The 43,406-nt window shown below is 65.0% G+C and carries 39 protein-coding genes and 2 pseudogenes; 18 read left to right on the forward strand and 23 right to left on the reverse strand.

What is annotated here, in order from left to right; genetic code table 11:
* Positions 1–394: 394 nt before the first annotated feature.
* Positions 395–640: a hypothetical protein gene (locus JQ604_RS38975; RefSeq protein WP_212366102.1), complete on the forward strand. Its 246-nt coding sequence runs from the start codon at positions 395–397 to the stop codon at positions 638–640.
* A 674-nt stretch (positions 641–1,314) separates the two neighbouring features.
* Positions 1,315–2,859: a porin gene (locus JQ604_RS38980; protein WP_212366065.1), complete on the forward strand. Its 1,545-nt coding sequence runs from the start codon at positions 1,315–1,317 to the stop codon at positions 2,857–2,859.
* A 107-nt stretch (positions 2,860–2,966) separates the two neighbouring features.
* Here the strand turns inward: JQ604_RS38980 and JQ604_RS38985 are convergent, their stop codons facing one another.
* From JQ604_RS38985 to JQ604_RS38995, 3 genes are all read right to left on the reverse strand, one after another.
* A complete protein-coding gene (locus JQ604_RS38985; RefSeq protein ID WP_212366066.1) occupies positions 2,967–4,001 on the reverse strand; it encodes an LLM class flavin-dependent oxidoreductase in 1,035 nt (344 codons plus the stop codon).
* A gap of 164 nt (positions 4,002–4,165) precedes the next feature.
* On the reverse strand, positions 4,166–5,089 hold the full coding sequence (locus JQ604_RS38990; RefSeq protein ID WP_212366067.1) for a glutathione S-transferase family protein: 924 nt from the start codon (positions 5,087–5,089) through the stop codon (positions 4,166–4,168).
* Between the two features lie 96 nt (positions 5,090–5,185).
* On the reverse strand, positions 5,186–5,944 hold the full coding sequence (locus tag JQ604_RS38995) for an SDR family NAD(P)-dependent oxidoreductase (RefSeq protein ID WP_212366068.1): 759 nt from the start codon (positions 5,942–5,944) through the stop codon (positions 5,186–5,188).
* A 311-nt stretch (positions 5,945–6,255) separates the two neighbouring features.
* Between JQ604_RS38995 and JQ604_RS39000 the strand changes: the two genes are divergently transcribed.
* The gene (locus JQ604_RS39000) at positions 6,256–7,104 is read left to right on the forward strand and encodes a division plane positioning ATPase MipZ (RefSeq protein ID WP_249159320.1); all 849 of its coding nucleotides are present in this window, start codon (positions 6,256–6,258) and stop codon (positions 7,102–7,104) included.
* Positions 7,105–7,114: 10 nt separating this feature from the next.
* Here the strand turns inward: JQ604_RS39000 and JQ604_RS39005 are convergent, their stop codons facing one another.
* From JQ604_RS39005 to JQ604_RS39020, 4 genes are all read right to left on the reverse strand, one after another.
* Entirely contained in the window at positions 7,115–8,614 is a 1,500-nt protein-coding gene (locus JQ604_RS39005; protein ID WP_212366069.1) for a hypothetical protein, read from the reverse strand.
* A gap of 32 nt (positions 8,615–8,646) precedes the next feature.
* Positions 8,647–8,817: a hypothetical protein gene (locus JQ604_RS39010; protein ID WP_249159321.1), complete on the reverse strand. Its 171-nt coding sequence runs from the start codon at positions 8,815–8,817 to the stop codon at positions 8,647–8,649.
* A gap of 3 nt (positions 8,818–8,820) precedes the next feature.
* The gene (locus JQ604_RS39015; protein ID WP_212366070.1) at positions 8,821–10,164 is read right to left on the reverse strand and encodes an MFS transporter; all 1,344 of its coding nucleotides are present in this window, start codon (positions 10,162–10,164) and stop codon (positions 8,821–8,823) included.
* 78 nt (positions 10,165–10,242) lie between these two features.
* The gene (locus tag JQ604_RS39020; RefSeq protein WP_212366071.1) at positions 10,243–11,115 is read right to left on the reverse strand and encodes a phytanoyl-CoA dioxygenase family protein; all 873 of its coding nucleotides are present in this window, start codon (positions 11,113–11,115) and stop codon (positions 10,243–10,245) included.
* Between the two features lie 119 nt (positions 11,116–11,234).
* Between JQ604_RS39020 and JQ604_RS39025 the strand changes: the two genes are divergently transcribed.
* The gene (locus JQ604_RS39025; protein ID WP_212366072.1) at positions 11,235–12,245 is read left to right on the forward strand and encodes a LacI family DNA-binding transcriptional regulator; all 1,011 of its coding nucleotides are present in this window, start codon (positions 11,235–11,237) and stop codon (positions 12,243–12,245) included.
* 62 nt (positions 12,246–12,307) lie between these two features.
* Here JQ604_RS39025 and JQ604_RS39030 read toward each other — a convergent pair.
* Together JQ604_RS39030 and JQ604_RS39035 are read right to left on the reverse strand one after the other, a co-directional pair.
* Positions 12,308–13,528: pseudogene (locus tag JQ604_RS39030) on the reverse strand (SulP family inorganic anion transporter); the annotation flags it as partial.
* A 120-nt stretch (positions 13,529–13,648) separates the two neighbouring features.
* Positions 13,649–14,548 (reverse strand): CHAD domain-containing protein, encoded by a 900-nt coding sequence (locus tag JQ604_RS39035; protein ID WP_249159322.1) that lies wholly within the window; start codon positions 14,546–14,548, stop codon positions 13,649–13,651.
* A gap of 255 nt (positions 14,549–14,803) precedes the next feature.
* Between JQ604_RS39035 and JQ604_RS39040 the strand changes: the two genes are divergently transcribed.
* The 3 genes from JQ604_RS39040 (at position 14,804) to JQ604_RS39050 (ending at position 16,995) form a co-directional block, all read left to right on the forward strand.
* On the forward strand, positions 14,804–15,262 hold the full coding sequence (locus JQ604_RS39040) for a MarR family winged helix-turn-helix transcriptional regulator (RefSeq protein WP_212366074.1): 459 nt from the start codon (positions 14,804–14,806) through the stop codon (positions 15,260–15,262).
* Positions 15,259–16,029 carry an enoyl-CoA hydratase-related protein gene (locus JQ604_RS39045; protein WP_212366075.1) on the forward strand — a complete coding sequence of 257 codons (771 nt, stop codon included), beginning with the start codon at positions 15,259–15,261 and terminating at the stop codon, positions 16,027–16,029. The genes JQ604_RS39040 and JQ604_RS39045 overlap by 4 nt, the downstream gene beginning before the upstream one ends.
* Positions 16,030–16,125: 96 nt before the next feature.
* Entirely contained in the window at positions 16,126–16,995 is an 870-nt protein-coding gene (locus JQ604_RS39050; protein WP_212366076.1) for an aldose 1-epimerase family protein, read from the forward strand.
* On the opposite strand, the gene JQ604_RS39055 is transcribed toward JQ604_RS39050, so the two are convergent.
* Positions 16,988–17,722: an SDR family NAD(P)-dependent oxidoreductase gene (locus tag JQ604_RS39055; RefSeq protein ID WP_212366077.1), complete on the reverse strand. Its 735-nt coding sequence runs from the start codon at positions 17,720–17,722 to the stop codon at positions 16,988–16,990. The genes JQ604_RS39050 and JQ604_RS39055 overlap by 8 nt on opposite strands.
* A gap of 168 nt (positions 17,723–17,890) precedes the next feature.
* Between JQ604_RS39055 and JQ604_RS39060 the strand changes: the two are divergent.
* Positions 17,891–19,030: pseudogene (locus JQ604_RS39060) on the forward strand (mechanosensitive ion channel family protein).
* A 3-nt stretch (positions 19,031–19,033) separates the two neighbouring features.
* Here the strand turns inward: JQ604_RS39060 and JQ604_RS39065 are convergent.
* The 6 genes from JQ604_RS39065 to JQ604_RS39090 all read right to left on the reverse strand — a co-directional run bounded on the left by JQ604_RS39065 (position 19,034) and on the right by JQ604_RS39090 (position 24,715).
* Positions 19,034–19,231 (reverse strand): hypothetical protein, encoded by a 198-nt coding sequence (locus tag JQ604_RS39065; protein WP_212366078.1) that lies wholly within the window; start codon positions 19,229–19,231, stop codon positions 19,034–19,036.
* Between the two features lie 98 nt (positions 19,232–19,329).
* Positions 19,330–20,862 carry an ABC transporter ATP-binding protein gene (locus JQ604_RS39070; protein ID WP_212366079.1) on the reverse strand — a complete coding sequence of 511 codons (1,533 nt, stop codon included), beginning with the start codon at positions 20,860–20,862 and terminating at the stop codon, positions 19,330–19,332.
* Positions 20,859–21,542 carry a biuret amidohydrolase gene (gene biuH / locus JQ604_RS39075; RefSeq protein ID WP_212366080.1) on the reverse strand — a complete coding sequence of 228 codons (684 nt, stop codon included), beginning with the start codon at positions 21,540–21,542 and terminating at the stop codon, positions 20,859–20,861. The genes JQ604_RS39070 and biuH overlap by 4 nt, the downstream gene beginning before the upstream one ends.
* A 23-nt stretch (positions 21,543–21,565) precedes the next feature.
* On the reverse strand, positions 21,566–22,492 hold the full coding sequence (locus JQ604_RS39080; protein ID WP_212366081.1) for an ABC transporter permease: 927 nt from the start codon (positions 22,490–22,492) through the stop codon (positions 21,566–21,568).
* Position 22,493: 1 nt separating this feature from the next.
* On the reverse strand, positions 22,494–23,606 hold the full coding sequence (locus tag JQ604_RS39085; protein ID WP_212366082.1) for an ABC transporter permease: 1,113 nt from the start codon (positions 23,604–23,606) through the stop codon (positions 22,494–22,496).
* On the reverse strand, positions 23,603–24,715 hold the full coding sequence (locus JQ604_RS39090) for a BMP family ABC transporter substrate-binding protein (RefSeq protein WP_212366083.1): 1,113 nt from the start codon (positions 24,713–24,715) through the stop codon (positions 23,603–23,605). Before JQ604_RS39090 ends, JQ604_RS39085 begins: the two co-directional genes overlap by 4 nt.
* Positions 24,716–25,190: 475 nt before the next feature.
* Here JQ604_RS39090 and JQ604_RS39095 point away from each other — a divergent pair, with 475 nt between their 5' ends.
* Positions 25,191–25,412 carry a hypothetical protein gene (locus tag JQ604_RS39095; protein ID WP_212366084.1) on the forward strand — a complete coding sequence of 74 codons (222 nt, stop codon included), beginning with the start codon at positions 25,191–25,193 and terminating at the stop codon, positions 25,410–25,412.
* Between the two features lie 88 nt (positions 25,413–25,500).
* Entirely contained in the window at positions 25,501–26,559 is a 1,059-nt protein-coding gene (locus JQ604_RS39100) for a YeiH family protein (protein ID WP_212366085.1), read from the forward strand.
* Between the two features lie 153 nt (positions 26,560–26,712).
* Here the strand turns inward: JQ604_RS39100 and JQ604_RS39105 are convergent, their stop codons facing one another.
* Entirely contained in the window at positions 26,713–27,726 is a 1,014-nt protein-coding gene (locus JQ604_RS39105) for a formamidase (RefSeq protein ID WP_212366086.1), read from the reverse strand.
* A 303-nt stretch (positions 27,727–28,029) separates the two neighbouring features.
* Here JQ604_RS39105 and JQ604_RS39110 point away from each other — a divergent pair, with 303 nt between their 5' ends.
* Both JQ604_RS39110 and JQ604_RS39115 read left to right on the forward strand, forming a co-directional pair.
* Positions 28,030–28,722: a cysteine hydrolase family protein gene (locus tag JQ604_RS39110; protein WP_212366087.1), complete on the forward strand. Its 693-nt coding sequence runs from the start codon at positions 28,030–28,032 to the stop codon at positions 28,720–28,722.
* 43 nt (positions 28,723–28,765) lie between these two features.
* Positions 28,766–30,424, forward strand: a complete 1,659-nt coding sequence (locus JQ604_RS39115; RefSeq protein ID WP_212366088.1) for a regulator — start codon at positions 28,766–28,768, stop codon at positions 30,422–30,424.
* 125 nt (positions 30,425–30,549) lie between these two features.
* Here the strand turns inward: JQ604_RS39115 and JQ604_RS39120 are convergent, their stop codons facing one another.
* From JQ604_RS39120 to JQ604_RS39135, 4 genes are all read right to left on the reverse strand, one after another.
* The gene (locus JQ604_RS39120; RefSeq protein WP_212366101.1) at positions 30,550–31,374 is read right to left on the reverse strand and encodes a carbohydrate ABC transporter permease; all 825 of its coding nucleotides are present in this window, start codon (positions 31,372–31,374) and stop codon (positions 30,550–30,552) included.
* An 11-nt stretch (positions 31,375–31,385) separates the two neighbouring features.
* On the reverse strand, positions 31,386–32,321 hold the full coding sequence (locus tag JQ604_RS39125; RefSeq protein WP_212366089.1) for a carbohydrate ABC transporter permease: 936 nt from the start codon (positions 32,319–32,321) through the stop codon (positions 31,386–31,388).
* Entirely contained in the window at positions 32,318–33,643 is a 1,326-nt protein-coding gene (locus tag JQ604_RS39130) for an ABC transporter substrate-binding protein (protein ID WP_212366090.1), read from the reverse strand. Before JQ604_RS39130 ends, JQ604_RS39125 begins: the two co-directional genes overlap by 4 nt.
* A 120-nt stretch (positions 33,644–33,763) precedes the next feature.
* Positions 33,764–34,618, reverse strand: coding sequence for a VOC family protein (locus JQ604_RS39135; RefSeq protein ID WP_212366091.1), 855 nt, complete (start codon positions 34,616–34,618; stop codon positions 33,764–33,766).
* 300 nt (positions 34,619–34,918) lie between these two features.
* Here JQ604_RS39135 and JQ604_RS39140 point away from each other — a divergent pair, with 300 nt between their 5' ends.
* Positions 34,919–35,218 carry an HU family DNA-binding protein gene (locus tag JQ604_RS39140; RefSeq protein ID WP_212366092.1) on the forward strand — a complete coding sequence of 100 codons (300 nt, stop codon included), beginning with the start codon at positions 34,919–34,921 and terminating at the stop codon, positions 35,216–35,218.
* A 231-nt stretch (positions 35,219–35,449) separates the two neighbouring features.
* Here JQ604_RS39140 and JQ604_RS39145 read toward each other — a convergent pair whose 3' ends face one another.
* Entirely contained in the window at positions 35,450–36,229 is a 780-nt protein-coding gene (locus JQ604_RS39145; RefSeq protein ID WP_212366093.1) for an SDR family oxidoreductase, read from the reverse strand.
* A gap of 307 nt (positions 36,230–36,536) precedes the next feature.
* Positions 36,537–37,514, reverse strand: coding sequence for an ABC transporter substrate-binding protein (locus tag JQ604_RS39150; RefSeq protein ID WP_212366094.1), 978 nt, complete (start codon positions 37,512–37,514; stop codon positions 36,537–36,539).
* 472 nt (positions 37,515–37,986) lie between these two features.
* Between JQ604_RS39150 and JQ604_RS39155 the strand changes: the two genes are divergently transcribed.
* Genes JQ604_RS39155 through JQ604_RS39175 form a run of 5 tightly spaced genes read left to right on the forward strand, consistent with a single transcriptional unit; the run spans position 37,987 to position 43,151 of the window.
* Positions 37,987–39,084: an ABC transporter substrate-binding protein gene (locus JQ604_RS39155; protein ID WP_212366095.1), complete on the forward strand. Its 1,098-nt coding sequence runs from the start codon at positions 37,987–37,989 to the stop codon at positions 39,082–39,084.
* The gene (locus tag JQ604_RS39160; RefSeq protein WP_212366096.1) at positions 39,062–40,081 is read left to right on the forward strand and encodes an ABC transporter permease; all 1,020 of its coding nucleotides are present in this window, start codon (positions 39,062–39,064) and stop codon (positions 40,079–40,081) included. The genes JQ604_RS39155 and JQ604_RS39160 overlap by 23 nt, the downstream gene beginning before the upstream one ends.
* Positions 40,075–40,866 (forward strand): ABC transporter ATP-binding protein, encoded by a 792-nt coding sequence (locus JQ604_RS39165; RefSeq protein WP_212366097.1) that lies wholly within the window; start codon positions 40,075–40,077, stop codon positions 40,864–40,866. The genes JQ604_RS39160 and JQ604_RS39165 overlap by 7 nt, the downstream gene beginning before the upstream one ends.
* Positions 40,860–42,032, forward strand: coding sequence for an acyl-CoA dehydrogenase family protein (locus tag JQ604_RS39170; protein WP_212366098.1), 1,173 nt, complete (start codon positions 40,860–40,862; stop codon positions 42,030–42,032). The genes JQ604_RS39165 and JQ604_RS39170 overlap by 7 nt, the downstream gene beginning before the upstream one ends.
* Before the next feature lie 24 nt (positions 42,033–42,056).
* On the forward strand, positions 42,057–43,151 hold the full coding sequence (locus tag JQ604_RS39175; RefSeq protein ID WP_212366099.1) for an LLM class flavin-dependent oxidoreductase: 1,095 nt from the start codon (positions 42,057–42,059) through the stop codon (positions 43,149–43,151).
* The last annotated feature ends 255 nt before the right edge of the window (positions 43,152–43,406 follow it).

Genomic DNA, 43,406 nt, shown 5'->3' on the forward strand with positions numbered 1-43,406 from the left:
GCTTTACGGCTTATACGTGCTCGCCCTGGTGAGACTCTGCTTTTGTGCCACCATCATCCGCGATCGGCTTTGGACCTTTCGCTTGCTTGCCACCAGCATCGGGGCGGCAGGCCCACACGACTTCACCGTCCGCCTTGCGCACACACGCCTGTTGCACGCTCAGCGGCCACCGCATCTGCACCCACGTTCGTGGCGTTCGCGAGCGCCCCTCGTGTCGGGTGAGACGCACCATTGTTAGCATAATCGGAAGTTCGTGTAAATCACATTATTTTGCCTGATGACCTTGCGCCGTCGGGCAAATCAGTGGTCCAATACCCCGCCGGAGGCGACGGCCGCCGGTCTCGCCTCAATCGGGATCTCGGCATCGCGAGATGCCGCCCGAGCGAGGACCGAAGTGAGAGCATCGGAAATCGGCCGGCGAAAACAGCTTCTGGCTCGGCGGTCGCTGGGACCGGATGTCGGCCTCGAACGGCGCGCGCAGCGGATCGCCGAATCGTCACGCGCCGGCTGTTGCGGGAGCGAGCATGTCGAGCGGTTGGAGAGCGAGCTGCGCGCCACCCGCGAGCGGCTGCAGGCCGCGATCGAGGAACTGGAAAGCGCCAATGAGGCGGCGAAGCGGGAGCTCCGTAGCTCGGCCTGACCGGGGCCGGACGCTGGCCGTCCATGACCTGCCGGTGCGGCTGAGCCTGACCTGTCCGGGGGATTGCGGCGCAGGCGGGGCCGATTCTTCAAATGAGCCGGTTGCAGAGACCCGAAGCCGATTCTGTCCTGAGCCGATGGCCGGGGCCGGATGGGCTGGGTTTGCGGCGGAAGTGACGGAAATTGCGGGTGTTTTAGCGCCGCCGAGCGGTTGGGCGACTGGAATCACCATGATGGCCAGGATGTGCCGATTCCACGGCCACCGTTGGATTACGGGTTTCTGCACTGCGTTCCGATCCGTGTTGCCCAATTTGGCGGCGCAACATGGGGCTTCAATAATTCTCTATAATTATCAATGGCTTGTAGCTGTCGTGGCGCTCACGTGCCCGTGATATTTGTGCAACATCTGCCTGAAAACAGCCGCAACTGGCCTCAAACCAAGCTGTCTTTTGTTGCGTGATCGGGGGGCTTCTGTCTCTTATGGAACTGCGACGGAGGGGGGCATCCCGAGGTCGTCCCGTTAGGTGGTTCGCTTAAGTCCCTCGCGTTCAGCGGGTGTGTCCGAAGGCGCGAAGCGACTAAGCGGGTTTTATTGGGACAAGGGAACCAACCTTAGGGTGCTACACCCGGCGGATCCGGAACCTTCCCTGAGATAGAGCAACTTGGAGGTTTAACATGAAGATGGTTAAGAGCCTTATCCTCGGCTCGGCGGCGGCTCTCGTCGCAGTCGGCGGAGCTCAGGCGGCCGATCTTCCCGTCAAGGCCAAAGCGGTCGAGTACGTGAAGGTTTGCTCCCTGTATGGTCCCGGATTCTACTACATCCCGGGCACCGACACCTGCATCAAGCTGGGTGGCTACCTGCGCGTTGAAACCGCGCTGAACACCAACAGCGTCTACGGCCCGACCACCAGCAGCAACGCTGGCGGCCACAACCGCTACACCAACTACTACACCGCTCGTTCCCGCGAAGACTTCAACATCGATACGCGCACCGCGACCGAATACGGCGTCGTCCGCACCTTCTTCGATGCGACCTTCTCGTGGACCACGGGTAACTACGCTGGTACGGGCTCCGCCACCGGCGGCTCGCTGTACTCCGGCTCGGTCGGCCCTGCTGGCGGTTCGGTGAACGGCACCGACGGCAACCCGAACGCTGGTGCGCTCGGCGTGTACTACGCCTTCATCCAGTTCGCTGGCTTCACCATGGGTAAGGCCGTGTCGCAGTTCGACGCGCCCTGGAACAACTACCCGGCCAACAACTTCGACGGTCTCGTCGGCGGCGGCGGCACGGTCACTGGTGTCAACCAGTTCACCTACACCGCTCAGTTCGGCAACGGCGTGTCGCTCGCTCTGTCGGCTCAGGACCAGGTCCAGTACTATCAGTCGGGTGTGCTGAACGTCACCGGCATTACGGCGGCCGGCATTGCTGGCGGTTCGTACGGCACGAACAGCTACGGCGGTACGGTCTCTCCGGACTTCGTCGCCTCGCTGCGCGTCGACCAGGCTTGGGGTCTGTTCCAGGCGTCGTTCGCGGCGCATGACAGCCACGTCGGCTACTACGGCGCCACCGAGTTGACCGGTCATCCGGACGACAAGTGGGGCTGGGCTGCTCAGCTGGCCTTGTCGATCAAGAACATCCCGACTGGCGCGGGTGACACGATCAACCTGCAGGGCGTCTACACCGACGGTGCAACGCGCTACAACCTCCAGGTTCTGTCGCCGAACGCCTTCAGCATGTACAGCGGCGCAAGCACTGCTGGCGCATACCAGAGCATCGGCTTCGCCAACGCTCCGGACACCGTCTTCGTGACCGGTGGTACGCAGCAGAGCATCACGACCTGGGGCTTCCGCGGTGGCTACACCCACAACTGGGATCCCTACTGGAACACGGGTATCTACGGTGCGTACGCTGGCGTTCGCTTCAACGACACCAGCAAGGCGTTCATCTGCGGCAGCGCTGCCATGGGTGCTCTCCTCGTCGCCGGTTCGACCTGCAACCCGGACTTCAACGTTGCTCAGGCCGGTATCATCACCCGCTGGACTCCTGTGAAGAACCTGACCTTCTCGGGTGACTTCAACTGGACCCGTCTCGACCAGAAGTACTCCGGTCAGATCGTCGGCCCGGGCTCGGCCACTGCTGCCAAGCCGGCTGGTGTTGTGTACGACCTCAAGGATCAGGACAGCTTCACGCTGCTCCTCCGCGCTCAGCGCAACTGGTAATACCGGTTGATCTGATCCAGATCTGACAGAGCCCCCGGCGAGCAATCGTCGGGGGTTTTGCTTTGTGCGATGGATAGCTACGAGCCGCGCCTCACGCGGTGCGCGACTTACGCCGCCAGCATGTCGCGGACCAGCGGAATCACCTTGCGGCCATAGAGCTCGATGCTGCGCATCAGCTTGTCGTGCGGCAGGGGGCCGGACGAATATTTCAGCTGGAAGCGGGCGAGCCCGAGCGCCTTCACGGTCGCCGCGATCTTGCGCGCCACGGTTTCCGGCGATCCGACATATAGCGAGCCGTGATCGGCCTCCTGGACGAACTCGTCCCGACCCATCGGCGGCCAGCCGCGCTCCTTGCCGATGCGGTCGCGCATCACCTTGTAGTCCGGCCACAGTTCTTCGCGCGCCTGCGTGTCGGTGTCGGCGACATAGCCCGGCGAATGGACGCCGATCGGCTGCGGTGTCCGGCCGAACTGGGCATAGGCACGGTGATGCAGGTCGACATAGGGCGCGAACCGCTTGGGATCGCCGCCGATGATCGCCAGCATCAGCGGCAGATCGTAATGCGCGGCGCGAACCACCGATTCGGGGCTGCCGCCGACGCCGATCCAGGTCTTCAGCGGGCCATGCTCGACCGGCGGATAGATCGACTGGTCGCGCAGCGGCGGCCGCAGCTTGCCCTGCCAGGTCACCGGCTCCTGCTTCAGCAGCGCCGCGAACAGATCGAGCTTCTCCTCGAACAGCGCCTCATATTGCCGGAGGTCGAAGCCGAACAGCGGAAACGACTCGGTGAACGAGCCGCGGCCGAGAATCACCTCGGCCCGGCCGTTCGAGGCCGCATCGACGGTGGCAAAGCGCTGGAACACCCGAATCGGGTCGTCCGAGCTCAGCACCGTCACCGCCGAGCCGAGCCGGATCCGCTCGGTCCGCGCGGCGATCGCCGCCAGCGCCACCTCGGGCGAGGAGATCGCGAAATCGGCACGGTGATGCTCGCCGAGCCCGATGAAGTCGATGCCGAGCTGATCGGCCAGCACCGCCTCGTCGATGACGTTGCGGATCACCTGCGCGTGCGGCAGGGGAGCGCCGGCGTCGTCCTTTGTGACGTCGCCAAAGGTATCGAGGCCGAATTCGACAGTCGTGGTCATGATCTGAGGTCCAGTGGCCGGCAGGAGGCGGGCCACACAATGAGGTCTTCGATCACGGGCAGTTAATGGCCGGGCGCAGGGTGGCAAGCCCACATTGGGAAACCCTGGGTTTCCTCTGAGGCGACCTCGATTCGATGTTCAGCTCCAGGCCGCTCGATAAGGGCTTAGGCCGGCACCACCAGAAATCCCGCGCGCGGAAAATGCACGACGACCTCGCCGGCGCGTGCGTCGGTGCGGCGGATCGCGATGTGCTGGGCCGACAGCGACACGATCCGGCCCTGCACGGGGACCTTGCCATAGTCGTCAGGCGAGACGGTGACGAGATCGCCGGGCTTGCGGCCATTGGGATCGGCGGGATCGCCGGCTTCAGGTGTTTCCGGCGAAGACCGTGCCGCGATCTCCAGCGCTTCCGCGGACGACATTTCCGTCCGCTCGCCATGCCCGATGCCGCGCATCCGCGCCTCCCACGCCGCGGTCAGCGGCAGATGCGCCATGATCTCGTCGAGCGAGCTCAGGCTTTGCCGCGCATACCACACGTTCATGTAGGCGTTGATGTCGGCAAGGCTGAATTCGTCGAGCAGCCACGACCTGCCGTCGCCGAGCTGCGCCTCGATCCAATTGGCGTGGGCGCGGAATTGATCGCGCATCTGCGGCAACGCCGCGGTCATGGCGGCGACATCGAACCTGGCGCCGCGCAGCTTCTCGCGATCCTCGATGAACTCGCGCGGCACCTTGTCGCCGATGAAGCCGAACACGAGATTGACCGTGCTCTGGAAGAACGAGCGGTCCGTCCACATGCCGAGCGCGTAAGGCACGCCGGTGTTGCCGCCAGCAAACAGCGTCGGCGTCGGAAAGCGCCGCTCCAGCTCGCGGATGATGATCTGGGTGTCGCAATAGACGTCGGCGCCGATCTGCAGCGTCGGCGTGCGGCGATAACCGCCGGTCATCGGCATCAGATCCGGCCGCGGCATGATGCGCGAGATTCTGACCGAGCTCCAGGCGAGCTTCTTGTAGCCGAAGATGAGGCGAATTTTTTCGGAGAACGGCGATTGGTCGAAATGGTGCAGGATCAGCGTCGGCTGCGGCATCGTCGGCTCCCGTGATCGCAATTGCGAGCTCAGCTATCTCGTCGCTCAGACTGACGAGATTCCCGGAGATCGCAACCGGATTCGCGAGAGCTGCCGTCAGAACTGTTCCGCCCAGGGGCGCAGATCGAGCTCCAGCGTCCAGGCGCTGCGGTGCTGGTGATGCAGCACCCAATAGGTCTCTGCGATCGCGGCGATGTTGAGCAGGCCGTCCGGCCCGCGATCGTCCTTCAGTTGCGGACGGATGCTGAGCAGCCGGTCGCCCTCGATGCCGCCGTCGATCACGACGTGGCCGACATGGATCCCCTGCGGCCCGAACTCGCGCGCCACGCTCTGCGACAGCGCACGCAGCGCGGCCTTGGCGGCGGCGAACGGCGAGAAATTCGCCTTGCCGCGCAGCGAGCCGCTGGCGCCGGTGAACAGCAGCGTGCCGCCGCCGCGCGCGAGCAGCGCCGGGATCGCCGCCTGCGCCAGCTGGAATCCGCCCAGCGCATGCTCGCGCCAATGCTCCTCGAACCGCTGCTCGCTGACCTTGATGAACGGCGCGGGACGGTTGGAGCCGGCATTGTGCACGGCGACCGCGAGCGGCGCGAGACCCTGCGCCGTCGCCACGAAGCGCGCGACGTCGGCCGCAACGGAGGCATCGCCGACGACGTGAGCGACCCTGGCGCCATCGGCGGCGAGCTCGGCTGCGGTCGCGGCGAGCTTCTCCGCATTGCGTCCGGTGATCGCCACCGGATATCCGCCGGCGGCAAAACGCCGTGCGATCGCGGCACCGAGACCGTGCGAGGCGCCGACGCCCGCGATAAGCACGCTTCCTTGCACGGCGTTCGGCTCAATTGCAGATCGGTCGCTCATGCCACGCTCCATCCATCCGCCTGCGCATTGCAGGCGTTTTCAACTTTTGCTCAGTTTGAATTATGGTCATCATCTAAGTCGATGACAAGGGGCCGGTCCGGATGAAGGCGAATGTCGCGTCGCGGTATTTCGGTGATGCCGTGTGCGCTGCATCGACAGGTTGCAGATTGGCCACACTTCTGATGATCGAAAGATTAAATGCATGACGGAGTCGTGACGACTCTTGTCGGGATTCGTCGAATCAGGGAAGCTGATTCGTACCCGAATCCAATTTCATCCTGCTTTGACTCAAGCGACCGGTCAGGACTCGCATGACAAGCGCACGTGTTATTGCCGTAGGAAACAACAAGGGCGGCTCCGGCAAATCGACAATTGCCATGCATGTCGCCATCGCGCTGATCAAGGCGGGTCAGCGTGTCGCCACCATCGATCTCGACAACAAGCAGAAATCGCTGACCCATTACGTCGACAACCGGCGGGCCTGGGAACGCGAGGCGTCGCTCGAGCTCGGCGATCCCACCCATCTCTGTTTCGAGACGATGAGCGGATCAAGCCATGAGGACGAGGCGCGCGGGCGCAGTGCCTTGATCGAGATCGTCGACCGGCTGAGCCGCTCGCACGATTTTGTCGTGATCGACAGTCCCGGGCATGATTCCTATCTCACGACGTTCGCCCATTCGCTGGCGAACACGCTGATCACGCCGCTCAACGACAGCTTTGTCGATTTCGACGTGCTCGGCACGGTGGATCCGCAAGGATTCAAGGTCACCGGCATCAGCCATTATGCGAAGATGGTCGAGGAGGCGCGGCGGCAGCGCAGCGCGGACGATCACGCGCCGTTCGACTGGGTGGTGCTGCGCAACCGCCTGTCGACGCTGGGCTCGCGCAACAAGCGCCTGGTCGGCGACGCGCTCAGCGAGCTCTCCAACACCCTCAATTTCCGGGTCGTCGATGGGCTGGCGGAGCGGGTGATCTTCCGCGAGTTCTTCCCGCGCGGGCTCACCGCAATCGACGATCCGAACCAGCTGACGCTCGGCGCGCGGCCGACGATGTCGCACGTCACGGCGCGGCTCGAGATGGAGCGGCTGATGACGGCGATCATGCTCGGTCATCTCGTCGCGCGGCCGAAGGATACCTCCGACAGCCGCGACGCGGCGTAAGGACGCGCCGTTATCGACAGTTTGGATTTGCGGCATCGGCCATGATCAGGAACGTGATCGTTGCCGGTGCGAGCGTCGTTGTGCCCGCTGATATCGGATCGCCGGCCAGCTGCGGAAGCCCGTCAGCCGCATCAAGCTGCAGCGCCTTGCCATTGAGCTGGACCGCCGCGGCCAGCAGATCGCCGGCGCTCAGCGTGTAGCGCATCGCAGGATGCGGCAAGGTCAGCTCGCGCGACGCATGCCGATCATTGTTGATCGCCAGCAAGGCCACGCCGCCGCGACGACTGCGTGCGCAATGCGCGTAGACGTGCAGGCCGGCTTGCGGCGAAACGCCGGCGTCGAGCACGATGTTGCCCATCAGGCGACGCCACAGCAGCGCGGCCCAATAGTTCGGGCGCGGCAGATGGGTGTTCTCGTCGAGCAGGCCGTAGTCGCTGGCGGCGAGCGTGTTGTGCATGACGATCTTGACGCCGGCTTTCGCCAGCCGGCCGAGCTGGTCGAGATAGCGGAAGCTGTCGACAAAATTCGCCGCCCAGCGATTGCCGCCGCAGGCGGCTTCCGCGGTTTCGGTGAGCCAGATCGGCTCTCCCGGTGCAAGGCGATCGCGGAGCGCGTGCGTGAACGCGAAGCTCGCATCGGTCCGTGCCAGCCATTCGTCGGACAGTGCTGTTTCAGCCGTGCGGTCGCCGCCGCATCGGGCCGAGAGCGCACCATAGTGATGGTAGGAGATCGCATCGACGTCATGCGCCGTTGCGGCGAACAGCGCCGCAGCGTCGCCGCCCGTGCCTGACGTGCCGGGGCCAAGGATCGTCACCTCAGGCGCTTCCTGCTCCATGAAGGCGCGGAAGGTCGTGAAATCACGCGCATAGGCCGCCGCATCATAACCATCGGGCGCGCCGCCGATCGCCGGCAGATCCGGTTCGTTCATGAATTCGGCGGCGGCGATGCGGCCGCCGATCGATCGCGTGAAGGCGAGAAGCCGTTGTGCCTGCCCGGGCGCCCAATGGCCGTTCTTGTTGCGCGTGCCGGTGCTGATGGCGAATGACGTGACGATCGGTGCGTCGACCGCGCGCGAGAAGGCGATCACGCCGCGCCATTGCCGGCGCGTCAGGATGCCCTTGAAGCCCTGGGGCTGACTTGTCGGAGGTTGATCCGTGTCGGCAAAGAAAGTGCTGTTGGCCCAGGTGCCGCTGACGCGCAGATAGGCGGGGGCCAGCGCCGAGGCCAGCTTGCGCAATCTGGTGTCGGCGAGATCGATCGGGGCGCGGTTCGCGAACAGATCGGGTTTCTCGCCCGGCGCATCCGCCGCGGCGTAGGGCCGCCAGAAGCGGCCACCGGTCACCTCGACCATCTCGATATTGTAGGACTGGAAGCGCGGGTCGATGGTCGCCACGCGCCGCATGCCGGCGACGTTCAGCGTCACATCTGCGGCCCACGCGCTGGCATAGGCGAGGCTTGCCGCGCTCAAGGCGACGCAGCGCAGCCAATGCCATGAGGGATACTGCGACATCTCATGCAAGATGCCGCCGCACGATCGCGGAATCAACGCGGGCTTGCGGTCGCGAAGGTAGGGTCGATGAAGCGCACGCCACAGCCGTCAAACCCGGCATCGCGGATCATCGCGATCCGGGTTTGCAGCGGCCGTTCCGGCTCGTCGGCCAGCCGTCGCTCCATCGCCCGGAGCGACTGCAGGACGCGGAGCTGTTGCGGCACGGATCAGGCCCGTGCCGGGATCGCGGTATGGACTTCGTCGACTGTGCTCGCGCCGGTGTCGGCCTCGATGTCCTCCCGATAGGTCTCGGGGCCGATCCAGATCGCGAGCACCGTGCAGGCCGACAGGAACAGCGCGTAGCAGGCGACCGGCCACCACGAGCCGTAGGCCGCAACCAGCGCGGTGGCGACAAAGGGCGCCGGGCCGCCCGACAGCAGCGAGCCGAGCTCACGCGCGAAGGCAAAGCCGGCGAAGCGGCGTTGCGGCGGGAACAGCTCGGCGAAGTAAGCCGCCTGCGGGCCGAACATGGCTGCCGTCACCACGGCACGCGCCAGGATGAAGGCGAGCGCGATCATGATCCACTGCTTGGTGCCGACCATCCAGAAGAACGGGAACGCCAGCGCGCAGCCGGCGAGCGCGCCGAACATGTAGACCGGCCGCCGTCCGATGCGGTCGGACAGCGCCGCAAAGCCGAGGATCGCAAACAGCTCGACCCCGAACGCCAGCATCAGCGCGCTGAGCGCATCGGCCTTGGGCACGCCGACGGTGTTGATGACATAGCTGAGGCCAAACACCGGGAAGAAATAGCCGAGCCCATTCTCGGCCATGCGCGCGCCGAGCACGACGAAGAAGTTGCGCGGATGCCGGCGCAGCGCCTCCATCGCCGGGTTGCTCTCGACCTTGCCGCGCGCGACGACGGCGTCGGTGTAGACCGGCGTCTCCGTGATACGCAGGCGGACGAAGATGCCGACCACGATCAGCAGGAAGCTCGCCAGGAAGGGCAGGCGCCAGCCCCAGTCCATCAAATCCTCGCGCGGCAGCATGGTGACGAGCGCGAAGGCGGCGGCCGCGAGCAAATTGCCGACGGAGACGCCGAGCGGCGCAAAGCCGCCCCAGAAGCCGCGATGTTTCGGCGGCGCGTTCTCGACCAGATAGATCACCGCGCCGCCATATTCGGCGCCGGCGCCGAGACCCTGCACGACGCGCATCGCCACCAGCAGGATCGGTGCCCAGACGCCGATCTGCGCATAGGTCGGCAGGAAGCCGATCGCAGTGGTGCCGATGCCGATCATCAGCAGTGTCGCGACCAGCACCGGCTTGCGGCCATAGCGGTCGCCGAGGATGCCGAACAGCAAGCCGCCGAGCGGGCGCACCACGAAGCCGACACCGAAGGTCAGGAACGACAGCAGCGTGCCGACGACGGGATCGCTCTTCGGAAAGAACAGCTCGCCGAACACCAGCGCGGCCGCCGTGCCGTACAGGAAGAAGTCGTACCATTCGAGCGCGGAGCCGACGCTCGCCGCCTGGATCACGCGCAGGCGCGATCCGCCCTTTGCCATCTCGGTCATTGGTTTCCCCGTCATCGTGTTTGTTGTTTTGAATGCAGAAATGCCCGCGGCGTTGGCCGCGGGCATCGTCGCAAGTCGTCAGGCAGCGCGGGTGAAGTAGGACTTCTTCGCTGCGGACTGGGTCTCGTAGATCGATCCCTGCCGTTTCGCCGGCGGCAGCGGCATCCGCACCGGCACGTCGGTGAGCCGCGGCGTCACCACCGGCGGCCCCGCCAAGAGGCGGCTGTTGAACTCCTCGAAGTCCTTCACGCCCATCAGCGGCCAGGCATCGCTGGCAGCGACTTCGTAGAGCAGGAGGTTGCGCGGCTTGTTCGAGGTGTTGGTCGCCGAGCCGTGCAGGGCGCGCACGTGATGAAACGACATGCTGCCGGCCTTGCCCATGCAGGGCAGCGCGCGCTTGATGTCGTCCTGGATCAGATCGGGGTCGATCAATCCCGCGAAGCAGCCATCGTCGCCATGATGATCCCACATCGTCGCGCCGGTGTGGGTGCCCGGCGTCACCAGCATCGGGCCGTTCTCGATATCGCAATCGTCGAGCAGCACGCCGATCGCGAGGATGTCGTCATTGGTGTGCGGATAGAACGCCCAGTCTTGGTGCCACTCGACCGGTGAGCCGTACTGCGCCGACTTCATGTTGAGCTTGGAGCCGTGCAGGCGCAGGCCCGGGCCGATCAGCCTGGTGAGGATATCGATCACGGCCGGGCTGCGGACGATCTCGTCGAAGATCGGATGCACCTTGTGCGGCGCCTTGATGCGGCGGACCCGCGGGGTCTCCGGCGTGTGGCCCGGCTCGAGGTCGTAGACGTCGGTATGCTGGGTCACCGCGGCGGCGCCAGCGACCAGCTCGGCGAGCACCGACCGCACGTTTCCGAGGGTCTCCTGGTCGAGCACCTCGGGGACCACGATCACCCCGTCCCGCTTGTAAGCCTGAACCATCTCGTCCGAAATCATGCCGTTTCTCCCGCTTTGACGGCCAGACCGCCATTTTGTGTTATGTTAGCGCAAACATATGTCAGTGTTAGCGCTAACATAATGGCTTGGCAAGCCGGAATCGTGCAGGGTCCTGGCCCATGAGTTCCGACCTGACCCAATCCGCGGCTGCCCCGGCCGATGTCGCACCCACGCTCTCGGCGGTCGCCAAGCGTGCCGGCGTCTCGGCGATCACGGTCAGCCGGGTGCTGCGGACGCCCGACCGTGTCGCGCCCGAGACGCGGGAGCGGATCGAGCGGGTGATGCGCGAGCTCGGCTATGTGCCGAACCTCGTCGCTGGCGCACTGGCGAGCGCGCGGACCAATTCGGTCGGCGTGCTGGTGCCGACGATCGCCAACTCGATCTTTGCCGACACCGTACAGGGCCTGTCCGACACGCTCGAGCCGCTCGGCTTCTCGGTGATCCTGGCGCAGTCGCGCTACGACTCCGCGCGCGAAGACCGCATGCTGGCGGCGCTGCTGTCGCGGCGGCCCGAGGCGATCATCATGGTCGGCTCGCCCGCGACCGATGACGGCAGCCGCCTGTTGCGCAATGCGCGGATCCCGATCGTCGAGACCTGGGAATTGCCGCTCACGCCAATCGACGCGGTGGCGGGCTTCGACAATTACAAGGCTGGCGTCGCCGTCGCGAAGCACCTGGTCGCGCAGGGCCGCAGGCAGCTCGCCTTCATCGGCGGCGACGATCCGCGCGCGACGCGCCGCTGGCTTGGCTTCAAGGACCACGTCCTCGCCAACGGCCTCGACGAGCCGCGCCGGCTGATCCTCGATCGCAACGCCTCCGGCAGCGTGGTGGCGCATGCGCGGCTGCCCGGCGTCGACGCGGTGTTCGCCGCCAACGATGCGCATGCGATCGGCTTCATGGCGGGACTGCGCAATGCCGGCCTGCTGCGCGACGGGCCGGCGTCATCGCAACCGGTCGCCGTGATCGGCCTTGGTGATCTCGAAATGGGCCGGCTGATCTCGCCGACGCTGAGTACCATCAGCGTGCATGGCGACGCGATCGGCCGCACCGCGGCGACGCTGACATTGGAGCGCGGCGGAGAACGCCGGGTCGATCTCGGCTTTGAATTGGTGCTGCGCGACAGCGGTTAAGCTCAGTCGCCTTCCGGCTTCTGCGGATTGCCCATCTTCGCAAACAGGAAGGCGAGCAGGCATCCCGCGACGATGCCGAAGGTGAGATCCTCGAACACGGTCAGCGCGAAGGTCGGCACCAGCACCACGGCGGTGCGCCAGTCCTTCACGAGATGCACGAACTCCTCCTTCTCCGCCATGTACCAGCAGACCACGACCAGCACGCCGGCAAGCGCCGAGAGCGGGATGTAGCGGGCGAGGGGAGCGGCCACCACCATGAAGGCGAGCAGGAAGACCGCGTGCAGCATGCCCGACAACGGGCTGCGCGCACCGGCGCGGATGTTGGTGGCGGTGCGCGCGATGGTGCCGGTAACGCTGATGCCGCCGAACAATGCCGAGGCGATGTTGGCGATGCCCTGCGCCACCAGCTCCATGTTGGAGCGATGTTTGCGGCCGGTCATGCTGTCGGCGACCTTTGCCGAGAGCAGGCTTTCGACGCCGCCGAGCAGGGTGAACGAGAACGCGGCCGGCAGGATCTGCAGCAGCAGTGAGGTCGAGATGTCTGGCATCTGCGGCGCCGGCAGGCCGCGGGGAATCTCGCCGAACTTGCTGCCGATGGTCTCGATCGGCAAGTGCAGCAGCCATGCCGCAAGCGAGGCCAGCACGATCGCGATCAGCATCGCCGGCCAGGCTGGCCGCCAGGCGCGCAGCATGAAGATCAGCGCGGCGGAGCCGACACCGACCGCCAGTGCCGGCCAGCTCAGCGTCGGCAGGGCATGGCCGAGCGCAGCGAGCTTTGGCAGGAATGGTCCGGGCTCCTTGCCGGCGAGCGTCAGCCCGCCGAGATCGCGCAGTTGGCTGGCGAAGATGGTGGTGGCGATGCCGCAGGTGAAGCCGACCGTGACGGGATGGGGGATATAGCGGATCAGCGAGCCGAGACCGGAGGCGCCGATCAGGGTCAGCATCAGTCCGGACAGCAGCACGGTGAGCGCCAATCCCTCGATGCCGAATTGTGCTGCCGTGGCCGAGACCAGCACGATGAAGGCGCCGGCGGGCCCGCCGATCTGATACCGGCTGCCGCCGAGCGCCGAGACCAGGAAGCCGCCGACGATGGCCGTGAACAGCCCGCGCTCCGGCGTCACGCCGGAGGCCACCGCAATCGCCATCGAGAGCGGAAGCGCAACGACCGCGACCGTCAGCCCGGCCGTCACATCGTGGCGGAAGGCGCTGAGGCCGTAGCCCTCGGTCAGCGTGGTGACGAGCTTGGGACGATAGAGATGCGACGTGGACGATCCGTCAGGCATGGCGTCGACCGGGCAGGAGGAATCCGCGAGAGAGCCTAGCAGACCTGCCGCAGACGAGGAATGCGCGTCGCACCGTTGTGCCGGTCCGGTTGACTACGGATGAGGTCCGCTGCGCCCCGCTCAGCCGCCGATCCTGCGATAGACGGCCGCGGCGCGGCGCAGCAGCCGGCCCTTCTTCTTTCGCGCATGCAGCTTTGCATGCTTCGCCACGCGCTCGTCGACTGGCTTCGCGGCCTTGGTGAAGCTTGCAATCAACGCGCGTTGCACGTCGGCGTCGTTCAACTCGCCAAGGATCTGCTGACCCTTGCGCAGCTGCTTCACGATGTCCCGCCAGTGCGCATAGTCCTCGGTGGGCAGTCCTCCCTCCGAGAATTCGATTGCGTAGCGCAGCCGCTTGCTGGCGAGCCGCAGATCGTGCCGCTTGGTCTTGCCCATGCCCTGGATGCCGCGGCTCTTCCTGGTGAGCTTGCGATGCCAGCGCGTCAGCTTGCGGGCGTGAAATTCCGCAACCGGCACGGCGCGCCGCCGCGCCGCAAGAGGATCCTGTCGCGCGGTCCACGGGCCGCTGCCGACCCAGTCCCACATCGCATCGAACCATTGCCGGTAGCGCTCGCTCTCCAGCGCATCCTGCAGGGCGGCGAAGGCTTCCGTACGGGCGGCCGTGAACACGCGCTCGTCCGGCGTGCCCTTTGCATTCTCGATCGCGACATCGAGATCGCGGGTGGCGCCGAGATGGGCGCTCAGCCACTTCAGTTCGGATTTCAATCGCGTCCATTCGATATCCGCCACCATCTTGGCGTAGAAGGCGACCGCGGCCCGCAGCCGCGTCAGCGCGACGCGGGTCTGGTGCAGCGCGATCCCGTCGCCGGCGCAGGTGGCATCGTGGTGGGTTGCGACGTCTTCCAGGCATTCGGATACGATCAGGCGAAAGGCGGTCTCGCAGCGCATGGCCTCGCTGAGATGGCGCGGCCGCTTGGCGCGGGCGGCACGCTCCTTGGGCAGGCTGGCCGTGGACGTCATGACCATCTCGCAACTCGGTCGGCGCCGCGGCAGTGGGGTCCGGACCCGGCATCCTCGCCCGATAGCAGGCCCGATTGATTGATCTGGATCAAGAGGCTTTGCGGCCGCTGGCGCGCGATCGCGGCCGCAGCGCGGCGAAAAGGTCACGCTGCCGTCCAGAATATGGACACAAAGACGCATTCGGCGCCGCGGCGTTTCACCGCGCCGCTAGCAGAAAGCGCTTGATATTTCGCGTGCGAAATATATATCGGGGACGTGAAACCAGACCGTCGGCTGATCTTTCTCCTGACCGTGGGCTATCGCCGCCTGCAGCGCTCGCTCGAGCAGGAGATGGTCGCGCATGACCTGACGTCGGCGCAATCGGGCGTGCTGTTCTATCTCGGCCGCAACGACGGTGCGCTGATCGGCGACGTGTCGCAGGCGCTCGACATCGTGCCCTCGGCGATGACGGGTCTTGCCGACCGCATGGAGCGCGCCGGCCTCGTCAAGCGCAGGCGCGACGGCGACGACGGCCGCGCGCAACGGCTCTACATCACGGCGGCAGGCCAAGAGCTCGGCAAGCGCGCCGCGGCGCGCGCCAAGGCCGTGAACACGGAATTGATGGCCGGATTCTCCGACGACGAGATCGACGTGGTCTCGCGCTGGCTGACCAGCCTGCAGCAGAAATTTCCCAAGGACAAAGCGACCCTCGCAATCGACAGGAGCAAGGCATGAGCGATTTGGTCAACGTTGCGCTGGAATCCGGTGTGCTCACCGTGACCCTGGCGCGGCCGGACAAGAAGAACGCCCTCACCAACGACATGTACGGCGCGCTGGCCGATGCGCTGGAGCGCGCCGAGAAGGACACGGCCGTCCGTGCCGTGCTGCTGCAGGGCGACGGCGACAGTTTTACGGCCGGCAACGATCTCGCCGATTTCGCCAAGATATCGCAAGGTGCGAAGGGCGAGCGTCACGTGACGCGCTTCCTCACCAATCTCGCCTCTGCGACACGGCCGCTGGTCGCGGCCGTGCAGGGCAATGCCGTCGGTGTCGGCACCACCATGTTGCTGCATTGCGACCTCGTTTATCTCGCCACCACGGCGAAACTGATCACGCCCTTCGTGAATCTGGCGCTGGTGCCGGAAGCGGCCTCGACCTGGCTGCTGCCGCAGCGGATCGGCTATGCGCGGGCCTACGCGATGTTCGCGCTTGGCGAGCCCGTGGATGCGCAGACCGCGTTCTCGTTCGGTCTCGCCAACGCTGTTGTGGCGCCGGACGAGCTGCGCGCCAAGGCGCGTGCGGCCGCCGAAGCGCTGACAAAACGTCCGCTCGGCTCGCTCGTCCACACCAAGAAGCTGATGCGCGATGCGGAGCTGATCAAGGCGCAGATGGCGCGCGAGAGCCAGATCTTCTCGGAGCGGCTGATGAGCGCCGAAGCCCGCGAGGCCTTTGCCGCCTTCGCCGAGAAGCGTCCGCCGGACTTTTCCAGGATCGCAGGATAGTCCTGAAGGGACGTTTCCTCGCACGAGACGGGTTGACGGCGCCTCGCGGATCACACATCAGCTTTCGCTCCAGACTATGTTCCGTCGAGGCGAGGCATGAGCGACCGTCACACCATCAGCAACGGCAGGATTTCCGCGACCATTTTGGCACATGGCGCGGAACTCTGCTCGCTCAGGGATGCCGAAGGCGCCGAACTGCTCTGGCAGGCCGGCCCGCAATGGCCGCGCCATGCGCCGCTGCTGTTCCCGATCGTGGGCAAGCTGAGGGGCGATCAGCTCCGCCACGCCGGCAAGACCTATCCGATGACCCAGCACGGTTTTGCCCGTGATCGCCGCTTTGCATGGGTGGAGCAGGGCGCAGCGTCCTGCAAGCTCGTGCTGACCGACGATGCCGAGACCCGCGCGCGCTATCCTTTCGCCTTCCGGCTCGAAGTGACCTACACAGTGCTTGGCGCTGATCTCGATGTCGGCTTCGCCGTCATCAACACCGGCAATGAGACGCTTCCGGCCTCGCTCGGCGGGCATCCGGCCTTCAACTGGCCGCTGCTGCCGGGCTTGCCGAAGGAGGCCCATTCGCTGTCGTTCTTCGAGAACGAAGACGCGCCGATCCGCCGGCTGAAGGACGGCTTGCTGCGCGACAAACCGGAGCCGAGCCCGATTGAGGGCAAGACATTGAGTCTCTCCGAACGCCTGTTCGATGACGACGCCATGATCCTCGATCGCGTCGCAAGCTCATCGGTTCGCTTTGGCGCCGCGCGCGGTCCCGCGATCTATGTCTCCTGGACCGGCTTTCGCGAGCTCGGCATCTGGTCAAAACCCGGCGGCGCGCCGTTCCTGTGCATCGAGCCGTGGCGCGGCTATGCCAGCCCGGCGGAGTTCGACGGCGAATTTTCCGACAAGCCCGGCCTGATGCGCATCGCGCCGGGCAAGCGCGAAGAGCTTGGCTATCGCATCCGCGTCAGTTGAACGCCATGCCGCCGCTCATCGCGATGGTCTGCCCGGTCATGTAGGGATTGTTGACCAGCAGCATGATGGCCTGCGCGACTTCCTCCGAGGTGCCGAAACGCCCGATCGGAATCCGGCTGACGAGGTCGGTTTGCCCCTTCATCATGTCGGTCTCGATCAGCGACGGCGCCACCGCATTCACGGTGATGCCCTCCTTGACCAGCCGCGCGGCATAGCCGCGGGTCAAGCCCTCGATCCCGGCCTTCGACGCGTTGTAGTGCGGCCCGATTGAGCCGGCGCCGCGCGCGGCGCCGGAGGAGATGTTGACGATGCGGCCCCATTTTTTTGTGCGCATGGTTGGCAGCACGGCCTGGGTGCAGAGAAACACCGACTTCAGATTGACCGTTATGGTGCGATCAAAGTCCTCTTCGGAGAGATCGTCGACGCCTTTGACGATCGCGATGCCGGCATTGTTGACGAGGATGTCGACGGGGCCGAGCGCGGCGTTCGCGCGCTCGACAAGCCGAGCGACCTCCGACGTCTGCGACACATCGGCCGCGATTGCCGTGGCGCGGCCGCCGGCTGCCGTGATGGTCTTGACCAGTGCCTCGGCATCACCGGCGCGTTCGCGATAGTTTATGGCGACGGCAGCGCCGGCTTCCGCCAGCATTTTCGCAATGGCGGCTCCAATGCCGCGGGAACCTCCGGTGACGAGGGCGGTGTGTCCGTGGAGGGAAGGTGTCGTCATGGAGGATCTCCGTGGCAGGCGGCAAACAATGCGATGAAACTTAATCGTTCCCGGCGTCCGTGCATCCGCACCGCGATGCATCGCTCGAAGTTCTGCACTGCGCGAGGCGCGGAGCCGAAGCTGAATCGTCGACGTTAGCGCTAATCGTGCACTGCAGCGGGAACGCGAATGCAAGCAATTGTGATCGAACTTGAACGTCTTTTTGGCTGGGTCCCGGAGTGGGTGATCGGCCTTGGCCTGATCATCGGTGCCATCATCCTCGCCTTGCTGATCCAGCGCGCGGCGCTGTGGAGCGCGCGTCGCGCCATGGCAACGCGAATGCCGGTGGCCCTGCAATTCGTCGAACGGCTCACCGGGCCCGCGCAGCTTGCGATGTGTCTGGCGGCGGTCGCGCTGGTGCTGCCGTGGGCGCCATTGAACGATACGCTCCGGCTGGATCTCAGCCACTTCTTCGCAGTCGCCGTGATCGCGCTGGTCGGATGGATCTCGATGCGCACCGTCGACATGGGCGCAGCGCGCTATCTCCAGCAATTCCGTCATGAGGTCGCCGAGAATTTCCTGGCGCGCAAGCATGTGACGCAGGTGCGGGTGTTCAAGCGCGTGATCGACACGCTGGTCATCATGATCACGGTCTCGACCGCGATGATGACCTTCGACTCGGTCCGGCAATATGGCGTCAGCCTGTTTGCCTCCGCCGGCGCCGCCGGCCTCATCGTCGGTCTTGCAGCGCGGCCGCTGCTCAGCAATCTCATCGCCGGCGTGCAGATTGCCGTTACCCAGCCGATCCGGATCGAGGACGCCGTCATCATCGAGAACGAATGGGGCTAGGTCGAGGACATCGCCTCGACCTATGTGGTGATTCGGCTGTGGGACTGGCGGCGCATGGTGGTGCCGCTGTCCTATTTCATCGAGCGTCCGTTCCAGAACTGGACGCGCGACGCGCAATCGCTGATCGGCGCGATCGCGCTGCATGTCGACTACAGCGCCAATGTGCCGCGGATCCGGCAGCGGCTGGAGCAGGCCGCGAAGGAATCCAAGCTATGGGACGGCGCGGTGGTGAATTTGCAGGTGACCGAAACCCATCCGCGGACGATCGAGCTGCGTGCGTTGGTCAGCGCGCGGAATGCGCCGCAATCCTGGGATCTGCGCTGCGAGATCCGCGAGAAGCTGGTGGCTTTCATCCGCGACGAGATGCCCGAAGCGCTGCCGCGCGAGCGCAACGTGCTGGCGCCGGCCCACGACGACCCCGATCGGATCATGCGTAACGTCTCGGCGCCGCGAACTGCACCCGAACCGGCGCATCATTGAGGCTCAGTGCCGCGGGTTCAAAGCGTCCGTCATCGCGGCCATCGAGGGCGGGTTTTCCTTGGCCCAGGCCTCGTGCGCCGCGAGATCGCGATAATAGTCGGCCATGCGACTCAGTCGCTCGCGAATGCTCTGGTCCTTCTCATCCTTGGCCTGGTCGGCCAGTTGCGACGCGCGTTCGAGGAGCAGTTTCGGGTCGATCACGACAGGCTCCGGATTTCGTTTCGCCTCGCTGACAACGAGACGAACCAAATCACGGTTCCTGACATGGTTTGATGACAGCGTCGCGGGAACCCGCGACGTCAGTGCCCGGCCATGTGACGGCCGATTTCGGTCAGATCGGCCTCTGACGCGCGCGCTTCATGCACGAACTGGCCGTGGAACATCACCACCAGCCGGTCCGACAGTTCCAGCAACTCGTCGAGATCCTCGCTGACCAGCAGCACCGCCGCGCCGCGGTTGCGCGCGGCCATGATCTCGGCATGGATTTGCGCCACCGCCGCGAAGTCGAGGCCGAAGCAGGGATTGGCTGCGATCAAGACCTCGACATCGCCGCTCAGCTCGCGCGCCAGCACGGCGCGTTGCACATTGCCGCCCGAGAGTGCCGCGATCGGCGTATCCGGACCGCGGGTCTTGATCTTGTAGAGGCCGATCTTGCGCTCGGCATCTTTGCGGAACGCCGACCGGTTCAGCCACCAGCCGCCGCTCGCAAACGGCGCGCGGTCGAATTCGCGGAAGGCGATGTTGTCGGCGACGCTCATGCCGCCGACGCAGGCGTTTTTCAGCGGTTCCTCCGGCAGCAGCGACATCTTGTGGCGGCGCATCTCCTCGCGGCTCGCCGAATAGGTCTCGCCCTGGACGCGGATCGCGCCGCTCTCGGCCTCGCGCTGGCCCGCCAGCACCTCGACGAGCTGCCGCTGGCCATTGCCGGAGACGCCGGCAATGCCGACGATCTCTCCGCTCTTCACCGTCAGCGAGACGCCGTGCACGGCGATCGCACCGGCGTCGTCGCGCGCGGTGAGCTGGTCGAGCTCGAGCCGCGCCGCGCCAACATCGCCGGTGCGCGGCGGCTGCACCGTCAGCTGCTCGGCGCCGATCATGGTGCGCGCCATGTCGTCCGGCGTCAGCTCGGACACCTTGCCGCTGCCGGCCAGCTTGCCGCGGCGCAGGATCGTCACCTCGTCGGCAAACGCCATCACTTCGCGGAATTTGTGGGTGATCATCAAAATGGTCAGCTCGCCCCTGACCACCATCTCGCGCAGCATGCCGAGCACCTCGTCGGCCTCGCCGGGGGTGAGCACCGAGGTCGGCTCGTCCAGGATCAGGAAGCGGCGTTTCAGATAGAGCTGCTTGAGGATCTCGCACTTCTGGCGTTCGCCGGCGGAGATATCCGAGACTTTTGCGTTGAGCGGCACCTTGAACGGCATCCGCGCAAGAAACGCCTCGAGCTCCTTCTTCTCCTTGCCCCAGTCGACCACGGCCGGTACGTCGTCGCGCGCCAGCACCAGGTTCTCGGCGACCGTCATCGCCGGCACGAGGGTAAAATGCTGATAGACCATGCCGAGCCCGAGCGCGTGGGCGTCCTTGGGGTTGGCGATCTTCTGCTCGCGGCCGCCGATCAGGATGTCGCCTTCGGTGGCGTGGTAATAGCCCATGATGCATTTCACGAGCGTGCTTTTTCCAGCGCCGTTCTCGCCGAGCAGCGCGTGGAACGAACCGGGCTTGACCTTCAGCTCGACATTGTCGAGCGCCAGGAAATCGCCGAACCGCATGGTCATGGCGATGGCGTCGACGCCGAAGGCGCCGCTCGGCGGCGGGATTTCGCCGATGATCACGCGATCGCTCCGATCAAATCGGTTGACCTTGTCACCGCGCCGAACACGCCGCCCTGCATCTTGATCATCTTGATGGCGTGGTCGTGATTACTCCTGTCGGTGGCGCCGCAGCAGTCCTCGACCAGCACGCATTCGAAGCCGCGATCATTGGCTTCGCGCATCGTGGTGTGGACGCAGACGTCGGTGGTGATGCCGGTCAGCACGATGTTCTCGATGCCGCGCAGCCGCAGCATCAATTCGAGATCGGTGGCGCAGAACGAACCCTTGCCGGGCTTGTCGATGATGGGCTCACCCGGCAGCGGCGCCAGCTCCTCGATGATGTCCCAGCCGGGCTCGCCACGCACCAGGATGCGGCCGCACGGGCCGGGATCGCCGATCCCGGCGCCGATCTGCCGCGAGCGCCAGCGCTTGTTGGCGGGCAAATCGGCGAGGTCGGGGCGGTGACCCTCGCGGGTGTGGATGATGTGATAGCCCTTGGCGCGCATCGCCGCGAGCAGCGCCTTGATCGGCTCGATCGGCGCCCGCGTCAGCGAGAGATCGTAGCCCATCTTGTCGACATAGCCGCCGACGCCGCAGAAATCGGTCTGCATGTCGATGATGATGAGCGCGGTATTCTCCGGCCGCAGGTCGCCGTTGTAGGGCCAGGCATAGGGCTCGGACTTGGTGTAGCGCTCGGGCATGGACGACCTCGTTGCTGCGCGTTTTATCGGGTGATCGAGAGCTCGGCCGGCGCGCCGGTCAGCGTGCGCTTCGGCGAGCAGGTGATGATCATGATCGCCAGCGTCAGGATGTAGGGCGCGGCGTTGAACAAATGATAGCCGGAGGTGACGCCGACCGATTGCAGCGCCGGCCCGAGCGCTGCGGCGCCGCCGAAGGCGAGCGAGGCCCACAGGCACAGCAAGGGATCCCAGCGCGCGAAGATGACGAGCGCGACCGCGGTGATGCCCTGGCCGGAAGAGAGGCCCTCGTTCCAGCTGCCGGGATAGAACAGCGACAGGAAGGAGCCGCCGATGCCGGCGAGGAAGCCGCCAACCATCGTGGCGCGCAGCCGGATCAGCAGCACGGAATGGCCCATCGCGCGCGCCGCATCCGAGCTTTCGCCGGCGGTGCGGATCAGAAGACCCCACCGTGTGGTCTTGAACGCCCAGAACAGCAGCGGCGCGATCGCAACGCCGATCAGGAACAGCACGTTGATCCGCAGCGCCGCGCGCACCTGCGGGATGTCGCTCCACCAGCCGAAATCGATTGCCGGCAATCGTGGCGCGGTCGGCTCGATCAGGGGCTTGCCGAGGAAGAAGGCCAAACCTGTGCCGAACAGCATCAGCGCGATGCCGACGGCGACGTCATTGACGCGCGGCAGCGAGCAGATGCCGGCATGCAGGGCGCCGAGCAGGGCACCGGTGATTCCGGCGGCGAGCACGCCGAGCCAGGGCGAGCCGGACAGATAGGAGATGCCGTAGGCGCTCATCGCCCCCATCACCAGCGTGCCCTCGAGGCCGAGATTGATGCGGCCGGACCGCTCGGTGATGCATTCGCCGAGGCTGACGAACAGGAACGGCGTCGAGACGCGGATGGCGCCGCCGAACACGGCGAGCGGAACGGTCCAGAGTCCGATCGATGGGTCGGCCATGTCAGGACTTTCCTTTCAGGAAGCCGATGCGTCCGTACAGCGCGTCGCTCGCCAGCACGAACACGAAGATGATGCCTTGCAGCACCAGCACCGACGCATCGGGCAGGCCGAGCCGCCGCTGCAGCAGGCCGCCGCTGGCGCTGATGCCGCCGAGCAGGATCGCGACCGGAATGATCGCCAGCGGATTCTGCCGCGCGAGGAAGGCAACGAGGATGCCGGTGAAGCCATAGCCGGCCGCGAGATTCGCATTGGTGCGGCCCTGCACGGCCGCGACCTCGATCATGCCGGCGAGGCCTGCGCAGGCGCCGGCGAGGAAGCAGATGGTGAGGATCAGTTTGCCGACGCCGAGACCCACGATCTTGGCGGCGCGGATGTTGCCGCCGGCGACGCGCGCGGCGAAGCCGAAGGTGGTGTGATAGATCAGGATGTAGCTGGCGATCGCAGCGACCAGGCCGAAGACCAGACCCCAATGCACGTCGGTACCGGGAATGGTGCCGATCATGTTGGCGGCGCCGATCTCGCGCGTCGACGGCTTGTTGAGGCTCGCGGGATCCCGCATCGCGCCCTCGACGAGATGGTTGAGGATCGCTAGTCCAATATAGACCAGCAGCAGGCTGGAGATGGTTTCGTTGACGCCGCGATATTGCCGCAGCGCGCCCGACAGCGTGATCCAGAGCCCGCCGCCGATCACGCCCGCGATCACCATCGCGATCTGCACGACGATGGGCGCGGCGCCTTGCATGGCCAGTGCCGCCGCTGTCGCCGACAACGCGCCGATCAATAGCGCGCCTTCGCCGCCGATGATCACCATGCCGAGCTGCGCAGGCAGCGCAGTGCACAGAGCGGTCAGGATCAAGGGCGCTGCGCGGGTCAGTGTGTTCTGCCAGGAGAACCAGGTGCCGAACGCGCCGTAATACATGTAGAAATAGAGATCGAGCGGGTTCTTGCCGTACATCGCGACAAACAGCCCGAACACCGCGAGCGCGCCGATCAGCGCCGCGGCGGGGATCAGGATGTATTCGATGCTTGCGCCGTAGCGCTGGAGGAATCCAACATCGGCGGCCGGAGCAACTCCGGCCGCCTCGACGCCGCCTTCCGCCGCGTCTGTTGTCACGAAGTCGCTCCGAGCACGCCCTCGACCAAATAGTCCATCTTCTCGAGCTCCGGATCCTTCTGGCCGCGATCGGTGCCGGCTGCGATGACCGTCTTGCCCTTGTTGTCGACCAGGCCACCCTTGAAGATGGCGTAGCCTTCCGCCGACAGGAACTTGGCCTTGATGTCGTCGGCATGCTTGCGCGCTTCGGCCGAGACCGCTTCGCCATAGGGCGAGGTCTTGACGATCTCTTCCTTGAGGCCGCCGCGATAGAAGTTCGGGATGGTCTCGCCGGCGGCGATCATCTTGACGAATTTCGGATACAGCGCTTCCCAATTCCATTCGGCGCCGGTGAGATAGGCCTTCGGCGCCAGCGGCGACTGGTTGACGTGATAGCCGCAGACCATGGCGCCGCGGCGCGCTGCGTTCTCCACCATCGTCTTCGGACCGTCGACATGGCAGGTCAGCACGTCGACGCCCTGGTCGATCAGGCTGTTGGTGGCCTCGGCTTCCTTGACCGGCATCGACCAGTCGCCGGTGAAGATCACCTGCGTGGTGGCCTTCGGATTGGCGAGCCTGGCGCCGAGCGTGAAGGCGTTGATGTTGCGCAAGACCTGCGGGATCGGTTTCGCCGCGACGAAGCCGAGCTTGCCGCTCTTGCTCGAATAGCCCGCGACGATGCCGGAGATGTACTGGGCCTCGTCGATGTAGCCGAAATAGCTGCCGGCGTTCTTCGGGTCCTTCTCGCTCCAGAGGCCGCCGCAGTGCTCGAAGCGCAGCTTCGGGAACTTGTTGGCCATCTTGATCATGTGCGGGTTGTAGTAACCGAACGAGGTCGGGAACAGCAGCGAGGCGCCGTCGAGATTGATCATGGACTCGATGGTCTTCTCGACCGCGTCGGTCTCCGGCACTTTCTCTTCTTCCACCACCTTCAGGCCGGGCAGCTTCTTCAGTGCCGCAGCACCCTGCGCATGGGCCTGGTTGTAGCCGTAGTCGTCGCGCGAGCCGACATAGATGAAGCCGATGGTCGTCTCCGCTGCCATCGCGCCGCGGAGGCCGAGTGCGCTGCCGGCCGCCAGCGCGGCGCCGCCTTGCAACAAATGCCGTCGTGAAATCCTGCCAAAATCCATTTGCCTGCTCCCTCCGGGCGGGTCTGGTCCGCCTCACTCACAGCCGCGCCGATACGGCGGCGCCCAAAGGGGATGTCGCAATTGTCATGCCAGAGCGCGATTGGCGGTCACGACGGCGCAAGGCATTGATTTAACTTGAGGAAAGGCGGCGGTGCGCGAACCGCCCAAAGTTTGCACAAGGGAGATTTGCTCAATTTATAGGCGTCATTTCCTTATTGTATGCAAGGTCGTTAAGCAATTCCTAACGCGCCTTTGGCCGGTAGGGTGGGTTAGGCGAAGCCGTAACCCACCATCGTTCCGCACGCTACGCGGCGGCGGATTACGTTCGCCAATCCGCCCTACGGACTGCTTCCGGGGACCGAAAAGAAGAAAACTCTCTCCGCGCCGGATCGCGCGGAAGGCGCTTCCAATTCCGGGCCTCAAAAGGCATTCCACTACCCTTGCTTCTGGGCCGGATGTCGCGACATTAGGGGCCATGAGCCAATCCGCATTCGATCCCTTTGGTGAGCCGGTCCCGGCGGTCGAGAGTTCGATCGCGCCGACACGTGCGTCCCAATGGCTGAAGACGGCCGGCACCAGCGTGTTCTGGGTGCTGGTGGTCGGGATCGTGCTCGCGCGTGCCGTCTATTTCGAGCCCGGTGTGTTCAACTTCGATCGCGTCGTCGCCTGGGCGCAGGGCCTGTTCGCGGCGCTCTAAGCCGGCCGCAAGCCACTAGTTTCCGAAAAAATATTCGCCATCCCACCGCTTTGACGGATAAATTCTTCTCCAGCGAAGAGAAGAATCGTTGTCAGAGTCTGCGAAAAAAGCACAGAGCGGGGGAGGCGGAGCGCTCAAGCGCCTGCTGTCGCTGATCCCCGGCATCCTGCTCTGCGGGCTGATCACGGTCATCTCGCTCGGCATCCAGGCTATCGAAGAGCGCGCTTTCGACCATCCCTATATCGAGGCGCTGGTGGTGGCGATCCTGCTCGGCATGGCCGTGCGGACCGCCTGGCAGCCGTCCGAGCGCTGGCGTTCCGGCATCGCGTTTAGCGCGAAGCAATTGCTCGAGGTCGCCGTGATGCTGCTCGGCGCCTCCATCAGCTTTGCCGCGATCCTGGCCTCCGGCTACCTCCTGATCGCCGCGATCGCCGCCACTGTCGCGATCATGCTGGCAGTGAGTTATGGGCTGAGCCGGATGCTCGGGCTGCCGACCAAGCTGTCGATCCTGATCGCCTGCGGCAACTCGATCTGCGGCAATTCGGCGATTGCAGCCGTTGCGCCGATCATCGAGGCCGATGGCGACGATATCGCCTCGTCGATCTCGTTCACCGCCATTCTCGGCGTGCTGATGGTGCTCGGCCTGCCGCTGCTGATCCCGCTGCTGAAACTGTCGGCGACGCAATACGGCATCCTCGCCGGCCTCACCGTCTATGCGGTGCCGCAGGTGCTGGCGGCGACGGTGCCGGCCGGCATCGTCTCGACGCAGATCGGCACGCTGGTGAAGCTGGTGCGGGTCTTGATGCTCGGCCCGATCGTGATCGCCCTGTCGCTGTTCGTCGCGCGCCGCCGCAAGGCCGGCAGCGCCAAGGCCGCCGCGATCAGCCCGTTCAAGCTGGTGCCATGGTTCATCATCGGCTTCCTGGTACTGGCGGCACTGCGCTCGTTCCAGCTGGTGCCTGACGTGGCGATCGCGCCGGTGACGAAGACGGCGGCGATCCTCACCGTGCTCTCGATGGCGGCGCTCGGGCTCGGCGTCGATGTACGCGTGCTGTCGACTGTCGGCGGCAGGGTGACGGCCGCCGTCACCCTCTCGCTGATACTGCTGCTGGGCTTGAGCATCGCGCTGGTGCACGTCTTTAAATGACGCGACGATTTTGTAGGGTGGGCAAAGCGACCCCGTCACGCCGTAGCTGAACGAGCGAAGGCGGAAGCGTGCCCACCATCACGAGCACGCCGCGAATGGTGGGCACGTCGCTTTCGCTCCTTTGCCCACCCTACGGCAGCTGTGCAAGCATCCTCACTCCGCCGCCTTCGCGGTCTTGCCGAACATCCGCGTCGGCGCGGCGAAGCCGCAACTCGTGCCGTCGGTGATCTTGACCTGGTCCTCCCAGGGCAGGCGGAAGGTGCCTGACACCATGTCCTGCATGAAGGTGTAGGGGCAATCCATCGCGCCGCCCTTCACCGCGACATAGCCGCGGTGCCAGAGCTGGTAGATGTTGTTCTCGACGCCCCAGTTGATCCGCGCCTCGCGCACGAGGTCGGGCCGCACTTCGGCGGTGATGATCTCGTCGACGCGGCCGGTGGTGCCATGGGCGATGATCGAGCCGTCGAAATTGACGATCATGCCTTCGCCCATGGAATCGAACGAGCCGTCCGAGCCGCACATGCAGACATTGGCGGTGACCATCAGGTTCTGGAACGCATTGGCCTGGTTGGTGAAGCGCCAGCTCTCGCGGATCGGCGCGGTGTAGCCGGCGGTGCGGATCATGATCTCGGCGCCCTTGTAGGCGCATTCCCGCGCCATCTCCGGGAACATGCCGTCATGGCAGATGATCAACGCGATCTTCGCGCCCTTCGGCCCCTCGATCACGGGAATGCCGATATCGCCGGGCTCCCACGGCTCGACCGGGATCCAGGGATGGAATTTGCGGTAGTACAGTTTGATCTCGCCGTGGTCGTCGATGATCAGGCCTGAATTGTAGGGATTGCCGTGCGGGTTGAACTCCATGATGGAGAAGCAGCCCCAGATCTTGTTGTCGATGCAGGCCTTCTTGAAGGCTGCGACCTCGGGCCCGTCGAGCCGGCACATGATCTCCGGATTGGTGTCCATCGACAGGCCGTGCAGTGAATATTCCGGGAACACCACGAGATCCATGGTCGAGAGGTTGCGCCGCGCCTTGCCGACCATCCAGACGATCCGCTCGGTCTGTTTGGCGAGATCGGCCTTCGTCACCACGGTCGGCAGCTGCAGCTGCACCAGCCCGATCACCACGCCATTGGGCGATTTGTTGAGCCCGCCAAGTCCGTTCATGCCTGTCCTCCCTGTCAGCTGAATGCGCTGCGCGTTGCGTTCGTCTCCGCCCGTATTCAGCAACAAGTATGCCAGCGGATTTGCCTTCTGCGCAAACCGCGTGCAGATGAGAGTTGCGCTTAGCGAATGGGCAGATGCACGTCGGAACAGCGTGGCTCAGGGAATGAGCAGCGGAGATGCAAACATTCAAGGAGTTGAAATGACGGCAGATTCGATTGCGGCTGGGCATCGCGTGCCATTGTACACAATGGCATGCCGCTTGCTTGAACGTCAGAAAGAGTTCTCTCGTTCGGGGCGCGCGTCATGACGAACTCAAGCGGCACAATCGCAGCAGAGCCGGAGCCGATCGCGCTCGACTGGAGCAAGACGGCGCTCGTCATCATCGACATGCAACGCGACTTCATGGAGCCCGGCGGCTTCGGCGAGACGCTCGGCAACGATGTCAGCCAGCTCGCTCGTGCAGTGAAGCCGATCGGTGCCGTGCTGGCGGCCGCGCGCGACAGCGGCATGCTGGTCGTCCATACGCGTGAGGGGCATCTGCCCGATCTTTCCGACGCGCCGCCGGCGAAAGTCGAGCGCGGCGCGCCGAGCTTGCGCATCGGCGATCCCGGTCCGATGGGGCGCATCCTCATTCGCGGCGAGGCCGGCCACGACATCATCCCCGAGCTCTATCCGCTCGACAGCGAGATCGTGATCGACAAGCCGGGCAAGGGCGCCTTCTACGCCACCGAGCTCACCGACGTGCTGCAGAAATACGGCATCGAGAATCTCCTGGTGTGCGGTGTGACGACAGAGGTGTGCGTCAACACCACGGTGCGCGAAGCCAACGACCGCGGCTACCGCTGCGTCGTGATCTCCGATGGCTGCGCATCCTATTTCCCTGAATTCCACGAGATGGGCCTCCGGATGATCAAGGCCCAGGGCGGAATCTTCGGTTGGGTCGCGAGCTCAGCCGCGGTGCTGGAAGCAATGGAGACGACGAAAACATTGGCATAGAGCATGATCCCATCAGTCATGCTCGCTAGACAGGGGCGACATCATGAGCACGAGCATGACGGGGACTTCGGCTGCGTCCGGATTCAAGCCGACACTATGGACACCCGGTGACTGGAACGCGTTCTTCGGCTTCGGCACCAACATCCTCGTCAACATGCTGGTGCTCACTGGGCTGTTGCGCTTCGTGCTGAAGATGCCGGACTCTCTGGTATTCGGCCGCATCCTGCCGGCGCTCGGCCTGATGATGTGCCTGTCGACCTTCTATTACGCCTTCCTCGCCTATCGGCTGGCGCTGAAGACCGGCCGCAACGACGTCTGCGCGCTGCCGTCGGGCGTCAGCGTGCCGCACATGTTCATCGTCACCTTCGTGATCATGCTACCGATCACGATCAAGACCGGCGATCCCATCAAGGGCTGGTCGGCGGGCCTGGTCTGGGTGTTCTTCCAGAGTTTTATTCTCATGATCGGCGGCTTTGTTGCCCCCTACATCAGGCAGATCACGCCGCGCGCGGCACTGCTCGGTACGCTGGCCGGCGTGTCCGTTACCTTCATCTCGATGCGTCCGGCGCTGGAAATGTACATGACGCCGCAGATCGGTCTCGTTTGTTTCGCGATCATCCTGGTGAGCTGGTTCGGCGGCGTGAAATACTGGAAGGGCATGCCGGCGGGCCTGGTTGCGATCGCGGTCGGCATGATCATCGCCTGGGGCTCCAACCTGTTCGGGCTCGGCCTCGGCGGCCTCAGCCTGAAGGGCGTCGGCGATGCCTTTGCGAGCTTCGGCTTCTCGGTGCCGATCCCGGCCGTCGGCTACGTGTTCTCCGGCTTCGAATTCCTCGGCATCATCCTGGTCACCGCGATTCCGTTCGGCATCTATGACCTCGTCGAAGCCATGGACAATGTCGAGAGCGCGGAAGCCGCCGGCGACGAATATCCGACCACCCGCGTCTTGACCGCCGACGGCGTCGTCAGTCTGATCGGCTGCCTGATGGGCAACCCCTTCATCAACGCCGTCTATATCGGCCATCCCGGCTGGAAGGCGATGGGCGGGCGGATCGGCTATTCGGCCGCGACCGGATTGATGGTGGTGGTGCTGTCCTGGTTCGGCATCATCTCGGTGCTGCTGGCGCTGGTGCCCGTCGTCGCGATCTCGCCGATCCTGCTCTATATCGGCATGCTGATCGGTGCGCAGGCGTTCCAGACCACGCCGGTCAAGCACGCGCCCGCGATCGTGCTCGCCTTTACGCCGCATCTGGCGGCCTGGGCCAAGCTGCAGATCGACACCATGCTGGGCTCGACCATCAACGCCGCGCAGGCGGTCGGCGGTCTCGCGGCCGACAAGGTCGACGCGGTCAAGACCGCAGCGGTCGCAGCATTGCCGCAGCAGGGCGTGCTCTACCACGGCCTCGAGGTGATGGGCGGTGGCTCGATCCTCGCCGGCCTCGTGCTGGGCGCAATCGGCGTGTTTGTGATCGAGCGCGATTTCCTGAAAGCCTCGGCGTTCGCGCTCGCCGGTGCCGTCATGACCTATTTCGGCTTCATGCATGGTGAAGCCGTCGGCGTCGGTGGCGGGCTCGGCGTCACCCCGGGCGTCGCCTTCGCCTATGTCGTGATGGCGATCGGCTTCTATGCGCTCGGGAAGTCGGTCGGCAGCGAGAGCTACGCGTCGCATGCCGACATGCCGGTCGCGGCGCCGGCGGAATGACCCTCATGGTGAGGAGCCGCGGAGCGGCGTCTCGAACCATGAGGCCCCACTCGGGCCTCGTCTTTCGAGACGCGCTACGCGCTCCTCAGGATGAGGGGTTAGCACAACGCTAATTAGCGGCAGATTTATCCGCCCTTCACCGCGCCCGCCGTGAGTCCCGCAACGATCTGCCGCTGCGCCATCACGGTCAGCAGCAGCACCGGCGCCGTCACGATCAGCGCGGCCGCGGCGAGCGGGCCCCAGCTCAGCTGGTCGAATGAGATCATGTTGTAGACGGCAACCGGCAGCGTCCGCGTCTCGCGGCCGGCGAGCACGATGCCGAACACGAAATTATTCCAGGAGAAGATCACCGCGAGGATGAAGGCGACCGCGAGGCCGGGCTTGGCGATCGGCAGCGCGACGTGGCGGAACACCTGCCAGCGCGTGGCGCCGTCGATCAGGGCGGCTTCCTCGAGCTCGAGCGGCGTGGTCTCGAAATAGCCGATCATGATCCAGATCACGATCGGCACGGTGACCACGAGATGGATGATGATCTGCGGCACCAGCGTGCCGAGCAGGCCGAGCCACTGGAACAGCAGGAACAGCGGGATCAGGTAGGACAGGCCGGGCGTGATGCGCGCGATCAGGATCACGATCGCCGACTTATGCGCCGCCATCCGCGCGATGCCGTAGCCCGCAGGCACGCCGACAATCATTGCGAGCAACGTCGCGGCGCCAGTGACGACGAGACTGTTGGTGAAATAGGTCAGGAAGCGGTTGGAGGCGAGCACGTCGGCATAGTTCTTCCAGGCGATATTCTCCGGAATCAGCACCGGCGGATAGGCGGCGTTGTCGACCTCGAACTTCAGCGACAGCGAGGCCATCCAGAGGAAGAACAGGATCGCCGGCGAGACGATGACCAGCACCGACAGCCACAATCCGATTTGACTGAGTATCTGCCTTGGATTGATTAGACCTGGTGTCATGCGCCGCTCGCGATCTCGGTCCACAGCATGCGCTTGCGCGCATAGAGCATCAGCGCGGCCAGCGCGACGATCAGCAGGAAAAACACCACGGCGATCGCCGAGCCATAGCCGAGGTCGTAATAGACGAAGGCGACGCTGTAGAGATAGACGTTGATGGTCTCAGACGCCGAACCGGGTCCGCCCTGCGTGATCGCGAAGATGATGTCGAAACTCTTCACCGCATCGATCATGCGGATCATGCCGGCGATGAACAGGAACGGCATGATCAGGGGCAGGGTGATGAAGCGGAACATCTGCCAGAAAGTGGCGCCGTCGATCTGCGCGCTCTCATAGGGTTCGGTCGGAATCGCGGCGAGGCCGCCGAGCACGATCAGCATGACGAGCGGCGTCCACTGCCAGGTCTCCACCAGCACCAGCGAGGGGATCACCGTGTTCGGATTGAACACCCAGAGCTGCGGCGGGATGCCGACCAGCGACAAGAGATAGTTGAGCACGCCAAGCTGCGGATGGAACATCATGGTCCATACCAGCGCGATCGCGACCGGCGTTGCCATCATCGGCATGATGAAGACGCCGCGCAGGAAGCCGCGCGCGGCGAACTTCTGGTGGAATACCACGGCCGACAGCGTACCGAGGATCAGCGGCAGCACCACCGACAGCACGGTGTAGGACAGCGTATGGCCGACCGCTTCGACGAAGCGCGGATCATTCGGCAGCCGCAGATAATTGGCGAGCCCGACGAAGGTGGTCGGCGAGCCGACCTTCCATTCGTTCAGGCTCATCCAGATCGTGAACAGCCATGGGAAGATGATCACCGCCAGCACCACGACCAGGGCCGGGATCACGAACGGCCAGTAGGATGGCGGACGCCACTCACGCTCCGGCGCGGCGTCTTGCGCCGCGGCCGGAGAAGTCTGGGTTACGACACTCACGCTTTCTCGCTGCGCTCCAGGATCGGGCGAAACTGCTCATGCGCCTTCTTCAGTTCGGTCGCGGGATCGCCGCCCGACAAGGTCGAGGTGATCCCGGCGCCGACAAGGTCGCGGAATTCGGCGACCGGGATGATGACGGGCAGGCCGAGCTTTGAGATCTTGGCGGAGTCGATCACCGACTGCAGCCATTCCTTCGGCATCTTCACGCCGGCCTGGACCTCGGGGTCGTTGAGAATCGAGTTGCGGAACGGCACGCCGCCGCCGGCCTGCAGCAGCCGCGCGCCCTGTTTCTTGGAGACCGCCCACTGGCAGAGCAGGTAGGCGGCTTCCTTGTTCTTGCTCGCGGCGGCAATGCCGAGGCCGTCGCCATAGGTCGCCGAATATTGTCCCTTCGGACCGGCCGGCACCACGGTGTAGCCGACCTTGCCGACCACGCGTGAGGCTGCCGGGTCTTCCAGCGGCGGCGCCCAGCCGACACCGTCGATCCACATCGCCGAGCGCCCTTGGGTGAACGACGCCATCGACTCCATCCAGTTGAAGCCGGCGACACCGGGAGGCGCGACTTTCGTGAGAAGCGTCTGATAGAGTTTTGTCGCTGCGACGGCTTCGGGCCCATCGGTGAGGATGTTGCCCTTGTCGTCGAGGAATTCGCCGCCGTAGTTGAGGAAGAAGTTGGTCCACAGCGTCATGTTGGCGTTGCGCAGGCCGCGCCCGACGAAGCCGAAGGTACCGTCCTTGGGATCGGTCAGCTTCTCGGCGGCCGCGACCATCTCGTCGAAGGTCTTCGGCACCGCGACGCCCTTCTTCTGGAACAGCTCCTTGTTATAGTAGAGGATGAAATAGTCGACCGACCACGGCAGCGACAGCATCTGGCCCTTGTCGTTCTTGCAATATTGCAGGCCGGCCGCGGAGAAATCGCTCTCGACCAGATCCGGCGCGGTCAGCGCCGGGTCCTTCATCATCGGCGTCATGTCGGCGAGCCAGCCGCCCTTCTCGAACTGCCGCTTCTGCACGTGATAGCTCAAATGCACGACGTCGAAGCTCGGCTTGCCCGAGGCGAGCTCGATGACGCATTTCTGGCGCTGCTGCTGCTCGGGAATCTGCTCGGACTCGACCTGGATGCCGGTGAGCTCGGTGAATTCCTTGATGTTCTTCTGCAGATTGTCGCCGCGCGGACCCTTGGCGAGGATCACCTCGAGCTTGGTGCCGGCATATTTCTTCCAGTTCACCTCGGCGCGGGCGGGCATGCCGGTCAGGCTGAGCGCGCCTGCGGCGGCGGTGCCTGCCAGAACGGCGCGACGCGAAATTCGATTGTCTTTCATGGTTCTCTCCCCTGCAATCGGCTTCTTGTTTGGGCGGATACTAGCGCGCGGGTGGCGCGTGCCTAGTCCTAATTATGCGCGGTGTGGCAGTGCCATACCGCGCAATTGGGATAAGGCGTATCAGGCCTGGACGAAGTCGAGCAGGGTGCCGTTTGCCGCGGCTGGCGGCACGCAGATGTTGCCGCCATTGCGCACACCTGTCGCACCGAGCGTCTTCTCGGTCGCGGCAAGGTTGGCCGCGATCACGAGGCCTGCACCGCCGCGTTCGGGCAAGCCCGCGAGCGAGACACCGGGATAGCGCTTGCCGAGCTGGTCCTTGGTCAAGAACACGAAGTCCGCGCGACTGCTGCCGGACGGCACGGCCACCGCGCCATCGGCATTCTTGCTCACGGCCATGTCGATCATCTTCGACAGATGCGCCGCTTCCGCTGCGGGATCCGGCGAGACGATAAGGACCTGATTCAGCCATAGCGCGCCATTGGCGTGCGTCATCAGTTCGGGGATCCACACCGTCTCGCGCGTCTTGTGCTGGCAGGCGAAGATGCGCACGCCGCCCGGCGCCTCCGCGGTCGGCCACATGAAGGTGCGGAATTTTGCCGCAGAGATCGTCCCGTCAGGCAGAGTCACCGGCCGTTCGAAATCGGTCGGCCCGATCGGGGGATAGCCGCGCGCGCGGACCTCTTCGGCGCCTGCGGCCGCATCCAACGTCGTGAAGGCGATGCGCTCGATACCTTCACCGGTCCTCTCCAGGAAGGCGCGCGCCGGCGCATTATGCTCCGTCGGTGTCAGCACGCCGAGCAACTCCATATAGTCGGGGCCGAACATGATGGTGTAGTTACCCGATCCCATATGGGCGCTGTGGGTGCCGCGCGGCGACACGGTGAAGCCGAGCCGCCTGTAGTTCTCGGCCGCCTTGTCGAGATCCTCTACCATGACCACGGCGTGATCTAGTCCGATGACGTTTTTGAGTGCCACTTCTTGTTTCTCCGGCTTGTGCGCGACAGCTAACCAGAACGCTTCCGTGCCCGCAATTCGTGTGCGGAGGCCGTCAATCGATTCGCGGTGATTCTCCTGCGGGGCTGTTTTTTGGCCGTTGCAGTGCGCGCAAACCCTGTTTTTTCAGGGGTCTGAAGCGCCTTGACTTGGAAAAACCCCGGAAAAATCGCTGATTCGGGTGCTGTCCACAGCGATATTGTGGTGAAGAGTGCAGAAAAGCCTGTTTTTTTAGCCGTTTTCCGCCATATCGTTCCCGCTCCAGAATCAAATGGAGCAACCATGGCTACCCAACTGTCGAAGTCGCAGGTGATCGAGAAGATCGCGACCACCACCGAACTCTCCAAGCGCGATGTCAAGAACGTGATGGACACGCTCGTCGACGTCGGCCACAAGGAACTGAAGAAGAACGGGGTGTTCCTCGTCCCCGGCTTCGCCAAGTTCGTCGTGGTCAAGAAGCCCGCCACCAAGGCGCGCAAGGGCACCAACCCCTTCACCGGCGAAGAGATGATGTTCAAGGCCAAGCCGGCCCGGAAGATCGTCCGGGCCCGCCCGGTCAAGGCCGCCAAGGACGCGGTTTAAGAGAAACGAAAGGCCTCCGGTGACGGAGGCCTTTTGCTTTTGAGTGCTCCTCCATGGCCATGCGGCTTGCTGGATCGGCTCCCTCGCCCCGCTCTTCGCGGGGAGAGGGTTGGGGTGAGGGGCTTTCTCCACGAGTGAGCTCGCGGAGAGTCCCCCTCACCCGAAATTCGCGGGCGCGAATTTCGACCTCTCCCCGCAGGCGGGGCGAGGTGAAGAGAGATCGGCGTCTGTTTAGACCACCGGCGATCGGCCGCCATCGACATTGATGGCGGTGCCGGTGATGTAGGAGCCCTGCTCGGAGGCGAGGAAGCAGGCGAGGTTGGCGAACTCCTCCGCCGTGCCGATCCGGCCGAGTGGCGTGCCCTTGGCGAGGTTCTTGGCAAACTCCTCGAACGGCGCGTCCGGTGCGGTCGCCGCGTGGCGCTTGACCCATTGATCGCTCATGATCAGGCCGACCAGGAGCGCATTCACCAGAATGCCGTGCTCGCCGCCTTCGTTGGCCATTACCTTGGTCAGCGCCATGCCGGCGGCGCGCGACACTGAGGTCGGCGCCGAATTGCCGGCCGGCGCCTTGGCGAACGTGTTGAGCACGTTGATGATGCGGCCCCATTTGCGCTGCTTCATGCCGCCCCAGACCAGCCGGCTGAAACGGATCGCCGCGAACAATTTGAGATCGAGATCCTCCTGCCAGGCCTCGTCGCTGATGTTCTCGAACGCCAGCGTCCGCGCGGTACCGGCATTGTTGACGAGCACGTCGACCGGGCCGAGATCGGCGACGATCCTGTCGTGCGCGCTCTTGATGTCGTCAGCCTTCGCGACGTCGCAGACATAATCGCGAACGTTGAGCCCATCCCTGGCAAGCGCCTCGCGCGCGATCTTCAGATCCTCTGCGCCGCGGGCGAGGATCGCGACCTTGGCGCCGGACTCGGCAAACCGCCGTGCCACTGCGATCCCGATCCCCTTGCTGCCGCCGGTCACGACCGCGACGCGGTCTTTCATGGTCAGGTTCATTGTTGTTCTCCCTGGGTACGACCGGGAGCGAGGCTATCAAAGCGACAGTGCGACCAACAAGCTCATGCAGAGCAGGTGTGCCGTGACGATGAGTGCGAGATGGAGCGGGCCGGACATGAGCGCGTCTCCGTTCTGGTGCATCGTAAGGCGAGCACCACTGTTTGGCTCCCTCACCCTGAAAGGGGGAGGGTGGGGGTGGGGGTGGGGGTCACGCCGCAACGGTGGTGTCTGCGGAGAGAGAGCCCCACCCGGATTGCTCTTCGCGCAATCCGACCTCCCCTTTTCAAGGGGAGGTGAAGGACCTCGGCTAGTTCAAGTTCGCGCTCGCCGTGAAGCTGCGGTCCACGGCCTTGCTGACATCCAGCGTCTTGCCGAGAATGCCGTAACGCGTGGCACGATCGGACGCCGCCTGGATCTCCTTCACCACGGCTTCGTCGATCGCGATCGGTGAGGTCTTCTGCGCGGTGTAGGCCGACAGCAGCACGTCTTCCGGCAGTTTTGTGAGGTCGGCGGTGCTCCTGGCGTACTCTGCGAGATGATCGAGCGACCACAGCCGGGCCTTGTTGAGCCGCTGCACCAGATCCTGCACTGCCGCGCGCTTGGTCGCGATCGCATTGTCTGAGGCGACGATGAAGGTGACGGTCGGCGTCAGCCCCTCGCCGTCGGAGACGATGCGCGCCTTGTCCTTCAGCGTGGCATAGGAGACGTAGGGCTCCCACACCGCCCAGCCGTCGATCGAACCGGCGAGCAATGCGATCTTGGCGTCGACCGGGCCGAGCGGCGCAAACGTCGCGTCCTCGATCTTGTTGCCGGTCTTCTCCAATGTCGCGTCGATCAGGAACTGGCCCCAGCCGCCGCGGGTGCCGGCGAGGCGCTTGCCCTTGAGGTCGGCCGCCGACTTGATCGGCGAATCCGCGCGCACCAGGATCGCCTGCGTCTTCGGATCGGAGCGCGTGCCGCCGATCGCCTTGATCGGTGCGCCCGCGGCATAGACCGACAGGAAGGAGAGATCGCCGGTGTAGCCGACGTCGAGTGCGCCTGCATTGAGCGCTTCCAGGATCGGCGCCGCCGCAGGGAATTCCGACCATTCGATCTTGTAGGGCAGGTCCCTGGCCTGTCCCGAAATTTCCAGCAGCGAGCGGTTGCCGCCCTTCTGGTCGCCGACGCGCAGCACGATCTTGTCATCGGCGAGGGCTGCGACGGATGTCGAGAGCGTCACGGCGGCCGCGATCAGCGCGGCAGCCGTGCGGCGGGTGAAGGAGTGAGGGCGAGAGAGTTTGCTCATGTTTGTTTCTTTCCGATTCATTCGCTCATTCGCTTCCGTGCGTTGAGCGTTTGACCAAGTCTATGAGCGAGCGAAGCGCAGTCAACGAAACGGAAAACTGTATTCGTGGCGATGATGGCAAGGAACGTCTCGCCGATGTTGTGTTTGGAGAAGACGCGGCATTCGCGTGCTCCGACCGCTCAAATTTGATGCAATCCGCATCGCGATCGCGTGCGTCGGTAACGCGATCAGCGCGAAAATCCTTTCATCGCCGCGCGAGGCGATCATGGAGATATTCGCTTTGCCGCCGACAACATTCGAAATTCCATTTCATTGACGATCGCATCGACGCACCGCATCATTTCAACATCGGCTTTCGATCGCGAACGGCCGTCGAGACAGAAGTTTACGAACAAGCGTTCCGATGCGCGGAGCGCGCGCAACGGACCCGTGTTGCGCGCCCGGCGGAGCCTTGCCGAAATGTGGGGTAACCATGTCGTCAGAAGAAAAGCGTCCAACAACCTTGGATCGGCGCAGCCTGTTGCGCGCAGGAGCTGCGGCCGCGCTGGCCGCGCCGATCGGCGCCTTCGGTGCGCAGGCCTTTGTGCCGCGCGCGCTCGCGCCCGCCATCGATTTCTCCGAGTTTCCGATCTGCAAGACCGCATCGGATGCCGCGCTGCTGACGGGCGCGCCGCGCAAGCTGAAGCTGTCGTGGAATGCCGGCGCGGTCTGTCTCGCGCCGCTGCCGGTCGCGATCGATTACGGCTTCTTCCAGAAGCAGAACCTCGACGTCGAGCTGGTCAATTATTCCGGCTCGACGGACCAGTTGCTGGAAGCGATCGCCACCGGCAAGAGCGATGCCGGCCTCGGCATGGCGTTGCGCTGGCTGAAGCCGCTGGAGCAGGGCTTTGACGTCAAGATCGCCGCGGGCACCCATGGCGGTTGCATGCGCGTGCTGAGCCGCGCCAATTCCGGTGTCGACAAGCTCGCCGATCTCAAGGGCAAGATCGTCGCGGTCGGCGATCTCGGTGGCCCCGACAAGAACTTCTTCTCGATCCAATTGGCGAAACTCGGCATCGATCCGAACAAGGATGTCGATTGGCGCGCCTATCCCGGCAACCTGCTCAACGTCGCGGTCGAGAAGGGCGAGGTGCAGGCGTTTCTGTCGTCGGATCCGCTGGCCTGGCTCTGGCTGAAGGACCCGCAATACAAGGAAGTCGCCTCCAACCTCGACGGCGAATACAAGGACAAGAGTTGCTGCATCGTCGGCCTGCGCGGCAGCCTGGTGCGCGAGGAGCCGCAGGTCGCGCGCGCCATCACCCGGGCGCTGCTCGACGCCGCGATGTTCACCTCGCAGAACCCGGACAAGGCGGCAAAATCGTTCCAGCCCTATGCGCCGAAGGCGGCAAGCCTCGCCGACCTCGAGGGCATGGCGCGTTATCATACTCACCATCATCATCCCGTCGGCGAGGTGCTGAAGCGCGAGCTGAAGGGCTACGCCGACGATCTGAAGGCGGTCTCCGTCTTCAAGCCGAGCACCGATACAGCCAAATTCGCGGAGCGGATCTATGTCGACCTATTCGGTGTCTGATACGCAAGCCGCAGTCGCGCCGCGCGCCTCGCTCGATCTCGCCGCTATCCGCAGCGGAAGCTACGCCACGGGCGTTGTGGCTAGTCTGGTCTGGGCCGCCTTCGGCGTGTCGTGCCTCTATTGGCCCGATCTCGGCGACTGGTCGCGCACGCAGTCGCTTGGCATCGGCGCCTTCATCATCGCGGCCTTCGTGCTGTTCGGCACGCTGGCTGCCGACTTCCTCGGCGCGGCCGGGCTGGCCTTACGCAAACGGGCGCCGTGGCTGGTCGCGTTCGGCGCCTTCGTGACGTTGTGGGAAGTCGCGACCGCGAAGTTCGCCTGGCTGCCGCTGCCGTTCTTCCCGCCGCCGCAGGCGATCTTGGAGGTCTATACCGACGATCTGCCAAAGCTGCTCGACAGCGTGCTCGCTTCGATCAAGTTGCAGCTCGGTGGTTACCTCATCGGCGCGAGCGTCGGCTTCCTCACCGGCGTCTCGATCGGCTGGTCGCAAAAGATCGGCTACTGGGTGCATCCGGTGCTGCGCTTCATCGGCCCGCTGCCGGCGACCGCCTGGCTGCCGATCGCGTTCTTCACGTTTCCGTCGAGCTGGAGCGCATCGACCTTCCTGATCGCGCTCGCCACCGGCTTTCCGGTCACCGTGCTGACCTGGTCGGGCGTTGCGAGTGTCAGCAACGCCTATTACGACGTCGCGCGCACGCTCGGCGCCAAGCCGTCATTTCTGGTGCTCAAGGTCGCGATCCCCGCGGCGCTGCCGCATGTCTTCGTCGGCCTGTTCATGGGGCTCGGCTCGTCCTTTGCCGTGCTCGTCGTCGCCGAGATGATCGGCGTCAAGGCCGGCCTCGGCTGGTACCTGCAATGGGCACAGGGCTGGGCGGCCTATGCCAACATGTATGCCGCGCTGATTGTGATGTCGCTGCTCTGCTCAGGGGCGATCACACTCTTGTTCCGCACCCGCGATCGTTTGCTGGTCTGGCAGAAAGGTGTCGTCAAATGGTAGCGCTCGCCGAAGCCATCACCACTCCCGCCGTCGGTGCCGCGCTCGACATCGAGCATGTCAGCCACGCCTTTGACATCGACGGCGCCACGCTGCCGGTGCTCCACGATGTCAGCCTTGCGATCCAGCCGGGCGAGTTCGTCGCGCTGCTCGGTCCCTCCGGCTGCGGCAAGTCGACCTTGCTGCGCCTCGTCGCCGGCCTGGAAAAGCCGCGCGCCGGTGCGCTACGCGAGGACGAGGTCCGCATTACCGGGCCGCACCCGTCGCGTGTCGTCGTGTTCCAGGACCCGACCCTGTTTCCGTGGCGCTCGGTCTGGGACAATGTCGCGCTCGGGCTTGAGGCGCAGGGCATCCTGAAGAGCCAGCGTGCGCGTGTGGACGCCGTGCTCGACCTGGTCGGGTTGTCGTCGTTCCGCAACGCCTATCCGCACCAGCTCTCCGGCGGCATGGCGCAGCGCGTCGCGCTGGCGCGGGCGCTGGTCAACGATCCAAAGATCCTGGTGCTGGACGAGCCGCTCGGCAAGCTCGACTCGCTGACGCGGATCGCGATGCAGGCTGAGCTCGTGTCGCTCTGGCAGCGCGAGGGCTTTACCACGCTGCTGGTGACCCACGACGTCGAGGAGGCGCTGGTGCTGGCCAACCGCGTCATCGTGCTCTCTGACCGCCCGGCGCGCATCAAGGCCGACATCGCCGTGCAGCGGCCGTATCCACGGCATCGCGGCGACCCCTATCTGTCCGACCTGCGCAAGCAGATCCTCGCCCTGCTCGGATTGGAAGCCACATGGTGACGACCTTAGCGAAGGAGCTGCCGCAAGCCGGCGAGCCCGATCACATCCTGCGCGCGCTGCAACTCGCCGATGTCTTCGCTGCGCGTGCGCCCGCGCATGACCGCGACGGCAGCTTTCCGTTCCAGAACTTTGCCGATCTCTCCAAGGCCGGCCTGCTGGCGCTCACCGTGCCGGCGGCGCTCGGGGGGACAGGGGCGGGCGCCCGCGACACCGCGCGCGTGCTCGGCATCATCGGCAAGGCCGATCCGTCGACCGCGCTGGTGCTCTCGATGCATTACATCCAGCATCTGGTGATGGCGCGCAGCACGCGCTGGCCCGGCCGCCTGTCGCGCAAGCTCGCGAAGGAGACGATCGACGGCGTCGCGCTGATCAACGCGCTGAGGGTCGAACCCGAACTCGGCTCGCCCGCCCGCGGTGGCCTGCCGGCGACAACAGCCCGGCGCACCGAGACCGGCTGGCGGCTGACGGGCAAGAAGATCTATTCGACTGGCGCTCCGATCCTGAAATGGTACGCGGTCTGGGCGAAGACCGATGAGCCGGAGACCCGCGTCGGCCTGTTCCTGGTTCCATCAGGGCTGCCGGGAACGGAGATCATCGAGAGCTGGGATCATCTCGGCCTGCGCGCCAGCGGCAGCCACACGGTGATCTTCGACGACGTGGTGTTTCCGCTCGATTACGAGATCGATGCGCGCAAGCCCGACGACTGGAAGGTTCCGGACTTCACGCAGAGCGTCGTCCACGCGATCTTCGTCGCAGCGATTTATGACGGCGTTGCCCGCGCGGCGCGCGACTGGCTGGTCAAATTCCTGCAGGAGCGGGTGCCGGCCAACCTCGGCGCGCCGCTGGCCACCCTGCCGCGTGCCCAGGAAGTGCTGGGCGGCATCGAGGCCCGGCTCGCGGTCAACGCGCGTTTGATCGAAAGCTTTGCCACCGACTTCGATGACGGCTTGCAGCTGTCGGCAATCGAGTCCAACATCATCAAGCTGACGGTGACCAATAATGCCGCGGCTACAGTGGAGGACGCCTTGTCGCTGACCAGCAATCACGGCCTGTCGCGCGCCAACCCGCTGGAGCGGCATTATCGCGACGTGCTCTGCGGCCGCGTCCACACCCCGCAGGACGACGCCACGAAAATCTCCGCCGGGCGCGTTGCGCTGGGCCTCTAGTACAATCACAAACCGGAGCCTCCCATGTCGGTCGAGTTCATCGGCTTTATCACCAACAACAATTCCTCCGAGACCATCGTCCGCTCGGGCCCGATCCTCGACCCGCCCTATATCGAGACGGTGGCGAAGGCGCATGAACTCGCCGGCTTCGATCGCGCGCTGCTGGCGTTCCATTCGACCACGCCCGACGCGCTGCAGGTCGCCCAGCACGTGCTGACCATCACCACGAAATTGAAGGTGATGATCGCGCAGCGCCCGGGCTTCACCGCGCCGACGCTGCTGGCGCGGCAGCTTGCGACGCTCGATCAGTTCTATGGCGGTCGCGTCTCGCTGCACGTCATCACCGGCGGTAATGCGATCGAGCTGCGCCAGGACGGCAACACGCTCGACGACAAGGACGAGCGCTACGCCCGCACCGGCGAATTTCTCGACGTGGTGCGGCTGGAATGGACCAGCGAGAAGCCGTTCAACTACTCCGGCAAGTACTACAACGTCGAAAACGGCTTCTCGCAGGTCAAGCCGCTGCAGAAGGGCGGCATCTACACCTTCGTCGGCGGCGGCTCCGATGCCGCGGTCGAGGTCGCCGGCAAGCATGCCGACACCTTCGCGCTGTGGGGCGAGTCCTACGCCCAGGTGCGCGACGTCACCGCGCGGGTGCGTGCGGCCGCCGCCAGGCATGGCCGGCCGACGCCGCGCTTCAGCCTCTCGGTGCGGCCGATCCTCGCCGACACCGAGGAGAAGGCCTGGCAGAAGGCCGAGGAGATTCTGGAACGCGCCACCGCCTTGCAGGACCAGACCGGCTACCGCCGGCCGAACCATGCCACCGACGGCGCCAAGCGCTTGCTTGCGCTCGCCGACCAGGGCGCGCGCATCGACAAGCGGCTGTGGACCGAGATCGCAAAGCTCACCGGCGCCAACAGCAACACCACGGCGCTGGTCGGCACGCCCGAGCAGGTCGCCGAGGTCTTCGCCGACTACTACGACCTCGGCGTGAGCCACTTCCTGATCCGCGGCTTCGATCCGTTGCCCGACGCGATCGAGTATGGCCGCGAGCTGATCCCGCTGACCCGCAAGCTGGTCGCCGCGCGCGACCAGCAGAAGGGTGTTGCAGCAGAATGATCCGCCTCGTTCTCGCTGCGGCGCTCGCCTTGGCGGGCGCCGGGGCCGTGAACGCCGCTACATAGGCGGTGCCAAACATTCAGCGTCGTCCTGGCGAAAGCCAGGACCCATTACCCCAGATGGTTGCTCTTGCACGACGCTGGGGCCACGATCCCGCTCGCGATCAAATTCGGTGGTTATGGGTCCCCTGAGTTCACAAACGAAGTGCAACACTTCCGACTGGAGGTGTTGCCATGGGGCGGACTTACAAGCAGC

Source organism: Bradyrhizobium jicamae (assembly GCF_018130695.1).
In the GTDB taxonomy this organism is placed as follows: domain Bacteria; phylum Pseudomonadota; class Alphaproteobacteria; order Rhizobiales; family Xanthobacteraceae; genus Bradyrhizobium; species Bradyrhizobium jicamae_B.

Bases quoted from the DNA above. Each gene is read 5' to 3' on its own strand.
- JQ604_RS39050 (WP_212366076.1), top strand. From the start codon at position 16,126: ATGAGCGACCGTCACACCATCAGCAACGGCAGGATTTCCGCGACCATT.
- JQ604_RS39115 (WP_212366088.1), top strand. From the start codon at position 28,766: ATGAGCACGAGCATGACGGGGACTTCGGCTGCGTCCGGATTCAAGCCG.
- JQ604_RS38995 (WP_212366068.1), bottom strand. From the start codon at position 5,944: ATGAGCGACCGATCTGCAATTGAGCCGAACGCCGTGCAAGGAAGCGTG.
- JQ604_RS39080 (WP_212366081.1), bottom strand. From the start codon at position 22,492: ATGGCCGACCCATCGATCGGACTCTGGACCGTTCCGCTCGCCGTGTTC.
- biuH (WP_212366080.1), bottom strand. From the start codon at position 21,542: ATGCCCGAGCGCTACACCAAGTCCGAGCCCTATGCCTGGCCCTACAAC.
- JQ604_RS39165 (WP_212366097.1), top strand. From the start codon at position 40,075: ATGGTAGCGCTCGCCGAAGCCATCACCACTCCCGCCGTCGGTGCCGCG.
- JQ604_RS39045 (WP_212366075.1), top strand. From the start codon at position 15,259: ATGAGCGATTTGGTCAACGTTGCGCTGGAATCCGGTGTGCTCACCGTG.
- JQ604_RS39130 (WP_212366090.1), bottom strand. From the start codon at position 33,643: ATGAAAGACAATCGAATTTCGCGTCGCGCCGTTCTGGCAGGCACCGCC.
- JQ604_RS38980 (WP_212366065.1), top strand. From the start codon at position 1,315: ATGAAGATGGTTAAGAGCCTTATCCTCGGCTCGGCGGCGGCTCTCGTC.
- JQ604_RS38990 (WP_212366067.1), bottom strand. From the start codon at position 5,089: ATGCCGCAGCCGACGCTGATCCTGCACCATTTCGACCAATCGCCGTTC.
- JQ604_RS39145 (WP_212366093.1), bottom strand. From the start codon at position 36,229: ATGAACCTGACCATGAAAGACCGCGTCGCGGTCGTGACCGGCGGCAGC.
- JQ604_RS39015 (WP_212366070.1), bottom strand. From the start codon at position 10,164: ATGACCGAGATGGCAAAGGGCGGATCGCGCCTGCGCGTGATCCAGGCG.
- JQ604_RS39110 (WP_212366087.1), top strand. From the start codon at position 28,030: ATGACGAACTCAAGCGGCACAATCGCAGCAGAGCCGGAGCCGATCGCG.
- JQ604_RS39020 (WP_212366071.1), bottom strand. From the start codon at position 11,115: ATGATTTCGGACGAGATGGTTCAGGCTTACAAGCGGGACGGGGTGATC.
- JQ604_RS39175 (WP_212366099.1), top strand. From the start codon at position 42,057: ATGTCGGTCGAGTTCATCGGCTTTATCACCAACAACAATTCCTCCGAG.
- JQ604_RS39095 (WP_212366084.1), top strand. From the start codon at position 25,191: ATGAGCCAATCCGCATTCGATCCCTTTGGTGAGCCGGTCCCGGCGGTC.
- JQ604_RS39140 (WP_212366092.1), top strand. From the start codon at position 34,919: ATGGCTACCCAACTGTCGAAGTCGCAGGTGATCGAGAAGATCGCGACC.
- JQ604_RS39170 (WP_212366098.1), top strand. From the start codon at position 40,860: ATGGTGACGACCTTAGCGAAGGAGCTGCCGCAAGCCGGCGAGCCCGAT.
- JQ604_RS38985 (WP_212366066.1), bottom strand. From the start codon at position 4,001: ATGACCACGACTGTCGAATTCGGCCTCGATACCTTTGGCGACGTCACA.
- JQ604_RS39055 (WP_212366077.1), bottom strand. From the start codon at position 17,722: ATGACGACACCTTCCCTCCACGGACACACCGCCCTCGTCACCGGAGGT.
- JQ604_RS39155 (WP_212366095.1), top strand. From the start codon at position 37,987: ATGTCGTCAGAAGAAAAGCGTCCAACAACCTTGGATCGGCGCAGCCTG.
- JQ604_RS39025 (WP_212366072.1), top strand. From the start codon at position 11,235: ATGAGTTCCGACCTGACCCAATCCGCGGCTGCCCCGGCCGATGTCGCA.
- JQ604_RS39160 (WP_212366096.1), top strand. From the start codon at position 39,062: ATGTCGACCTATTCGGTGTCTGATACGCAAGCCGCAGTCGCGCCGCGC.
- JQ604_RS39105 (WP_212366086.1), bottom strand. From the start codon at position 27,726: ATGAACGGACTTGGCGGGCTCAACAAATCGCCCAATGGCGTGGTGATC.
- JQ604_RS39090 (WP_212366083.1), bottom strand. From the start codon at position 24,715: ATGGATTTTGGCAGGATTTCACGACGGCATTTGTTGCAAGGCGGCGCC.
- JQ604_RS39150 (WP_212366094.1), bottom strand. From the start codon at position 37,514: ATGAGCAAACTCTCTCGCCCTCACTCCTTCACCCGCCGCACGGCTGCC.
- JQ604_RS39000 (WP_249159320.1), top strand. From the start codon at position 6,256: ATGACAAGCGCACGTGTTATTGCCGTAGGAAACAACAAGGGCGGCTCC.
- JQ604_RS39035 (WP_249159322.1), bottom strand. From the start codon at position 14,548: ATGACGTCCACGGCCAGCCTGCCCAAGGAGCGTGCCGCCCGCGCCAAG.
- JQ604_RS39005 (WP_212366069.1), bottom strand. From the start codon at position 8,614: ATGTCGCAGTATCCCTCATGGCATTGGCTGCGCTGCGTCGCCTTGAGC.